The sequence below is a fragment of the Sulfurospirillum sp. MES genome, from assembly GCF_000789415.1.
In the GTDB taxonomy this organism is placed as follows: Bacteria; Campylobacterota; Campylobacteria; order Campylobacterales; family Sulfurospirillaceae; genus Sulfurospirillum; species Sulfurospirillum cavolei.
This window is the reverse complement of record NZ_JSEC01000010.1, coordinates 1-55,468: the sequence shown is the minus strand read 5'-3', so window position 1 is coordinate 55,468 and position 55,468 is coordinate 1. Positions and strand designations below refer to the sequence as shown.

Below are 55,468 nucleotides of genomic sequence, written 5' to 3'. Positions count from 1 at the left end.
GTTGTATTCGGCAATAGGAACATGCTTAAGTGCTGCGGCATGAATGACATAATTGACACCGTACATCGCGTTTTTCAAACGATCGACATCGCGCACGTCGCCGATGAAAAAGCGCATGCAGGAGTCGGTAAATTGCTGTGCCATCTCGTACTGTTTGAGCTCATCTCTAGAGTAGATAATGATTTTATTGGGTTTGTAATGTTTTAAAAGAATCTCGGTATATTTTTTGCCAAAACTGCCTGTTCCGCCCGTGATAAGAATATTTTTTCCGTTAAACACGATCAGCCTTTCTCGAAAGAATTCAATGTATTAAAATTTTAAAAAGCAATTTTGATTCCGCTTCGTCATTTGACAAGCGTATCTTTGGAGTAGTATAATAAAGAGATCTTTACAAAAGGAGCCTGTGATGACCATTTCAAGCAGTTCCAATAACCAAATTTTAAACCTCATTTCTCAAAATAAAAATTCTACCGATACGACCTTGGAAAAACTTGCGGCAACACGCGAATTAACGGGAGCCGATAGTGCAAACCTGATTATTTCCGATGCCCTCGCTTCACAGATTTCGTCTATCAGTCAAAATGTCCAAAACGCCAACGAAACGGTTAGTATGTACCAAATCGCGGACAGCTCTTTACAAGCGATCGGTGCGGGGACGGAGCGACTGAACGATCTTTCCGTACGCTATAACAGTGCTTCTTTAAACAGCGATCAAAAAGCGATGCTTCAAGAAGAGTTCGACGCGATCAACCAATCGATGCAAGACATCGCGAACCAAACGACGTATAACGGCATTAACTTACTTTCGCAAAGCTACGGGCTCGACGTCTCGGGATTAAGCACGTTAAGCATCGACGATCAGCAAGGCATTAACGATTTTTCGCAAAGTATTGCTTCGCTTTCCGCAACGGCAAGTTCGCGTATTAACGGTGCGGCTAGCGATATTACCAACGCGTTAACGACGATTACGAATTTGAGCAGTGCCGATTCTCAAATTTCACAAACACCTTTAGATCAAAAGATCGCACAAATGAACAGCGACGAGATCAAACTGACAAGCTCCGTTTTGTCTCAGATTCACCAAAACAGTATGATGCAACAAAGCATTTCGGCACTGTTGGTCTAAACTTTTTTTGAATGCCCCGTATTAACAATCAAGCATTTTACGAAAAAGCCATCAAGCGGTACGGATGTACCGCGCGAGGCTTGAACTGGAACTCCAAATACTCCCAATACCTTCGATTTGAGATGATTCACGATCTTGTGGGCGATGCGCTATCCTCGTCAAAAATCGTCGATGCCGGTTGCGGTTTCGGGGATTTGTATTTTTTTCTGAAACAAAGAGGTTCGCTCCCGCGTTGTTACGTCGGGTACGATCTTGTGGACGAAGCCGTTTTTGTGGCACACAAACGCACGAAGCAACGCATCGTCAAATGCGATATTTTAAACGACGTGCTCGAAGATGCCGACTTTTACATCGCGAGCGGTTCGATGAATATTTTAAACCGTTTCGAGACTTTTTTGTTTATTCGTCGTTGTTTTGAAGCTTCGCGCAAAGGTTTCGTATTCAATTTGCTCAAAGGCGAAGATAAAGAGGGACATTTTAACTATTTTTTGCCGCACGAAATTGAAGCATACGTGAATGAATTCGCTTACGACGTGAAGATTAAAGACGATTATATGGAGGGAGATTTTACGGTGTTACTTTTAAAAGAGGCGACGGAATGATCTTACGTATGCTCGCAGGCGTAGCGGCACTGTATGTGCTTGCCATAGGCTATATATATTTGACGCAAGACGATCGGATTTTTCCGATCAAGCATGTCCTCAAAGAAGCACCGCCGATGAACGATGCGATCAGCTCTTTGAGCTTACATGTCGCAGACGGTGCGGTTTTGGAAGGAGTGTTGAAAAAAGACGAAGAACCGAATGCGCCGTTGATTCTCTATTTCGGAGGGAACGGTGAGGATGCGACGCATTTTGCCGTGCAATCGCCGCAAGGTTACGATATGATCGCGTTTAACTATCGCGGTTACGTCGGAAGCACGGGCAAGCCTTCCGAAGAAGCTTTGTTTCACGATGCCCTGAAAATTTACGATCACTACGCCAAAGGGCGTAAAGTGTTTGTGATCGGGCGAAGTTTAGGAACGTGCGTCGCAACGTTTTTAGCAAGCAAACGCGTCGTAGACGGGTTAATTTTGATCACGCCGTACGATTCGATTCTCTCTTTAGCTCAACGCAAATACCCGTTTTTCCCGGTTGCCGTGTTATTAAATCATCCTTTCGAGACGACGCATTATCTGCCTTTCGTGAGCGCGCCTATCGGCATTATCGAAGTGGAAAACGATGGGATGATTCCGCGTTACCATTTGGAAAAATTGCTAGAAGCAATGCCTTGCGAGCCTATGCATGTCGTATTGACTCAAACGACGCATCAAAAGGTCTTAGACGACCCGAATTTTACCCCGCAATTACAAATTTTACTAGGAAAAATGGATGAATAAAGTATACGTAAAACACTCCGTCGTTGCAAAAATAAGGCGTTTTACGCCGTGGATTTACGCCAACGAAATCGACTCCGATCCGGAAGAGTTTCAAAGCGGCGAAGTCGTTGCGCTTTTTTCCAAAAAAGACGGCTTTTTAGGAACGGCGTACGTCAATCCCAAGTGCGCTATTTTCGCACGCGTTCTAAGCTTCGGCAAAGAAGAGATCGGCAAAAAGTTTTTTCACAATCGCATCAAAAAAGCGATTGCTAAGCGGGGAGCACTCTTACATGTCACCAATGCGGTGCGCCTTGTTCACTCCGAAGCCGACTTTTTACCGGGATTGATCGTTGATCAATACGGCGATGCGTTGTGCATTCAGATCAATACCGCGGGCATGGAAGCGTTTCGGGATGTTATCGTTCATACGCTCAAACATCTGCTCAATCCCTCATGGATCGAAGAAAAATCCGACGTGCATTCGAGGGAAATAGAAGGCTTGGTGAGCAAAAACGGTACGCTTTTCGGAGAAGCAAAAGCTCTTTTTGAATTGCACGAAAACGCTTTAACGTTCTTAGTCGATATTCAAGACGCACAAAAAACGGGCTTTTACCTCGACCAGCGCAAAAACAGAGCCATTTGCGCCAGTTACGTGAAGCAAGACGATACGGTTTTGGATTTGTGCTGTAACACGGGCGGCTTTGGCATCTATGCACTCAAAGCCGGAGCCAAAGAGTGCGTGTTCGTCGACGTTTCCGAATCGGCAATAGAGCAAACCAAGGCGAATGTCGAGCGTAACACTCTCTCGGGCGAATCCTTACATGTCAAAGACGTTTTTACGTTTATGAAGGAGCAAAAATACAAAAATACATTTGATATGATCATGATCGATCCGCCGTCCTTTGCCAAAACCAAAGAACAAGCCAACGGCGCTAAACGAGGCTTCAAACACCTCTTGATGGAAAGCACCAAAGCAGTGAAAGATAGCGGCTTAATCGCCCTTTTCTCCTGCTCCTTTCACGTCGGCAAAAAAGAGCTTTTAGAGATCGCGATGGAAGTCTCCCACGACCTCAAAGTGCAATACATTTTACTAGAGCAAATGCAACAAGACTCGGATCACCCGTGTTTGATTAACGCTTCTGCGTCGTTTTATCTGAATGGGTTGTTGTTTCGGGTTGAGAAGTAAGAGGCTTTACATGTAAAGCTTCTTGAATTTAATAAAAACGCAATAAGAGGTCATGTATGATGCCTCTTATCTTCATAAATAGGGATGGATAATGACAGAGTCTGAAAAATGTGAAATTTTGCAAAAAGCCAAAATCTGGTTTAAAGACTCAATTATCGAAAACCATATTAAAAATACTTTGAAACTATCCAACATCAAAGAATTTAATGTTAATCCTTTTTTGTTGGCGTATTTATCCAATTTTTTAGAAGGTAATCACGACCCGATAAGCATTGCCAAAGCTTTAATCTATCCTAGAGTTCTTGGCACATCGATCAATATTTTTACATAGACTTAATCAAAGCCATTGCCGAAGTGGCAACAGAGGCAGATTTTAAACATGAACTTGATCATGTCATTGAAGAACTCGCACAATCGAAATACGTTCAAACGCTCTCCCAGAATCTCAATTCCTAAGATAAATATTTCAAAATGCAATCTTTTGAGTGCAAAAGATTTTTTTTGATTATTCTTCGGTTAAGCAAAAAAATTAGCCTCTATGCTATAATAACCATGTATAATGTTGTATAAGGTGGGTATTGAATGCAAAGAACATTTTCATTAAATGAAACAGCAGAAATTTTATCGGTTAACAAAGAGACATTGAGACGATGGGACAATGCTGGTAAATTAAAAAGTATCCGTAATCCCATCAATAATTATCGTGAATACAGACAAGATGATTTAGTCATATTTGAAAATGCAAAATTACATTTTAACACCGCTACCGATCGATACGAAGCTCCTAAGAAGCTTTACAAAAGTATTGAATTATTCGCAGGAGCGGGAGGCTTGGCATTAGGGCTTGAACAAGCGGGTATTGAACACGCTCTACTCAATGAAATTGACAAGTATGCCGCGCAAACACTGCGAAAAAATAGATCTGCTTGGAATGTGGTAGAGGGAGATATTTCATCGATTGATTTTACGCCTTTCAAAGATAAAATAGACCTTTTAACGGGCGGATTTCCTTGTCAGGCCTTCAGTTACGCCGGAAAACGTTTAGGCTTTGAAGATACAAGAGGAACGCTGTTTTTTGAATTTGCAAGAGCGCTTAAGGAGACCAATGCTCCCGTCTTTTTAATCGAAAATGTTAAAGGACTTCTCTCCCACGATAATGGTAAAACGCTTCAAACGATGATTGAGGTTTTGACGCAAGAGTTGGACTATTATGTCTTTGAACCAAGGGTTCTCAAAGCTATCTATTACAAAGTTCCGCAGAAGCGAGAACGATTGATTATCGTTGGGATTAAAAAAGAGTATGTGGATCGAGTCAATTATACGTATCCAAAACCTTATCAGAAGATTTATACGTTAAAAGATGCGCTTAAAAAAAGTGACTTATACGATACCGATGTACCTGTTTCGTATGGGCAAACATATCCAAAACGCAAAAAAGAGATTCTAGAGAAGGTTAAACCGGGTGGCTATTGGCGAGATTTGCCGATGGAGCTTCAAAAAGAGTATATGCAAAAAAGTTTTTATCTTGGTGGTGGAAAGACGGGAATGGCAAGAAGAATTGCATGGAATGAACCAAGCCTTACGCTAACATGTTCGCCTGCTCAAAAGCAGACGGAACGATGCCATCCGGATGAGACGCGCCCTTTTCAAATTAGAGAATATGCCCGCATACAAACATTCCCGGATGATTGGGTCTTTGAAGGATCTGCATCACAACAATATAAGCAAATCGGCAATGCCGTACCTGTTAATTTAGCAAAAGAAATTGGATATACACTTGTAAAACTCTTAAATGATATGCACAATATTAAGGTAAGCGATGAATGTTAATACATTGTTTTGAAGGTTTGTCTTTACATGTAAAGATTTACAAAATTTTTTATACGGCTACTTCAAACTTCCCTTTATCGATAAAACTCAAAAATTCGGCTTTAAATTTCGTGCGATTTTCTTTTTCTTGAATCCATGCAAGGTGAATGGAGCGTTCGGCTTCGATGATGGGAAACCATGTTTTTTGTAGATCGTGATCGAGCATGCATCGGTCGTAAATGGACTCTAGGAAGTTCCAGACGATAAAGGCGTAAAGACGGTATTCGGCTTTTTGTTCGTCGTTTCTTTCGAACTCTTTGCGCACGAGATGCGGCTTGCTAAGGGCTTCTTTGAGAATTTCAAAATACATTTTATCCAATTCGCCGTAGTGCATAACTTGCATCGTCTTTCGGTAGGTGCGCATCGAGTATAAAAGTGCAAAAATTGCAAGCAACGTCGCAACGACGCCCATCATCGAACTAATGGCCGTCCACATGGTTTCATATTCGTCATTCAGGAAAATTTCCATCGATGATCCTTTTAAATCAAAGTAAAAGAGTGCGGGGCGTCTTTGAGCATAAGCGCGATACGATCGTCGTTCGCTTTGCATCCGTAAACGTTCGTATAGAGTTTTTCAAGCCACGTTTGAAGCCGCTCTTTCGAAACTTCGCGCAGGCTTGGATGGTACACCAAAAGCTCCATCGGCGGAGCGTCTTCTTTTGTTTGAGAAGGCAAAATATAATCAAACGGGTCTATTTTTAACGCACCCAAACGACGGTAAAACAGCTCCCTTTTTTCACGAATTTCTTGCTCCGCGGAGCTCTTTTCAGGCGAATCGATTTCGATCAAAAGCGCACGAACGCCGTAGTTTTGATAAAGCGCTTCGATGCTTTGTTTTAAGAGCGTCGAGCCAAGACCGATACCGCGAAGCGTCTCATCGACCGCCATATATTCCAACAAAAAAAAGTCTTCGTTCCACGGATGGTACATAATACAAAATCCGACAATTTTTTCGTCGTTATACGCAAGGTAAATGGTATAAAAAGAGGCACGGCACATTGCCAAAAGCACCTCACGGGGTTTTTGTTCACTTGGAGGAAACGCGGTCGAGTAGATGGCGTAAAAGCCATCGAACTCTTCTCTATGATCGTGCTCTAAAGCTTTAACATGTAAAGGCATGGCGCGTTATTTTAAGATGCGCGGTAAAGTGATGCCCGTTTGCCCTTGGTACTTACCGTGCTTGTCTTTGTACGTGGTTTCACATGCGGTGTCGCCCTCTAAAAAGAGCACTTGTGCGATACCTTCGTTAGCGTAGATTTTTGCCGGAAGCGGCGTCGTATTTGAAATTTCAATAGTGATGTGACCTTCAAACTCCGGCTCGAACGGCGTAACGTTTACAATGATGCCGCAACGTGCGTACGTGCTTTTTCCGAGGCAAATCGCCAAGACGTTTTTGGGGATGCGAAAGTATTCGACCGTGCGTGCCAACGCAAACGAATTAGGCGGAACGATACAAATATCGCCTTCAAAATCAATCACATTTTTATCGTCAAATTCTTTAGGATCGACCACGGTCGAATTGACGTTCGTGAAAATCTTAAATTCACGCCCGACGCGGATGTCGTATCCGTAACTGCTGACGCCGTAACTGACGACGTCGCGCCCGACTTGGTCTTCGCAAAAAGGCTCTATCATGCGCTCTTTGAGTGATTTTTCTCGTATCCAACTGTCTGCTTTTAAGCCCATAAAAGTACCTTTATCGTATTAAGTGAGTGTATATCTTTAGTATGGTATTATAACACATTTTATGTCATGCCGAAAAACGGCAAAATTTGAGGAGAAACCGAATGGACAAAAATGAAATTAGAGAGTTAATGCGAATTTTTGATAAAAGCGATATTACGAAATTAAAAATCAAAGAAGGCGATTTTAGCATTGAGCTTCAAAAGGGATTTGAAAGCAACGTCAGTTACGCAAGTGCTCCCGCACCTATGATGCCGATGCCTGCTACAATGCCTCAAGTTGCACCGGTTGCGGCAGCCTCCGCTCCGGCTATGGGCGGAGAAGCGAGCATCAACGCCGCTCCTTCGGGGCTAAACATCAAATCGCCGATGGTCGGTACGTTTTACAAATCTCCGTCTCCCGGAGCCGCTCCGTTTGCCAAAATCGGCGACGTTATCCGTAAAGGTCAACCGATCGCGATCATCGAAGCGATGAAAATTATGAACGAATTGGAAGCGGAATTTGATTGTAAGATTTTAGATATTCTCGTTGAAGACGGTCAGCCGGTCGAGTTTGACATGCCGATCTTCTTGGTGGAGAAAGTGTAATGAAAATTGAAAGAATTCTTATTGCCAATCGCGGCGAAATCGCTCTTCGTGCAATAAGAACCATCAAAGAAATGGGCAAACAAGCCATTGCCGTTTACTCCACGGCGGATAAGGATGCGCTCTATTTGCAGCATGCCGACGCGAGCATTTGCATCGGCGGGGCAAAATCAAGCGAGAGCTATTTGAGCATTCCTTCCATCATTAGTGCCGCGGAGATTAGCGGATGCGACGCCATTTTCCCCGGATACGGCTTTTTGAGTGAAAACCAAACGTTTGTCGAGGTGTGCCAACACCATAACATCAAATTTATCGGACCTTCCGTGGATTCGATGGTTTTGATGAGCGACAAATCCAAAGCCAAAGAAGTGATGAAAAAAGCAGGCGTTCCCGTTATTTTAGGAAGCGACGGTGCGCTCAAAGACGTGCAAGAAGCAAAAGATCTCGCAACGCAAATCGGACTTCCCGTCATCATTAAAGCCAGTGCGGGCGGCGGCGGACGCGGTATGCGCGTGGTTGAGAAGATGGAAGATTTGGAAAAATCCTATCTTGCCGCAGAAAGCGAAGCGCTGAGTGCTTTTGGCGACGGTACGCTTTACATGGAAAAATACATCAAAAATCCGCGTCATATCGAAGTGCAAGTCATCGGCGATAGCCACGGAAACGTGGTGCATATCGGTGAGCGCGACTGTTCAATGCAGCGACGCCACCAAAAACTAATCGAAGAGTCACCTGCCATCGCGCTAGATGATAAAACCAGAGCGCGCCTTCACGAAGTGGCGGTTAAAGCAACCAAATACATCGGCTATGAAAACGCAGGAACGTTTGAGTTCCTCTTGGATGCCGATAAAAACTTCTACTTTATGGAAATGAACACGCGTTTGCAAGTCGAACACTGTGTCAGCGAAATGGTCAGCGGTATCGATATTATCGAATGGATGATTCGCGTTGCCGAGGGCGAAAAACTGTTCGATCAAAGTGCGCTTCATTTTAAAGGGCATGCTATCGAATGTCGAATTACCGCGGAAGATCCCGTGAAGTTTATCCCGAGTCCCGGAAAAATTACGAAGTACATCGTTCCGGGAGGGCGCAACGTCCGTATGGATTCGCATGCGTATCAAGGCTATACCGTGCCGCCGCATTACGACTCGATGATCGGTAAATTGATCGTGTGGGGCGAGAACCGAGAACGTGCCATCGCAAAGATGAAACAAGCACTCAGCGAGTTACAAATCGAAGGTATTAAAACCGTCCGCGATTTTCATCTAGCAATGATGAACAATCAAGATTTTATCGACAACCGCTTTGACACGAACTATCTTTCTCATCATTAACATCTGAATTAAATTCCCATAAAAAAAGGGGAGTTTGCGGTTTAACGCAAACTCCCCTTTTTTCTTCTTTTAAACGTCTAAGCGTGTTAAGGTGCTCGTACCACTTGTATATTGGCGGAAGATTTGAGCTTTTCAAAATAATCGTCGATTGATTGTTTTTCTTTGCCGTCGGCTAATTTTCCATAAATATAATTTTTAGCATTGTCGAATGAAATGGCTTTAACGTCATGTTTGTTTTTGACAAAAAACATGACGTAGCCTTGATCGGTTTTGACGACGGACGAAAATTTTCCGACCGGCGTTTTGTTCAACAATCCGGCTAAGTTTTGATCCATTTTCGTCGCTTCAAACGTCGTATCTTTAAGCTCGACGTCGCTCATAGCACTCATAGGGTTGTTTTGAATCGTTGTTAAGCTTTGTTGATTGGCACTCGTATAAATAGAAACGTCAAAGGAAGCGGCTTGCGAAAATTCGTTTTGGTTTTCGTTATAATACGCCAGTAATTCGCCGTCGCTTAGTTGTTTCATCTTGTCACGTACGATTTTTTGATACAGTTTATCGCGTTGCAATTTTTTCTTAATTTCTTCTTTGTACTCTAAGGTATCGATATTTTTGGAACGAAGCATATTTAAAAAGTCGTAGGTGCTCATTTGGTTGTTGATCGCCAGTTTGTCGATATGTTGGTCGATTTCAAAACCGTCGACGCTAATACCTTGTTTTTTAATTTCGGAATCTTCGAGTTTTTGACGAACCAAAATATCTAAAGCTTCTTTTTTGGAAATTTGAAAACGTTGAGAATATTTGAAAACGTCGAAAAGCGTAATCGGTTCTTTATTGATAATAACCGAAACACCGTCTAAGGTAGCGGCGGTCACTATCGATGGCGTTAAAAATAGGGTAACCCCTAAAGTTACCAAAGTTAACATTGTGCGTTTAAGCTTCATCCATAATCCTTTTTTTTAAGAAAAATCGCTATATAATCGTAACTGTATTAAAAATAAGAGGCCACGAATGATAACATTTTTTTTGACAAAAAAAATTAAAAAAACGGTTATTAAGCTCCTCGCGTAGAATTTTTGTTTTTCTCGTAACAAAATGATACATAATTTTTACATAATTCCACTTCAATTGATAAAGGTTAGTCATGATCGTGACACGTTTTGCCCCGAGTCCTACGGGATATTTGCATATCGGCGGGCTAAGAACGGCACTGTACAGTTATTTATGGGCAAAGAGAAACAACGGTAAATTTTTACTCCGTATCGAAGATACCGATTTGGCACGCAACTCGAAAGAGGCGGCAGAAGCGATAAAAGAGGCCTTTAAATGGGTCGGGTTGGATTTTGAAGGCGAAATCGTCTATCAATCCGAGCGTTTTGACTTATACAAAAGCTACGTACAAAAACTTCTTGATGCCGGAAAGGCATACAAATGCTATATGAGTAAAGAAGAATTGGATCAGCTCCGAGAGGAGCAAAGTGCCCGAAAAGAACGTCCTCGTTACGACGGTCGATACCGTGATTTTACGGGTACGCCTCCGAAGGGCGTTGAGCCCGTCATTCGTATTAAAGCACCGACAAGCGGGGTGATTTCGTTTGTGGACGGCGTTAAAGGCGAAGTGAGCTTTAACGCAAGCGATATGTTAGACGATTTTATTATCGCACGAAGCGACGGCACGCCGACGTATAACTTCGTCGTCGTTATCGACGATGCACTCATGGGCGTGAACGAAGTCATTCGCGGCGACGACCACCTTTCCAATACACCCAAACAGATTATTTTGTACGAGGCGTTAGGATTTGACGTTCCAAAATTCTATCATGTTCCGATGATCTTAAATCCCGAAGGTAAAAAGCTCTCCAAGCGCGACGGTGCGATGGACGTTATGGCGTATCAAAAAGAGGGATATTTGCCTGAAACGCTATTGAACTTTTTGATCCGTTTAGGGTGGAGCCACGGGGATCAAGAGATCTTTTCGATGGATGAGATGATCGCCTTTTTCGATCCTTCCCATATCAATAAATCGGCTTCGGCGTACAATCAAGAAAAATTGCTATGGCTGAACTCCCATTATATTAAAGAGGCAAGCTATGAGCGTTTAATCGAAGCATTACGCTTTTTTGACGTCGATCTTGCGTCGCATCCTAAGAAAGAGCTTTTGATCGATGCCGTGCGCGATCGTGCTAAAACCTTGGTCGAGTTTGCAACGATGATTCGACAAATCGTCGATGCTCCGAAAACCTATGACGAGAAGGCAATTGAGAAATTTTTGGACACAAAAGCCGTAGAAATTTTGAGCGAATACAAAAATACGCTTAAAAACGCTCCCGCTCTTGAAAAAGCGAGTGAATTTGAAACACTGACAAAAAACTTTTTGGAAGAACACGGCTTAAAGCTGAAAGATTTAGCGCAAGCCATACGTATTGCCATGGTCGGTAATTCCGTCAGCCCTTCGATTTTTGAAGTTTTAGAAATTATCGGCTTTGCACATGTCATCGAGAGAATTGAAGCATTAATCATTTATAAAAAAGGAGTTTAGGTGAGTAGTAAAGGTAAAGTGACGAAAGAAGAAGCATTAGAGTACCACGTCGGCGGTAAAATCGCAATTAACGTTAAAACACGTTGCGACAGTGCAAGAGATCTTTCTATGGCGTATACTCCGGGTGTTGCACATCCGTGCTTGGAAATCGAAAAAGACAACGAGTTGGCGTATACGTATACCAATAAAGGGAATCTGGTTGCGGTCATTACGGACGGTACGGCGGTTCTTGGACTCGGTGATATCGGTGCGGTTGCCGGAAAACCCGTTATGGAAGGTAAATCGGTTTTATTTAAAAAATTTGCCGACGTTGATGCTTTCGATATTGAGTTAGACGAAAAAGATACCGATAAAATTATTGCGATTTGTAAAGCCCTTGCTCCGACGTTCGGCGGTATTAACTTGGAAGATATTAAAGCACCGAAATGTTTTGAAATCGAACAAAAACTTCAAGCAAGCGTGAATATTCCCGTTATGCACGACGATCAGCACGGTACGGCGATGATTACTTCCGCGGGATTGATTAACGCGCTTGAAATCAGCGGTAAAAAAATCGAAGAGATGAAAATCGTCGTTTCGGGCGCAGGAGCCGCAGGGATTGCGTGCGCTAAAATGTACAAACTTTTAGGTGCGAAGAATATCGTTATGATTGACTCTAAAGGCGTAATCCATAAGGGAAGAACGGACTTAAACGCCTATAAAGCGGAATTTGCACTTGAGACAAGCGATCGAACGCTTGAAGATGCGATGAAAGGCTCGGATATGTTCTTAGGACTTTCTGCTCCGGGCGTCGTAACGGCCGAAATGGTCAAATCGATGAATCCGCATCCGATTATTTTTGCACTTGCCAATCCGACGCCGGAGATTTTACCCGAAGAAGTACATGCCGTTAGAGACGACGTTATGATGGGAACGGGCAGAAGCGACTATCCGAACCAAGTGAACAATGTTTTAGGCTTTCCGTTTATCTTCAGAGGCGCATTGGACGTAAAAGCGACGAAAGTGACCGAAGGCATGAAAATGGCGGCGGCAGTTGCTTTGGCTCAATTGGCGAAAGAGGACGTTCCCGCCTACGTGAAAGCGGCGTATAACGGCGAAGAGTTGAAATTCGGTTACAACTATATTATCCCCAAACCGTTTGATAGACGCGTTTTGGTATGGGTTTCCGTTGCCGTTGCCGAAGCTGCGATCAAAGACGGCGTCGCACGCGTAGAAAATTTCGATCTTAACGCGTACAAAGCAAAACTTCAAGCCATTATCGATGCGGAGCAAAAATAAGTGAAAAACGTCCATGTTATCAAACATCCGTTGATTGAGCACAAGCTTTCGATCTTACGCGATGAACGAACGGAACCGTTTCAGTTTCGACTTTTGGTCGACGAAATCTCTTATTTGATGCTCTTTGAAGCGACGCGCGATTTGCCTTTGCGCGACGTGAGCGTCAAAACGCCCGTAGCAACCGCACAAACGAAAAAGCTTGACGCGAAGATCATGATCTGCCCGATTCTTCGGGCGGCTCTTGGTATGCTTGATAGCGTTTTCAAGTTAATTCCCGATGCGAGTGTGGGCTTTTTGGGATTTCAACGCAATGAGCAAACCTTGGAGGCGGAATTTTATTATGCGAAACTTCCTTCAGATCATACCGAGCGAACCGCGATTATTATCGATCCGATGTTCGCCACGGGCGGAACCGCCATCGATGCGGTGAATTTCTTGAAGTCCAAAGGGGTTAAAGATATTCGCTTTTTATCGCTTGTCTCGGCACCCGAAGGCTTGAAACGTTTTTACGAAGTTCATCCGGACGTTCCGGTATTTACGACATGTATCGATGAAGGATTGAACCAACACGGGTACATCGTTCCCGGTCTTGGAGATGCGGGAGATCGTGTCTTCAATACGCAAGGTGCTTCGGTTAAATAACCGCGTATGAGCCCTTTAAAGGGCTCATCTTCTTACACCGCCCCTTGGTCGATCATGGAGTCGGCTACTTTTCGAAATCCCGCGATATTGGCTCCGAGCATAAGGTTTCCTTCTTCGTTGAACTCTTTTGACGTGGCGTACGCAAGATCGAAGATCGACTTCATAATCGCGTGAAGCTTGGTATCGACTTCGGAAAAACTCCATTTTTGCATGCTGGCGTTTTGACTCATTTCCAATTGACTGGTCGCAACACCGCCTGCGTTTGCGGCTTTTGCAGGTCCGTAGAGGATACGGTTGGCTAACATGTAAGCGATGGCTTCGGGCGTACTTGGCATATTGGCACCTTCGTTGACCAAACGGCATCCGTTGTGATGCAAGGTTTGAATATCGCGAAGGTTAAGTTCGTTTTGCGTCGCACTCGGAAATGCCGCAAAACACGGAATCGACCAAACGCCGTTCGTTCCTTTTTCATACGCGTCGACCGGAATGTAGCGAGCGTTCGGATAGTGTTTGAGGTATTCGCTCAGTTCTTGGCGTTTGATCTCTTTAATCGTTTTAAGGGTGTTAAAATCGATACCGTCTTTATCGTAAAGCATCCCTTTGGAATCGCTACATGTAACGGGTGTCGCTCCCATTTCGTAGAGTTTTTGAATCGTATATAACGCGACGTTTCCGGCACCCGAGACCGTACAAATTTTACCTTTGAGCGAATCGCCTTGTTTGTTGAGAATATTTTCCGCAAAATAGACCGAGCCGTATCCCGTTGCTTCCGTGCGTGCTAACGAGCCTCCCCAATTCAATCCTTTACCGGTTAATACGCCGTCGAAACGTCCCGTGAGGCGTTTGTATTCGCCGTACATGTAGCCGATTTCTCTGCCTCCTACGCCGATATCGCCTGCGGGAATATCTTTGGTTTCGCCGACGTATTTGGCAAGTTCGGACATAAATGCCTGACAAAAACGCATAATTTCACCTTCGCTTTTGCCCTTAGGATCGAAATTGCTCCCGCCTTTCGCGCCGCCGATCGCCAGTCCCGTAAGGGAGTTTTTGAAAATTTGTTCAAACCCTAAAAACTTGACGATTCCCAAATTAACGCTCGGATGGAAGCGAAGGCCGCCTTTGTACGGTCCTATGGCGGAGTTAAACTGAACGCGGTAACCGATATTGGTTTGAATTTTTCCGCGATCGTCCATCCAAACGACGCGGAAAATAATTTGCCGCTCGGGAATCACGAGACGCTCTAAAACATTATTGTGAAGGTATTTCGGTTCGGATGCTAAAAGAGGTTCTAAGGATACAAGTACCTCTTCGACGGCTTGATAAAACTCGGCTTGTCCGGGCGTGCTTTGTCGCGTAGAGTGTAAAAGACGTTCGATCACGTGTTTAATCGGCATGAGACTCCTTTGAAACAAAATGGGTGTCGAGGAAGCGAGATTTTTTCAAAAATAGCGAAAGGGCTTTTTGCTCTTTCGTTGCAATCGTATAGCTGATGAGCTTTAGATATTCACGAATGTCGCGCGCGGATATGGCGCGCTCGTTTGCGTAAGTCTCCAAAACGTAGCGGGGAATTTTAATCGGAGCTTTGATAAAACGTTTGGCAAGTTTTTTATAAAATGTTTGGTGACGATTAACGCAAAAGCGTGCAAAAACAAACGGTAAATGCGTGCGCGTATGCCAAACTTCCGCCAAATCGACGTATGCGGTAGGGTTTTGCAAATAGAGTTTGAGCGCTCTATCTCCGATAAACACTTCGCCCTCTAGACCCAAGACGCGACAGAGCATATTGGATGTTGCCGAAGCAGGGTCTGTTTTACACATACCTTGCGAAATGATCACGCTTTTAACGTTTTTTTGCGCAACGATGCCGACGTTAAGCGGCGTAACGGTTTTGCGTTTGCTCTCGATGCTGGAGATAAAAGCGGCATCGACTTTGCGTTTGCGTAATTTGCGGTTGATAACGGAAGGAACGTCTTTTTGGTGTTCGCATGAGCGTTTAAAAGCGTTAGGCAAAGAAGATTTTTTGAGAAAAACGTGAAACGGAAGAAGATTGATGTAATCTATCTTTCCAAAGACCATAACGACTCCTTTGGAATTAAAGTCAAGGGACTATTATAGCCAACCTTGAGCGGACTTCGTACGTATGGCGGCGAAATTCTTTTTCTAAGAGGCTTTATAGAACTATCTTGATACAATAGAGCTCGTAAGAACGTGTTTGTTAAAAAGTAAAAGCGCAAATGCTCAGTAAAAGATTAAAAATCATGAGGAATCAAAAGAGATGATCGAATCGTTATTAAACGCCGAAGCGTTGATGGCATTGGTGACGCTAACGGCGTTGGAAATCGTTTTGGGTATCGACAATATTATTTTTATCGCCATTTTGGTCGGGCGTTTACCCGCGCATCAACGCGACCGCGCACGTGTTTTCGGATTGGCATTGGCGATGTTGACGCGTATTATGCTCTTGTTGTCGCTTTTTTGGATTATGAAACTGACCGCTCCTTTGTTTACGGTGTTTGCGCAAGAGATTTCCGGCCGCGATCTTATTTTGATTATCGGAGGATTATTCTTGCTTGCCAAATCGACGATGGAGATTCACCACGACGTCGAAGAAGATCCCGCAGAAGAGACCAAAGAGTTGAAAAAAAGTGCTCGAGGGTTTTTGAATACGCTGATTCAAATTGCGGTTTTAGACATCGTTTTTTCGCTCGATTCGGTTATTACCGCCGTGGGAATGGCCAATAATATTATCATTATGATTTTAGCCGTCGTGATTGCCGTAGGCGTGATGATGTTCGCTTCTAAAGCCATTTCGGAGTTTATCGACGCGAATCCGACAATTAAAATGTTGGCACTTTCATTCTTGATTTTAGTCGGCGTTACGTTGATTGCCGAAGGGCTTGATCTGCATATTTCAAAAGCGTACGTCTATTTTGCGATGGCGTTTTCGTTAGCGGTCGAATCGATCAATATCTACAGTCGCAAGAAAAAAGCTAAGCGATCTATAAGCAAAGCAGTCAAAAAAGAGGCGTAACGATGCTATTTTCAGGGCGTTTTTCACAAGGGTTTGCGATCGATTTGGGAACCAACAATACGCTCGTGTACCAACCCGGTCGCGGTATTATTTTAGAAGAGCCCACGTCGATCGCGTACGATCAAAGACGCCGCTCTTTTTTCGATTGCGGCGAGAGCTCGAAGCGAATGTTCGGGAAAAATCCAGAGCATATCGAAGTGATGCATCCGCTTTCGAAAGGGGCTATCGCAAATTTAACCGTAGCCAAAGCATATATTAAAGAGGTAATCAGACGTATGACGCCGCGTCGCTTGTTCCGACCGAATGTCGTGGTAAGCGTACCGAGCGATCTAAACGCCATGGAGCGCAATGCCGTGACCGAAGCGTGCAAAGAAGGCGGCGCGCGCGACGTATTTTTGATTAAAGATCCTTTCTCGGCGGCATTGGGTTCGTTTCAAGCGATCGAGCGACCGCAGGGTGTTTTAGTCCTCGATATCGGAGCGGGCGTGAGCGATATATCGTTACTTTCGTGCAACGGTATCGTGATGAATAAATCGCTACGTATGGCAGGTAACGATTTTGACGAGGCGATCATCGAACATTTTAAGACGCATCATCGTATTTTGATGTCGCAGCGCGACGCGGAAATGCTCAAAAAAACCTTGGGAAATCTGTGTTCGACGGAAGAGAAGCATCTCCGTATCAGCGTTAAAAATATGTTGACGCGCATGCCGCAAAGCGTCGAAATCAGCTCGTACGACATTCACAAAGCCATTGTGCCCTTAGCCGATAAAATCGTTGGATTAACGCATAAAATACTTTCGGAACTACCGCCGATGTTCGCGCAAGACATTTACGATCACGGCATTTTACTCACGGGCGGCTCTTCGATGCTTCAAGGATTGGATCGCTACATCGGCGAAAAGCTCAAAATCGATCTTCACTGCGTGGAAAATCCTTTGCACAATATTATCTTAGGTGCGGGGCGTGCGCTGGAAGATACGCGTTACGCGGCACTTTTAGAAGCCTGAGACAAGGCTAATAACGCGTTAGGCGCCTTGTTGTAACCATTTTGTAGATTTTCCCTTGTACACTGGTTTGCGTTTGAAAACCTATGTTGAGAAGGAGAAACGATGGTCAAAGTTTTATTTGTGTGCATTCACAACAGTGCTCGTAGTCAAATTGCCGAAGCGTTATTGAAAAAATACGGCGGCGATCATTTTAACGTTCAGAGTGCCGGACTGCAACCGGGGGTATTGAACCCTCTTGCCGTGGAAATTCTAAAAGAAGAGGATATCGATATCGCCGGAAAAGAGACGCAATCCGTGTTCGATTTATTTAAGGACGGAAAGCTGTTCAATTACGTTATTACGGTTTGCGATGAGGGTAACAGTCAAAGATGTCCTATTTTCCCGGGACAAACCAAACGGATTCATTGGAGTTTCGAAGATCCGAGTACGTTTCAAGGCGATCACGAAGCGCAACTTGCGAAAATACGTCACGTGAAAGAAGAGATAAAAATAGCCGTCTTAGCGTTTATTGCGCAGACCGCCTAAAAAGGCGAAATGACGTTTTAAAAGCTTTGCCGGCATAAATATATCAATATATCTTGATATAAAGATAATTTTATGCTACCATTCTTGCGATGGTTTACATGTAAGGTTTCATAATGAAAAAAGTTCTGATTTTATGTACGGGAAACAGTTGCCGAAGCATTATCGCCGAAGCGTTGGTCAATGCCAAGTTAGAAGGTGTTGAAGCCTACAGTGCGGGTGTGAGAGCAAGCAAAAAAGTGAACGCTTATGCAAAAAGAGTTTTAGAAGAAGAGGGTATTTGGAAGGATTCGTATCATTCTAAAGCCTTGGATGAAGTCTTACATGTCGACTTTGATTTGGTGGTTACGGTGTGCGACCATGCCAACGAAACATGCCCGATGTTTCCGCGTCCCTTACCTAAAATCCACGTAGGATTTTCCGATCCCGACGGTAAAGATTACGGCGCGTTCGTTCTGACATATCAAGCGATCGAAGCCGAGCTTTTACCGGTAATTCAAGCCGAATTAAAAAAGGAGAACGTGATGAAAATCGAAGTTTTAGGAACGGGGTGTTCCAAATGCCAAGCACTCATGCAAGCTACTAAAGAGGCGGTTGCTAAAAGCGGAAAATTTGCGCAAATCGACAAAGTGGAAGATAGTATCGCGATTATGAATTACGGCGTGATGAGCACGCCGGCATTGGTTATCGACGGTGTCGTAAAAAGCAGCGGTAAAGTGTTAAGCGTCGATGAAATCGTCGCTTTACTCGCGTAACCCCGTGTTACCGATACCTTTTTACTACCCTTTTTGTGAAAGGAGCGTTGAACGATGTTCGTTGCCGGTTTAGTATTTAGCGTAACGCTTATTTTTGTCATCTGGCAGCCGCGCGGATTGCAAATCGGTACGACGGCGTTGATCGGAGCGGTATGCGCTTTGGTGCTCGGCGTCGTAAGTTTTACGGATGTTTTGACGGTGACGCGCATTGTGTGGGATGCGACCTTGGCTTTCATCGGTATCATTATTCTTTCGATGGTTTTAGACGAAATCGGATTTTTTGAATGGTGCGCGATCCATATGGCAAAATTGAGTCGAGGAAACGGGCATATCATGTTCGTTTATTCGCTTCTCTTAGGAAGTTTGGTATCCGCTTGGTTTGCAAATGACGGTGCGGCATTGATTTTGACGCCGATTTTACTAGCGAAGATGCGCATTTTAGAGCTCAAGTCTAAAACGATCGTAGCGTTTTTGCTGGCGGGCGGATTTATCAGCGATTCGGCGTCGCTTCCGTTTGTTTTTTCTAACTTGACCAATATCGTAACCGCCAATTATTTCCATATCGGTTTTGCCGCCTATAGTGCCACGATGGCGATACCTTACATCGTCAGTACGGTGGTTTCGATCGCGGTTTTGTGGATCGTATTGCGTAAAGAGATTCCTTTACATGTACGCACGGACTTATTGAAAGAGCCCGATTCGGTCTTGAAAAACAAAACGCTTTTTCGTTTTTCATGGTTTTTTCTAGCCTTATTGTTGGGCGGTTATTTTATCGGCGACGCGTACCGTTTGCCGATCAGTCTTTTTGCGCTCGGCGGCGGGCTTGTTTTTTTATTGATTGCGTCGTTGATGCGAACGACCGATGCTTTGCGCATTATTAAAACGGCTCCGTGGCAAGTCGTATGGTTTAGCATCGGGCTTTATATCGTCGTCTACGGTTTGAAAAATGCGGGGTTAACCGAGTATTTGACCTTCGTGCTCAAAGCACTTAGTGCCTACGGTGAGACGGTTGCCGTGATCGCGACCGGTTTTATCGCCGCCGTGTTGAGTGCGCTAATGAATAATATGCCGACGGTGATGATTATGGATATAGCCCTCAGCGATATTCCGCATACGGCGTTGGCGTATGCCAATATCATCGGTTGTAATTTAGGGCCTAAAATGACGCCGTTTGGTTCTTTGGCGACGCTTTTATGGTTATACGTTTTAGCGCAAAAAGGCGTCAAAATAAGCTTTTGGCAATACTCAAAATTCGGACTTCTCGTTACTCCGCCGGTTTTACTGATCGTATTGCTTAGTTTGTTGTTTGTATAGTAGGTATTCTTTCTAAGGAGAAAAGATGGACAATTATATTCGTAGCCTCGATATGCAGGCTATCGTGAGTGCAAAGGTAGAAGCCGATAGTTTTATAGAAATGTACAACAAAGGCGAGGCAATTTTACTAGACGTTCGCTATGGTTTTGAGCATAAGGTATGGGGACTCTCTTTTACATGTAATATTCCTCTTAACGAACTTCCTGATCGTTTAGGAGAACTCCCTAAAGATAAAATCATCGTGTGCGCATGTCCTGAAGCCTGTCGTTCCAATATCGCCAAGCAGTATCTTTCCCTCAAAGGGTTTAACGCTAAAATCCTTACATGCGGAATGATAACGTTAATGGAACGTCTTAAAGGGGGTAAGGCTAAAGACCTTCATTTGGAAGTTTAGGGGTGGAGTATGTATTTTATTTCGGGATTACTTTAGCGGTCTCAACTCTTTTTTCCATCGGTGGCGTCGGCTCTTCGGTGGCACTTATTCCGATACTTAGTTTTCTAGGCGTCGGATTTGATATAGCCAAAGCGGTCGGTCTTTTTGCCAATACGGCTTCTACGATAGGTGCGTCGATAATGAACGTATTGCGTAAAAGCATTGATGTCAAGCAGGTATTACCGTTTGTGTCGATGTCGGTCGCCTGTGCTCCTTTGGGAGCGTATAGTGCAACACAGATGGATACGTATTATGTCAAGTTCTTTTTTGCACTTTTTTTATTTTTTAGTGCAACAATGATGCTAAGGCAGAAAAAAAAAGGCACTATTACGTATACGAAAGCGTGGGTAATGGTACTGATGGGCGGTGTTGTTGGTTTTTTGAGCGGGCTTTTAGGCATTGGTGGAGGAGCGATGATCGTTCCTTTACTTATTTATTTGGGATACGATGCAAAACAGACGGCAATAACCGTTAGTTTTATGATTCCTTTTTCAACCTTTTCCGCTTTTTCGACCTATGCTTATTTGATAGAAATTGACTGGATTCTCTTAGGTGTCGTTGCCGTTGCCGCAGCCCTTGGGGGTGTGCTTGGCAATCACATTATGATTTTTAAACTAAGTGTAGAACAGACACGAAAGTTTATTGCACTATCGCTTTATGCGATAGGAATTAAAATGATAGATACATTGGTATTTTAAAAGGGTGTAGAATGTTTGATTGGTGGGAAAGAATCGTCGATCTATTGATTTTGGATTTATTCGGGATGGACAAAGCATCTTCCATAGGAGGGACGGTTCACTTTTTCATTTACGATACCCTCAAAATCTACATGTTACTCGTTTTGATCATTTTTGCGGTTAGTTTTTTACGAACCTATTTCAATACCGAAAAGGTTCGGGTTTATTTGCAAGGCAAAAGTGAAGTGACGGGCAATGTTTTGGCGTCGCTTTTCGGCGTCATCACCCCTTTTTGCAGCTGTTCGGCGATTCCTCTGTTTTTGGGGTTTATGCAAGCGCGCATTCCTATCGGCATTACGTTTAGTTTTTTAATCTCTTCTCCGATGAACAACGAAGTAGCGATTGCCCTTTTATTCGGGCTTTTCGGTTGGAAAATCACGGCACTTTACATCGGTTTTGGACTGTTGGTCGCGATTATCGGTGGTTTTATCGTGGGAAAACTCGGTATGGAAAAATACGTTTTAATTCCCGTCGTGCCGATGAGCGGCGATTTGGCAGAGGTTGAGATTAGGATGACGCTGCGCACAAGGTTCAAAGAGTCGTGGGCGTATACGATGGATATCGTGAAAAAGATCTATCTCTACGTGATGGTAGGCGTGGGCATCGGGGCGTTTATTCACGGTTACGTACCGACGGAATTTATCGTAAAATATGCCGGAAGCGATGCGTGGTACAGCGTGCCTTTAGCGGTTTTATTGGGGGTGCCGATGTATTCCAATGCCGCCGGCGTTATGCCGTTGATCGAGGTTTTAACCGGCAAAGGGATGTTACTCGGTACGGCTTTGAGCTTTATGATGGCGATTACCGCACTCTCCTTGCCCGAAGCGATGATTTTAAAACGCATCTTACATGTAAAGCTCATCGCGACGTTTTTCGGTATCGTGGCAGTGGGAATTGTGGGGATCGGGTATCTTTTTAACGCTATTTTATAGGAAACGACTATGAAAAAAACGATGCTTATTCTTTGTGTAGCGGTTGGGCTTATGTATGCGACAGAGCCGAAAAAAATAGACTTTGAAGCGTATTTACGTTCGTTTGATTATCAAGAACGCGAAAATATGAAGATCAAAACGCCTGACATGTTAGTCCTTGTCGAAGAGGGGAAAGCGATTTTAGTGGATGTCCGTTTCCCTGAAGAATTTGAAGTATGGCATATGAATTTTGCTAAAAATATTCCGCTGAACGAATTGCCGCAACGTTTAAAAGAACTCCCCAAAGATAAGCTCATCATTACCGCTTGTCCGCACTATGACCGATCGAGTATGGCGAGGCTTTTTTTAACGCTCAACGGCTATAATGCCAAATATCTCAATGACGGGCTTTTGAAAACGGCGGATTTTTTACGCGGCGACAATGCCAAAGAGTTTTTGGAAGCGTACAAGGCAACGCACACGGTAACGCCGTAGGTTTTTTAAAATGCCGGCAAGGTTTTAGCGTCGATTGTACTTGCCTTCTCGGCAAATCCGTCAAGCGTTTTACCGTTGCATCGATGATTTTGTGTTATAATCGCACTCTTTAAGGAGATACGATGCGATTAAAAACCAAAGTGGTTTTGATTATTTCGAGCTTATTACTTTGTGTTTCGATCGTGGGCTCGTTGATCAACTACGTCAAAAGCGTCGATGCGACGCAAGAGCAGTTGCTTCACACCTCCTTGCCGCTTTCGGTGGACAATATCTACACCGAAATCCAACAACGTATGATCGAGCCGTTGCTCGTATCGTCTTTAATGTCGCACGATACCTTTTTGCGCGATTGGATTATGGACGGCGAGAGCGATATGGACGGCATTGTGCGTTACCTCACCGAAATTCAGCAAAAATACGATATTTTCACGACTTTTCTCGTTTCCGAAAAAACCAAAAATTACTACCACCCGCGCGGTTTGATTGATACGATTAACGAGCAAAACAGTGCCGACGCGTGGTACTTTCGCTTTAGCAAGCAAAGCGAGCCTTACGAAATCAACCTCGATCATAACGCCAATCTTAGCGATACGCTTATTATGTTCATCAACTATAAAGTGATGGATTATCAAAAGAGATTGATCGGCGTGACGGGTGTGGGCGTCAAACTCATTAATATCGAAGCCATGCTCGGTTCGTTTAAAACGAAGTATAAATACGATGTTTATTTCGTCGATCAGCGCGGAGAAATTACGCTTTTTTCCAAAGGCTTGAACAAGCGCGGCAATATCGCTTCGATCGAAGGGCTTCAAAAGATTCAAGAAGCGATTTTCAAAGGCGAGCAAAATCAATTCGAGTATAAAAACAAAGACGGCGAATACCTGCTCAATACCAAATACATCGACAAACTCAAACTGCATCTTTTTGTCGAGATCAACAAAAAAGAGTATATGGACGAATTGACCAAAACGTTTTACTTAAATCTCTTTTTATCGCTTTTGGTGACGTTGGCGGTGACGCTGATTATTGTTTATACGATCAATTTATACCAAAACCAATTGATTCAACTTGCCAGCGAAGACGTACTGACGGGGCTTGCGAATCGAAGAAAATTTAACGAAGTGTTTGAACTGTACTACAAACGCTACCCCAAAGAGATTCGCTCGCTTACGCTTTTGCTGATCGACATCGACGACTTTAAATCGGTCAACGATACGTTCGGGCACTTGGTCGGCGACCAAACGTTAGTGCATACGGCACGGATTTTGAAAGAGCAGTTACGCCAATCGGATACGATTGCGCGTTGGGGAGGCGAAGAGTTTGCGATTTTACTGAGCGATATCGAAGAAAAACATGCACTCGAAGTCGCTCAAAAGATATGCAATGCCGTTCAAAACGATGCCGCATTGATCGCATTGTTGCAAAGACCGCTCAGTGTAAGCGTAGGCGTGGGAATGCTCAGTGCTTTAGAGAGCCAAGACGGATTGGTTCATAAAGTCGATCATGCCCTTTACGAAGCGAAAAAAGCGGGCAAAAATCAAGTGATTGCGGCGTCATAAAGGAAATAAAACGTTATGAAACACGATATTGTACAAAAAGCCTTGGATTATTTCTCAAGCGGATATACCTGTAGCGAAGCGGTGCTCAAAAGCGTCGCCGAAGCCAAAGGGATCGACAGTAATACCGTCTTACCGATAGCATCGGCATTTGGAAGCGGTATGGCTCGTACGAACGGCGGCTTTTGCGGGGCATTTAGCGGCGGCGTTATGGCACTATCGCTTTTACAGGGACGTCAGGTTCCGGATGTTCCTTTGGACCGTCTGTATCGAAGTGTTGCCGACTTTAAGGAACGTTTCGAAACCCTTTTCGAGAGTTGCGAATGTGCAACGCTTTTAGGTTTTTCCCTGAGCGACGAACATGCCGGAGAGATGTTTAAAGCCCAAAATTGCAAGGTGTGTAAATGCGACCGTTTCGTGGCATTCGCCGCGGAAGAGGTGGAGAGGATTTTAACGCGTAAAGAGCCTTAAAGCCCTTTACGCTTCGATCCAACCGCCGCCAAGCACGAGATCGTCTTGATAAACAACCAAGGCTTGACCGCTTGCAATGCCGTACGCTCCTTCTTCCAACTCGGCGATAATGGTGTTGTTTTCGAGCTTAACATGTGCTTTGGCTTGCGGACTTCGGTAACGGACTTTAACGCCGTAGATGCCCTCTTTAAAATCGTCCGGCAAAGAAAAGTTTTGTGCGACGACGCGTTTTTGAAGGAGCTCTTCTTTTTTTCCGGCGATGACGGTATTGGTTTTGGCATCGATACCTACGACGAAATGGGGTTCATGCGCGCCGCCTATCGTTAAGCCTTTACGCTTGCCGATGGTATAGTGCATGTAGCCTTTGTGCTCGCCGATCACGTTTCCTTTGGTATCTTTAATGAGTCCTTTTTGATCGACGTTGAGATGTTGTTTCAAAATATCGATATAGGTATCGGTGACGAAACAGATCTCTTGCGACTCTTTGTAACTCTCAAGCGTGCCGAGCCACGGGAGTTTTTCCAAAGCCACGGGTTTAATAGCCTCTTTTTTCATCGTGCCGAGCGGAAAAACGATCTTTTCGATGACCTCTTTTTTGAGTCCGAATAAAAAATAACTTTGGTCTTTTGACATGTCAAAGGCTTCTTGGATACGACCGTTTTTGACCCTCGCGTAATGTCCCGTCGCGATCTTTTCGCAACCGAGCTCCATCGCTTTTTCAAACGCGAAGCCAAATTTCATTCGGGGATTGCAAAACGCACACGGATTGGGCGTACGACCCTGTTCGTAAGAGCGCACGAAATAGTCGTACACATGCTCTTTAAAGAGTGCTTTGGCATCGATAACGTGCGTTTCAATGCCCAAATGTCGGGATACTTTTTCGATGTTGGCGATGTTGATCGCATGCTTGCTGTCATCGTCGTGCAATTTAAGATAAATGCCGACGACCTCGTGCCCTTCGTTTTTGAGTAAATACGCGGAGTAACTAGAGTCAATGCCGCCGCTCATAAGGAGTGCAATTTTCATAGGTGTGTTCTCTTTTATTTTATTTGATACGCTTTTGAAGCAAAGCTCTAAAAGCTACGCTAACGCTGAGTTTTCTTCGGCAGAAAGCCCACGCCACGCTTATCGACGTCTAAAGAGTAAAAGTCTTTACGTTTCGTTTGACCCGAAATTGGGCACCGTTGGTTGAAAAACACGATTTTATTTTGAAAAATACCTTGAAAACAAAACGATACGGTTCAAAATAGGCGATTTGAGACGGGAAACATGTGAGTAAAAAGTAAGAAGAGCTGGAGCTGGTGAAGGGGCTCGAACCCCCGACCTGTTGATTACGGATCAACTGCTCTACCAGCTGAGCTACACCAGCAACGGTAAAATTTTACTACATGTTTACTTGTTTTATTTTAAAAAAATGCCTTTTTGAGTGAATTTTTATTTTTTTTATTCAAATTCACTCATTTTTGAGGGCATAGCTCGTTTTAATGCACGTCAAATGCCTGATCGATGTCCAAAAGTAAGTCTTCCACGTCCTCGATACCCACCGAAAGACGAATCATTCCCTCGTTCAAACAAAACCTCTTCTTTTGTTCGTCGGAGTATTCGGCATAAATCGTATGATAGGGGGCAATCGCTAAGGATTTATTGTCTTGGATATTGGTTCCGCGACGAATCAGTTTAAGCGCGTTTAAAAAGGCATAGGCTTTCTCTTTGCTTGCTAGGCTAAACGTGACGATAGCACCGCCGCCGCTAAATTGTTTCGAAGAAGCGGCAAACGAAGCGGAACTCTCAAGCAGAGGATAATCCACGCGGATTACTTCGTTTTTAGCATACAAGTGTTTGGCAACGACCAGTGCATTGTGACAGCTTCTTTGCACTCTGAGATCGAGCGTTTCCAGTCCCAAAGAGAGCAGGTACGCGCTTTGCGCGGTCAAAGAAGCGCCTAAATTGCGAAAAGTCTCTTTGCGAAGGCGCGCAAGAAAAGCATTGGGACCGAATTTTTTATAATAAGGTGCTAAGGTCGCATGGTTTTTCCACTCAAACGTGCCGTTATCGACGATCAAACCGCCTAAGACGTGACCGCCGCCGCTGAGGTATTTGGTTGCGGAGACAATTTCGATATCCACGCCGTGTTTTTTCGCATCGAAGATATTCCACGGCGTCATGGTCGTATCGACGATGAAAGGGACGTTACGCTCTTTAAGGACGCTTTTGAGGGCTAGAAAATCGGGCACGATCAGTTGCGGATTGCTGATACTTTCGCAAAAGAGCAAACGCGTCTTGTCGTCGATCGCGGCTTGGACGGCGATAAGGTCGTTGACGTCAACATAACGTACTTCCACGCCAAAGTCGCTCAGCAGGGTCTCGAAAAAGGAGAGGGTATTGCCGAAGAGATAGTTGGTCGTGATGATATTATCGCCGCTTTTCAAAAGTGCAAAAAAAGTATTGGCAATCGCCGCCATGCCCGTTGCCGTTGCTACAACTCCAAACGCGCCGCTGATCGCTTTGACTTTGAGTTCAAACTCTTCGATGGAAGGGTTTGAGGAGCGCGTATAGACATGCCCCATTTTTTGCCCTTTAAAAACAGCTTCAAGGTCTTCAGATTTTTCAAACTCAAAGGCTGAACTTTGGTAGATCGGAAAGCGCATTGCACCATATTGGTCTTTGTGTGCAGGTTTGGCATGCAATGCTTTGGTCGTAAATCCCATAAAATATCCTTCTTTTGAATGTAAATCAGCTATCGAAAAAACCCTTTCTCGACACGGTTGAGGCACGACGGGAACCCCGAAACGCTCCGCTTATTCGTCCCATCGGCTCAAAGTGTCTCGTGCGGAATTGTTTCTACGCGATTAGCCTTTACATGTAAATGATTTTGCCGCTATTTTCAGCGGGTAAAATATTCTCTTTTGCCACACACTCACCGATGATTAAGACCGCCGGTGTGGCACATAACGCCGCCATTTTAGCCAAATTTCCCACAGTTCCTACTATCGTCATCTGATCAGGTAGGTCGATTTTTGAGACAAATGCCGCAGGAAGTGTCGGGTTGATGCCCTCTTTTTTGATCGCGTCTTCGATTTTGCCTGCAAAACTGTGTGCCATCAAAACGATGATCGTGTGCAAGGGCTGTTTTAAAATGCCGACCCAATCGTCATTAAACAGTGTTTCTCGAAGATGCGCTGAGACGATGGTGACGCCTTTGGAGATGTCGCGAATGGTCGGCACGATGCCTGAGATCGTACACGAGCGAAACGCGGAACTCACCCCGTTGATGACTTCAAACGCGATGCCATGCTGAGTCAACACCTGTTTTTCTTCGCCCAAGCGCCCAAACAGAAGTGCTTCGCCTCCTTTGAGACGTCCGACGACGAGTCCTTGTTTGGCGTATTCGACCAAAAGCGCGTTGATCTCGTCTTGGCTTTTAGAGTGAAAGCCTTTCTTTTTACTCACGTCAACCACTTTACATGTAAGCGGTATCAAAGCGCGAATCTCCTCAGAGACCAGCGCGTCCACAAGGGCGACATCAAGCAGTTCAAATGCGTTTAAAGCGTCCAACGTAAGGTTTCCCACATAGCCTGTGCCACAGCTGATGAGAAAAACTTTTCCCACGCCTTCTTTGGCAATCTCTTTGAGTTTTCCCAGATCACGCTCAGGCTTTTTGCGCTCGTTTTTCAGACGTTCGATCAACGAAGTGAGATCGCGCGGTAAAATCTTCTCGATCTTATCACGAATCACTTGCGCGAGTGTGGGTGAACTGCCGCCACTGCTGACGGCGACTTGAAGCTCACCACGACGTGTAAGCGCACTAAAGTAAAAATCGCACAGTTCGGGCACATCGACGACATTGAGCCAAAAGTGCAGGCGAGGCTTCAACGCCACGAGGCGGTTAGTGACCGCTTCATTGCCGCTCGCGTCGATAATCACCTCAAAACCTTCAGCATCAGCATCTTCAAACGCTTTACATGTAAACGTTTTGGACGCAAAATAGTCATCCAAAACTTCAGTTGCGACAATCTCATAGGCAAAATCAAGGCTATCGAGCACGCGCGCTTTCTGGGCGGCGACTTTGCCAGCACCGATAAGAAGCGTTTTTTTGGGCGTGAGCGCGATGCCTAAGGTACTCATTTTTTCACGATCCTAACGCGCCAGCCGTTACCCTCTTTGGTGGTGGCTTCGACTTTGTGACCTTCTCCTGCAACGGATTTGGGTACGTTGTCGATTGGTGCTCCATCATCGAGTAAAATCTCTAAAACTTCACCGCTTCCGATTTTGGAGAGTTCCATCTTGGTTTTCACAAAGTTCATCGGGCACGCCACACCGCTGAGGTCTTTAAAATGCACTGCTTTTTCCTCTTTCACTTCGGCGGCGGCAAGCTCTTTTTCTTTCGCAAATTTAAGTGTGTGATCCATGCTCGCATAAAGCTTCATCACCTCTTCGGCAAGCTCTATCGATTTCTCATCGGCGTCACCCTCTAGCATCGTGCCAAAGTAGGCATTCAAAAGCATGGTGTCGATAAAATGCGTTTTAAACGCTTTTAAAACACCCGCTTTATCCCTCGCATCTTCCCCGCGCGTGACTAGAAGCATACGGGCGCTTAAAAGACGAATCAGCTCAAAATCTTTCTCGTCTTTTTCCAAAGCTTCTTTCAGCGCTTTTTTATCGGCTTCGATGAGGTCGTACATACCCGCACTACATTCGCCCACGCCTCTGCCTTTCAGTGAGAAAAGCTCAACGGCATTGTAGTCGAAGTACGGATTTTTATCGTCTTTGAATGAAGGAATTTCCACGTATTTTTTAGAAATATCTTCCACGATTTTCAGTCCGCCATCGTCAATCCAGTCGGCAAAACTCTCGTAAGCCTTTACATGTAAAAGCCATGTGTCTAACACTTCTTCAACGAATGCAGGTAAATGAAACGCCGCGACATCGCCCGCTTTTTGCGCAAATACTGTGCCATCGCCACTGGTGCGAGAACCGGCTACGACGTTGTAGGCAGGGTAGGAGTAGCCCTCGTTGCGTTGCACTTTGCCAAAAAAGCCAAGATCGCCGATGAGGTGTTTACCGCAACTGTTTGGGCAGCCTGAGAGGTGGATCTTAAAGCCTTGCAATGCGTCGTAGTCGCGCTCATCAAAGAGTTTTTCAAGACGTTTTTGAATCGCCTCCACCGCACCACGAGGGCGCGCAATGCCGAGCTGACACGTCGCCGCACCCGTACACGCCACCATATCGCCGAAAAACGTCGGTTTGGAGACATCTTTGGAAAACTCTTGAAGAATGTCGTGTAAACTGATCATCTGTGAGGCAGTTAGGTTACGGACGTAGAGGTTTTGATCGCCGGTAAAACGAAGCACATCTTCACCAAAAGGAAGCAATGCTTTGGCAAGGGAACGCGCATGTTTAAAATGCACATCGCCCAAGTAAACAGGCACTTTGCATCCATACAGTCCTGCTTGTTTTTGCGCGTACACATAGCGGTTCCACCATTTTGCGTACGCTTCTGGAACGGTAAAAGGCTCATCTGTTGTGTTGCCAATGGTTCGCTCGATCTGTGTGATAGGCATGTGCCAGTCACCTTTGGCTTTAATCGCTTCGATCTCAACATTGACGAGCCTTCTAAACTCGTCCATGCCAAGCTCTTCGATCAAGAAGCGAAGGCGTGCGGCGTGTTTGTTTTTGCGGTTACCGTTTTGGTCAAACACCTGTTTGATCGCTTGAGAGTATAAAAAGACTTCGGTGTCGGGTACAAAATCAAGAAATTTGCTTCCCACGCGAGACTTCGCACCCATACCGCCTGCGACAAAGAGTTTAAAGCCCTTCACACCGTTTTCGATCTTGGCGATAAAGCCCACATCGTGAATCGTCGCATAACCACGATCGGCCTCGGAGCCGCTAAAGGTGATTTTGAATTTGCGTGGAAGCGCGAATGAATCTTTTTGCTCTAACATTTTAGTCGTTAAAGCAAGCGCGTACGGCGAGACGTCAAAGACTTCATCGGGGGCAGTGCCTGCTAGAGGGTCTGCTGTGATATTGCGCACGGTGTTACCGCCGCCGCCTCGACCGCTCAGACCAATGCTGTGCAAGGTTGTGATGATGTCGATGATGTCTTCGATCTTGACGTAGTGAAGCTGTGCGCCACCGCGTGTGGTGATGTGAATCGCCTCGTGCGCGTATTTTTCCGCTAAATCAGCCAAAGTCAAAAGTTGTGTGGGGGTTAGAATACCGCCTGCGAGTTTAATGCGCACCATAAAGGTGTTGGCTTCTCGTTGCTCGTACACGCCAAAAGGCACGCGCATCGTTTTAAAGGTCAGCTCGTCGAGTGTGCCTGCTAAAAAATCGGCATGGTTTTTTTTGAAAACTTCGAGGTCATCGTAGACAAGTTGGGGGATAATGTATTTGCTCATAATCGTAACTCCTTTGATGTTACATGTAAAAAAGTAAAGCAGTTCAGAGTAAAACGCGGAGAAATGACCTGAAAGAGACACTTTGAGCCGATGGAACGAAAAAGCGGAGCGTTTCGGGGCTCCCATCGTGTCTGGGTGGTGTCGATAGAAGGTTATTTCGTAAGCTGTTTTACATTTTTCAACGCGCTTTACGGACTTTAAATAATTTCAATTTCTTCTTTTTCAACCGTTTTATTTTTAATGATAAATGACTTCATATCAGGTGTTTCTCCTGCTAATGAAACAATAATATAACTCACATTAGGATCATACGCCAAACGAATATCTTCTTCGCTGGGGCGTGCGGGTGTTTCGGGGTGTGAATGGTACACCGAAATGAGTCTAAGACCCTCTTTTTGCGTCTTTTTAAACGCATCAAACTGCTCTTGCGGATCAAAGCTGAAGTGCTCGTTGCTCGCGTCCGTATTTTTCATAGGGATGGCATACTTCACTTCGCCATTGATGCCTGCAAGATAACCACACGCTTCAATCGGGGTATCTTTAAGCGCGTGTGCGACGATCTCATCGTACACGCTTTGGGGCATTTTGATCATAGTTTTGCCTCACAGACCACCGCTTCATAGTCTTTGATCTCTTTGATGCCTTCACCGCCACAGACGCGACACTTAGGGTTTTTCTTGAAATTGACATTTCTAAAGTTCATTGTTTTGGCATCAAACGTTAAGAGTCTGTTGTAAAGCGGCTCACCGACACCGACGATGTATTTGAGTGCTTCCGCGGCTTGAATCGTTCCAAGCATGCCCGCAACCGCACCTAAAATGCCCGCACTTGAACATGTGGGGATGGCATTGGCGGGTGGTGGGCTGTCAAACACACACGCGTAACATGCACTCTCGTGAGGTTTGATTGTCATTGTTTGTCCGCCAAAGCGTAAAATACCACCGTGAGAGTAGGGTACGTTTGCCAACACACATGCATCGTTGATGAGAAACTTAGACGAGAAATTGTCCGTTCCATCGATGACGAAATCGTACCCTTTGACGATGTCTAAAATGTTCGATGCATCTAAAAATTTTTGATAGACCGTTACTTTGACATTGGGATTGATCGCTTCCATCTTCGCTTTGGCGGAGAGCACTTTGGGTACGTTTACATCTGCTGTCGTGTGAATGACTTGACGTTGAAGGTTTGAAAGATCCACCACGTCGCCGTCCACGATGCCGATCTCACCGACACCTGCCGCGGCTAGGTAAAGCGCTACGGGAGAACCAAGTCCGCCCGCTCCAATGACCAAAACTTTAGAGTTTGCGATCTTCTCTTGACCTTCGATGCCTACATCTTGGAGGATGATATGGCGTGAATAACGCTCTAATTCCTCATCGCTAAAATCTCTCACGCGCCACCTCCCATGAAATATAAAAAGTTGATTTCATCGCCCTCTTTAAGCGTTGTTGTTGCATACGTGTCTTTGGTTAAAAACTCGTCATTGAGTTGTACGGAAACCATATCAGGTTGTTCAACATCTTCAATAATCAATAATTCCGAAAGAACGATACCGTCCTTAATCTCTTTTACATCGCCGTTAATGGTTAATTTCATAGGTATTCCTTAATTAAATTGGTGTGGAAAATGTTTTCTTAAAAGCGCAAAAAGCTCCTCTTCAAATTCCGCATTGCTATTTGCTTTGTCGACTAAAACATCATTTACATGTAAAGATTTCGTGCGACGGTTGGTGTACTGTTCCAACACTTCCGTGATGATGCCACCACCTGCGATGTCAAACTCATCAACGATGACAAAACGACCGAGTTTTTGGTTCTCTGCAAAAAGTTCCATCGCTAAAAGATCATGCACCCTAAAGACCACGCACGCCGCTTCGTGACGCCCAACGCTTGGCTCATCGGCACGATCGAGCGTATCGCCATCGATGACACGTTTGATCTCTTCAAGATAGATCGTGCTTTGCGCCGAGCCGATCTTGATTTTGTAGGGTTTATCCAGCTCTAACGGTTTTGTACCCAACCAAAAAAGATTCGCTTCAAAGCGGTTACTCACTTTTGGAGTGCTTTGATCGGCACGAGCGACCACTTCGCCGTTGCGCACGTAGATTTGCGTTTGAAGCGTAAAACCAATCGCCTCGCTCTCTTTGACACTGCTTTTCACAGGCGTGTTAAAACTCTCGATGCTCGCGACACGTGAACGTTTTAACGAAGGGTAAAACACCACTTCATCACCGACATTTAACTCGCCACTCGTCACGGTTCCCGCGTAAATGCGTCGGTCATCGTTGTCGCGTGTAAATTTGTACACATCTTGCAATGGCATTCTAAAATCATCATTCTCTTTTTCTTCCACGCTTTTAAAACTATCTAAAATTTCTAAAACAGTAGCCCCTTTATACCAAGGTGTCTGGTTTGAGTGCTCTATGAGATTGACACCCTCACGCGCACTGATCGGTATAAAAATATCGCTTTTAATGCCCAGGGTTGCGAGGTATTCGCTGTACTCGACTTTTAGTTTTGTAAAGGCGATTTCGCTAAAATTTACCAAGTCCATTTTATTGACCACGATCGCGACTTGTTTAATGCCCAAAAGGGAAAGCAACATACCGTGACGTTTGGAGTTTTCCGCTACACCCTCTTTCGCGTCAATGAGCAAGAGTGCGGCTTCTGCGCGAGAGGCTCCACTGATCATGTTTTTCAAAAATTCGATGTGACCGGGTGCATCGATGATGATGTACTCACGTTTTTTACTCTGAAAAAAGACGCGCGCACTGTCTATGGTAATGCCTTGTTTTTGCTCATCCGCCAGTGCGTCAAGCAAGAAGGCGTACTCAAAGGGACGTGCATTGTTTTCGCACATCTTTTTCACACTCTCTAGTTTTCCTTGTGGCAATGAGTCGGTGTCGGCAAGTAGACGCCCGATGAGCGTACTTTTACCGTGATCGACGTGCCCTGTGATGACTATATTTAAACGTTGCATTACATATATCCTTCTTTTCTAAGTGCCTCTAATGTTCCGCCGCCGTCTTTATCTTGAGCGCGACCTGAGCGTTCCGCGATGTCTTTGAACTTCCCACTGGTTAACTCTTCGATGATCTCTTTTGGATTCGCTGCCACTGAGTCCACAGGAGCCGTACACGGAAAACAGCCTAAAGAGCGGTAACGTTTGCCGTTTCCTTGGTTAAAATAGAGATTGATGATAGGAATGTTCTCCCGCTCGATGTACTCCCAAATATTGAGCTCCGTCCACTCCAAAAGCGGGTGAATACGCACATGCGTTCCTGGAGCAAAGTCCGTTTTGTACTGGTTCCACAGCTCTGGCGGTTGGGTACTTGCGTCCCATTCGCTCTTTTCATCACGTGCTGAAAAGACGCGCTCTTTGGAGCGGCTTCCCTCTTCATCGGCTCTGACTCCCACGATAACACCTGTGTAAGGGGCTCCGTTTAACTCATCTTCCCAGACTTTTTTGTAAGGGTTCCATTTGCGGCGCGCCCATGTCCCATCGAGGGTGTGTTTGAGCGCGTCACTTTTGAGTTTTTTACAGCAACTAAGGCGATCGAGTCCATTGACAAACGTTTCGCCTTTCGCCAAGGCTTCTTTGTTTTGTCCAACGACTAAGTTTAAATCCCATTGCACAGCGATTTCATCACGGTAGCGAATCATCTCAGGAACTTTAAATGCCGTGTCGATGTGCACCAATGGGTAAGGCACATGGGAAAAAAATGCTTTTCGTGTGAGCCACAACAGTACCGTGCTATCTTTACCGATGCTCCAAAGCATGGCAAGATTTGGGAAGCTTCGGTATGCTTCTCTTAAAATATAGATACTCTGGGCTTCGAGTCTGTCTAGATGATCCATTAGATTAATCCTTTTTCATTTTTAACACGCATCACAAGCAAAGCTCGCGATGCTACGCTAGGCGCTATGCCACAAAACAAGGGCTATTTGCCCGATGTTTCTCTGAAAAGCTTGCCTCTTTGAGGCAGAATTATTTTTTATGCAGATGCAATCCGCACTCTTTATGTTCAGGATTTTCCCACCACCATCTGCCCGCTCGTATATCTTCACCCGCAGAAATGGCGCGTGTACAGGGCTTGCAGCCGATACTTTTAAAACCTTTGGCATGCAAGGTATTTTGAGGTATAGCGTTTTCACGCATATAACGCTCCACCTCTTCATCGCTAAAATGGGTGAGTGGGTTGAACTTTAAGAGTTCAAATTTGCCATCAAACTCGACCAATTTGGTGTCACTTCGTGTGATGGATTGCGCGATGCGAATACCGCTGATCCAGCCATCATACTCTTTCAGTGCCTTAGCTAAGGGGAGGAGTTTTCGCACATGACAACACTCTTTTCGTAAATTAATATCATCAAAGATGCCAAACTCTCCGACCTTTGCTTCCAATGCCTTGATCTGTTCATCACTTGCGCTAAAGCGTTTGATCTCAACGTCAAAAAAGGCTTCGATCTCTTTTTCATACGCTAAGGATTCATCAAAAAGCTTGTGTGTTTCAAGCGTAAACAGATCAAACGCAATGCCCGCTTTTTGCGCTAGAGAGATGTTGATGGCATCTTCATTTTGATGGCTAAATGCCAACGTGACCTTAAGCGCTTTGGCTCCGACGAGTTCTTGCAAAGTGTTGATCGCTTCTGCGACCTTAATGTCGTATGTTTGGCTCATATTTGATACTCTGGTTGTGTTTTTTCTCGACCAAAATCGATTTTATTCCACGCTCTTTCATGGAAATAGTATAGCAACGTTTTGGTGAGAAGCTCAAATCCCCCGATAGAGACAGCCGCAAGTGGGCTTCCCGTGACGATAAAACTGATCAACATGGTGTCAACTGTTCCGAGTGTTCTCCAAGAGATCGCTTTAACGATACTGCGTTTTTTGTGCTCTACCATGTTGCCTCCTTTAAATTTTTAGAATAATATCGGGTTTTTTAAATAATGTCAAGTAAAATTATTAAAACAGTCAAGATTAAAATAGGTGCAAAATTTTTTAAACTCATCCAAACCATAAGTGACGAAAAAAATAAATTAAAAATAGATGCTAAACGTCGAGCCTTCGCCTTCGATGGAGCTAATTTCAAGCCTGAAATCATTGGTTTTGCAGATGGTGTTGACGATGTCCAAACCGATACCAAAGCCGCCTTTATCGCTGTTGGCGCGTTTATAGCGTTTGGTGATGTCGTCTAGTTTAGAGCTTGCTATGCCGATGCCGTTGTCTTTAACACTCAGTTTTTCAAAGTCGAGTGTCACTTCGATGCTTCCTTCAAAACGGTTGTATTTGATGGCGTTTGAGAGCAGGTTATCGATGAGTTTGATGAGGCTCTCCTCGTTTACATGTAAAGATTTTTCGCTCAGGTTTAGGGTTAAGTCGATCTGTTTACTTGCCATTAAATCCGCAAAGTATTCGAGCCTCTGGGCGATGAGCTTTTTCACATCGACATCGCTTTTGTCTTCATTTTGTTTGTCGTGCAGAAGCATGTAGCTGAGGTTACCATAGAGTGTTGCAATGCGTTTGGCACTCAGTTCGATGCGCTTGCGTTTTTTTTCATCCACATTTTTGAGCGTTCCGATGCTCATCAAAATCGCCGTAATGGGCGTGTTAAGTTCGTGTGTTGAGTCTTTGATGAAGGTGTCCAGATGGTTGATCTCTTCTTGAATGGGTTTGAGAAATTGTTTAGCGAGGACATAACCCAAAACGGTGGCAAAGGAGAGGCTAAGTAAAAAGTAGAGTAGCACTTGGGAGCGAAGAAGGTTGATGGCATTGGAAATGTGAGCGTATTTGAGCACGATGGTGTGAATGCCCAGATGTTCTTGGCTACTCTCATCGCGCGCGTAAAAACTGTCATTGGCAAGGTAAAACGTTTTGGTAAAATCTACAGGCTCTGAAAAGCTTACATGTAAAGGTGCGTTGCTCTCTCCAAAGAGTCCGAGTTGGTACGCTTCTTCTAAACCAAAACACGTCTCTGCGGGTTTTTCTTCAAGACATTTTTGAAGCGTGTCATCTTCCATCATGTGCGCGGTGACGATTTTGTGCGCGATGGAAGAGGCGACGGCGCGCATTTTTAGGGCATAGTTTTCGTGTAGATTTTTGATCTCGATGGTGTAAAACATCCACGCGAGCAAGCAGATGAACGCGTAAATAGAGCCAAGATAGATGAGTAAAAACCTCGCAAGCGAGCGTTTTTCATAAGCACTTAAAGCGATAACCAACTCCTTTGATATTCTCTATAAGACCTTCAAGTCCGTAACTGCGCAGGTTTTTGATGTAGGTGCGCACGGTTGCATGGGTCGGCACTTCATCAAATCGCCACACCTCTTCGATGATCTCCTCAAAACTGAGCATGCGGTTTTGATGGGAGAGAAAATACTCCAAAAGCTGTGCCTCTTTTTTGCGAAGTTTGTACAACGTCTCAGGCGTGAATATTTGATAGTTCTGCGGATCGTAACTGATGGTTGAAGAGAGTTTTAAAAGTACGTTTTCTTCAATGTGGTGCAACTTTTTCGTGCGCTCAATGCGCACTAAAAGCTCTTCAAGTTCAAACGGTTTTTTGAGGTAATCCTCCGCTCCCAACGCAAAACCTTTTTTCACATCGCTGATTTGATCCAGTGACGTGATGAAGATAACGGGCGTGGTAATGTGGGCGTTTTTAATCTCGCTTAGGAGTTCAAAACCGCTCAAACTTGGGACATTGATGTCAAGAAGCAAGAGGTCAAACTTATGCTCAAAAATGGCATGAAGTGCCTCTTTGCCGTCAAAAAAGAGCTTTACATGTAAACCATGTTCCACTAAAAACTCTTCGATAATTTCGCTAAGAATGGGGTCATCTTCTAAAAGTAGGATTTTCATAAGAGGCATTATACACGCATTCCACAAATATTCCACACACGCCCTCTATACTTCCCTTATAACTTTACAAGGAGTGCGTGATGAAGAAGATTTTAGGTGTGTTTTTAGCGGTGGCGTTGAGCCTTAGTGCGGCTTTTGCGGCAGATGCTTTGTCTAAAAAAGGAATGGCTGGCAGTTTAGAGGTGGAGTACAGCAGTGAAAAGCCTCTAACGCAAGGCATGAATATGATCAACATCAAAGTCAAAGAGAACGGCAAAGAGATCAAAGATGCAAAAGTGAGCGTCACCGCTTCGATGCCGGCGATGCCAGGGATGCCAGCGATGGAGCAAAGCTCTGAAGCGATGTTCGTCAATGGTGCGTATATGGCGCATGTGGTGTTTTCAATGAACGGTACATGGCAAATCAGCATTGTCATCGAAACAAATGATGGCAAAAAACAACGCTTAAAATCAAGCGTGAACCTCTAATGAAACGCATCGTTTTAATGCTCGTAGCCCTCGCGGGCTACGCTTTGGCGCAAAGCGAATTGACCTCATTAGCGTATGAGCATAACTATGAGCTAAAGGCACTCGAAGCTGAGGTAAGTGCGCTTGAAAAAGAGGTTGATATAAGCAAGATTTGGGAAAACCCTATGCTCTCTCTTGGGGTAAACGACATCTTTTTAAATGAGCCTCTCACCCGAAATAAAGAGATGCAAAATGAGGCGATTTCTCTTTCCCAAACAATCCCAACGGGTGGAAAGCTGGACATCAAAGCGTCGATTGCCATGCAAGATGTGGCGATCAAAAAGTTGGAACTAAGAGCCAAAAAACTGGAAATGCAACAAGAGATCGGTGTGTTGGAGCAAAACTACATTCGTATCAACCAAGACTTAGCATTAGTCGCTAAGTATGAGAAAATCTTAGAAGACCTCAAAAACGCTCACCTCTCGTATAACACCACTGCCGCGCACTATGTCGATACGCTGAACAATACGATTTTGCAAAAAAATCTTGCCATCGAGAAAAAGACATTGCTTCGTGACAAAGCGTCCATAGAGCGAAAGTTAGAGAGCATCATCGTAGCACCAGTCCCTGAAATGAGCGGACATGAGGGCTTGTTGCCTTACACGCTCAGTGATGAAGAGAAACTCTTAGAAAAGACGCCAAAAATTCAGATACAGACTTTGCAAAGTGCCAAAGAACTGCTCAATCTGCGTTATGAAAAAGCGAACAAAACACCCGATGTCACGGTAACGCTAGGGTACAATCGAAGACAAGGCAGAGACGACTACGCCTTTTTAGGTGTCTCCGTACCGCTTCCGATTTACGGCAAAGAAAACGCTTCCATTCAAAAAGCCACGCTCACGCATTTCGCTTCGGAGCAAAGTGTGCTTAACACACACAAACAGCTGCTATTTGAGCTAAAAGACGAGCTTCTAAACAAAGAGCTTCAGTACGACAAACTCTCCCTTGCGAAAGAGGTGTTGCACGAAAATGAAAAGATGTACGAAGTGCTTCAAAGTACCGCACTGTCTCAAAACGACGCACTTTTGAGCCTTTTAAATGTCCTCACCCAGATGCTTGAAGCGCAAAAGCAGATCAACGCTTACCGTTTTGCGTATAATGAGTCTATCATCAAAATCTACACGCTTTTAGGAGAGCCGCTATGAAATTGACCACCTTTTTTTTAACCGCACTTTTGTGTTTAAGCGCGCCACTAAGCGCCAAGCAGGCTTTCAATGTCAAAACTGTCGAAGTGAAAAAAGTCCTTGAAGGCTCCGCAAAAGAGTTTTACGGCTACACCAAAGCCAATGAAGAGAGTGTGAAAGAGATCGCGCTTCGTTATGACGCGTTTATTGAGCAACTTTATGTGAATAAAAACTTTTTACATGTAAAAAAAGGCGAACCGCTTGCAAAGCTCTATTCGCAGGAGATTTACACTGCGGAGTTGGAGCTTGTAAACGCTGGACGCATCAAAAGCGAGAGCATGGTGCAAAGCATCACGCAGAAGCTCAAACTCTTAGGGGTTGATGAAAAAACGATTGCGAAGATTAGCGCGGAGAAAAGTGTGCCTGAGTCCATCACGATTTTCTCGCCTTACAACGGCATCGTAACGCAAAAAGCGGTCAATCAAGGCGCGTTCGTTCCCAAAGGCGCTAAACTCTACGAGATCAGCGACTATACGAACTTATGGCTCATCGTCAAAGTCTATGAAAAAGACTTAGAATTCGTCAAAAGTGCGCAAAATGCGGACATCTTTTTTGATATGAGTTCCAAACCTTACAAAGCCAAAATCGATTTTATCTACCCTAAGGTTGATCCGCAAACCAAAAGCGTGGATGTGCGTTTGGTGATCGAAAACAAAGAGCTTGAAATCTACGAAAACGCGTTTGCTAAGGCACGTTTTGGAACCGCCAAGCGTGAGTACCTAGCCCTTCCAAAAAGTGCGGTGATGACTAAGGGTGCCAAGACGAGTGTGTTTGTCAAAGGCGAATTTGAAGGCGAGTATGAGCCTAGAGAGATCGAAGCCAAACGTCTTAACAACGACACTTTTGAGATTCTCTCTGGGCTTAAAGAGGGCGATGTGGTGGTTGCCAACGCGCTTTTCATGTTTGATGCCGACGCGCAAAACAACGGTGGAGCAATGCAATGATAGAGTCTATCATTGAAAAAAGCGTCAAAAATAAAGCGCTTTTACTGATCGCTTTGCTGATCGCCGCATTTGTGTCGTTTTGGGCGATCAAACAAACCCCACTCGATGCTCTGCCAGACCTCACGCCACCGCAGGTCATCGTCAACGTCAAGTATTTGGGGCAGTCACCCAAAATTATCGAAGATCAGATTATTTATGAGCTGACCAACGCCCTTTTGGCGACTGCCAAAACTAAAACGGTGCGCGCCTTTACCTCGTATGAAAATGCCATCGTTTACATCATCTTTGAAGAGGGAACAGACCTGTACTGGGCGCGCGATAGAGTCAATGAAGTCATCCAAAATGTCTCCAAAAATGCCCCTAAAAACGCGACTATCAAGCTAGGACCTGATGCGACGGGCATTGGTTGGGCTTACGAGTATGCGCTTACGTCTAAAAATAGAAGCCTAGATGATCTTCGAAGCATTCAAGACTATCTTTACCGCTACGCACTTTTAGGTGTTGAAGGCGTGAGCGAAGTGGCGAGCGTGGGTGGTTTTGTGAAAGACTATGAAGTCACCTTGCGTCAAGAAGCGCTTTACAAGTACGACCTGAGCATCGACGATCTGATGAACGCACTGTCTAAAAACAACAACGATTTGGGTGGGCGCGTGGTGCTTGAAAATGGCTTCGAGCAGATCGTTCAAGCAAGGGGATTTGCGCGCTCATTGGACGAGATAGCGGGCATTACCATCAAAACGGTGAATGGCATTCCACTCAAACTTTCCGACATCGCCGATGTGCGTGTGGTTCCAACGTATCGAAGCGGCATGGCAGAACTCAACGGCGAGGGTGAAGTGGTCGGCGGTGTCGTCGTCGTGCGTTACAAAGAGAACGCGTACAAAGTCATTCAAGCGGTCAAAGAGAAGCTAGAATCTTTACATGTAAACGATGTGGAAGTGGTCACGACGTACGATCGAAGCGATCTTATCACCAAAGCGATCAATAACCTCAAACGTGCCCTTTTGGAAGAAAGCATCGTCGTTTTGGCGGTGGTGATGCTTTTCTTGCTTCACTTTAGAAGCGCTTTGGTTGTCATCATCGTTCTACCTCTTACCATCGCTTTGACCTTTTTGTGTATGAAACTCTTTGGGTTGGAGTCAAACATCATGAGCTTAGGCGGCATTGCCATTGCCATTGGCGCGATGGTCGATGCGTGCATCGTGATGATCGAAAATGTGCATAAAAAACTCTCACATGGCGAAGTCAAAGATGAGGCGGAGCGTAAGGCGCTCATTATCACTTCGTCGAAGCAAGTCGGTCGTCCGATCTTTTTTGCGCTTTTGCTCATCGTGGTCAGTTTCTTGCCCATCTTTGCGCTCAGTGGTCAAGAAGGAGCACTTTTTAAACCATTGGCGTATACGAAAACCTTTGCGATGCTCATCGGCGCGGTGCTTTCCATCACCTTGGTTCCACTTTTGATGCTCTTTTTTGTTAAGGGAAAAATCCTTGAAGAGCATAAAAATCCGCTCAACCGTCTGTTTATCTGGCTGTACGCACCGCTTTTAAAACTGCATATGCGCTTTTGGTATGTGGCGATTGCGGCATTTGTTGGCTTTTTGGTGCTAGGGTATCACACGTTTACGAAACAGCGTTGGGAATTTATGCCTCCACTCAATGAGCAGACCTTTATGTACATGCCGGTCACTCCTTTTGGCATCAGTGTTGAGCTTGCCAAAGAGTACGCGCAGCAAAGCAATGCGATCATCAAAAGTTTTCCAGAGGTGGAGAGTACCTTTGCCAAATCAGGGCGCGCCGAGAGTGCGACAGACCCCGCTCCACTTTCAATGATCGAGACGATCATACAGCTTAAACCCAAAGAGCAGTGGAGGGCGGGTATGACGTACGAAAAGCTTCGAGATGAGATGAATGAGGCGTTACAACTGCGAGGGTTGACCAACTCATGGACGTACCCGATCCGTGGGCGCATCGACATGCTTATCACAGGCATACGCACACCGCTTGGCATCAAACTTTACGGCGACAATGACCAAGCGTTGGAAGAAAATGCGAACAAGATCGCCAGTGTGTTGGCAAACTATGCGGGGACGAAAAGTGTTTTTGCGGACAAAGCCAATAGCGGTTACTACTTGAATTTAACGCTGAAACCTGAAAATATTGCCGCGTATGGGCTTACGAAAGAGGAAATCCTAAATTTTGTCGATAACGCCATCGGTGGTTCAAAAGTGAGCACGTTTTACCAAGGCATCGAGCGTTATGCGATCACGCTCAGGCTGGAAGAGCAGAGTCGTAAAGACCTTAATGCCATCAGCGAGCTGACCATCAAAACGGCGTACGGTTTTCAACGCCTTGGGCACTTTGTGGAACTGGGTTACGACGTGGGTGCGAGTGAACTCAAGTCCGAAATGGGCAAAAAAGTTAACTACATCTACATCACGCTCAAAGAGGGTTTTTCGTCCAAAACCTATAAAGAAGAGGCGAGCAAAATTCTGAAAGAGAGCGTGGAGCTTCCAACAGGTTTTTACATCGGCTGGGCAGGGGAGAGCGAATACTTGGAAAGTGCCATGGAGCGCTTGCAGTTCATTCTGCCTTTGACACTGCTCATCACGTTTATGCTCATCTACTTAGGACTTGGCTCATTTAAAAATGCACTTTTGGTTTTTTTGACCTTACCGCTTGCCGCGGTGGGTGGTTTTTTGTATGTGGACTACTTGAATTTCAATCTTTCCATTGCCGTCATTGTAGGCTTTTTAGCGCTCATCGGCATCGCGGTGGAGACGGCGATTGTGATGATCATCTATCTTGAAGAAGCCATTTTACATGTAAAAGAAAGAACGGCAAAAAATATTCAAGAAGCCATCTTTGAAGGCGCTGTCTTAAGGGTGCGCCCCAAACTGATGACCGTTTTCGCCATCCTTGGTGGACTTTTACCGATTATGTGGTTAGATGGTGTCGGAAGCGAAGTCATGCAACGCATCGCCGCTCCGATGATCGGCGGTGTGGTGAGTTCAGCGATTTTGACGCTTTTAGTCATTCCTGTTTTGTACTATAAGATGCAGAAAATTGAGGAGTAAGAGAGTTTACATGTAAGGATTTTTCCTTACATGTAAACGTATTTTCTTCTTGACATATCATGATAATATCATTACAATATCTACATGAAAACGCTCACATTTGAATGGGATCAGACTAAAGCAGCATCAAACTTCAAAAAACATGGCATCTCATTTGAAGAAGCCAAAACTATTTTTGACGATGAAAACGCAAGGTTGATACTTGATCCTGACCATTCCGAAAATGAGGAGCGATTTATCTTGTTGGGTATGAGTTACACCCTCAAAATTTTGACGGTTGTTCATTGTTACCGTGATAATGAAGGTGTCATCCGAATCATCTCGGCACGAAAATCAACCAAAAATGAAACAAAACAATATAAGGAGTTTTTACCATGAAAAAAGAGTACGATTTTAGCCAATCTGTTAAAAATCCTTATGCCAAAAAGGTTAAAAAACAGATTTCACTCAATGTTGACATTGAAACCATTGATTATTTTAAAGCGTTAGCTACCAAAGTAGGGATGCCGTATCAAACGCTGATTAATTCATTTTTGATGGACTGCGCTCAAAGGCATGTTGAGCCTAAAATTCAGTGGTGAGTTGGAAGGCAAAAAGTTAAAAGTTTAGCTCTTTATTTTATATTCAATATAAAGTAAAATTTGCTTTATATTAAAAAACACAGTAATATTGTTGTCAAAAAATTAGGAAAATATATAAAATGAATTGGAAAAAGATATTAATTTTTGTGGCATTGATTGCATTGTGTATCCTCTTTTTAGCAAAGAAATTAGTTTTAGTTGATAAATCAAGCACTTGGGACGAAAATACAAAACTGAGTATCAGCTTACGATGTGCTTTAACCGCTACAACAGATCAAGAGAGAAAAAATATAGATTGCTGTGCTCAAACTGTTATCAAAAATATTGCACAAGAAGAATATTTTAAATCTGGTGATAATAGTGCCATGTTGATTCAAAATGCTATAAAAAACTGCAATAAATAAAGGGAGAAAAGTTTTAAGCTAGTCCTAACTCCTAATTCTAGGCGAGCTAAATTTTTAACTTTTTATTAAACCGTTCTCAGATAATCTCTTCCCCTTTTGACACAAAACAAAAAATACCGTATAATAATCAAAAATATATACGACTAACAGGAGCGGAAAATGAGTTCGAAAATAACGCTTTACACCGATGTGCAGTTGATCGAAAGTATGAAACTCTATGCAAAAAAGCACAACACATCCGTTTCCAAAATGGTCACGCAGTTTTTTGAGTCTATCTTGAAAAAAGAGGAAAAAACTGCGCCATCTTCTAAAACTTCACAACTTCGGGGTATTTTAAAAGGAGCTGGGGAAGATGAGTATTTGGCGCACTTAGAGAAGAAATACTTATGAGAGTTTTACTCGATACAAACGTTGTTTTAGACCTACTTTTAGACCGTGAGCCTTTTAGTGAGTTGGCGCAAGCGATCTTTTTAAACGTAGAATCAAAACACGTGGAAGGCTTTTTATGCCCCACGACACTTACCACGCTTTACTATCTTTTAGGTAAACATCTCGATAAAAAACAATGCAATCAAACGATGGAAAATCTGTTGGCTCTGTTTGAGACAACCCTCCTTACCAAGCCCGTTTTGGTCGATAGTGTGCGAAGTGTTGGGAGTGACTTTGAAGACAGCGTGATTTACACCAGTGCAAAACATACCAAGATAGACGTCATCGTCACACGCGACACAACAGGCTTTAAAAACTCAGCCATCAAAGTGATGTCGCCTCAAGAGTTTTTGATCTTTGTCGATGCAAACTCGTAATAACATTCTATTACCTCTGTGAAATCCCCACAAATTGGCTTAAAATTCTTCCCAAGCTTTCCTCTTCGATCGGGGTGTCGTAGGTGGCGATGATTTCTCTGGGGGCTACGATGGCACCGAGTTTGGAAAATTGCGTGCGCATCGCGTTGCACACGTCGTTACCGCCGCTTCCCGAATGCGTGGCGAGTTGAACGTATTTGAGCGCAAAGAGTTCGCGAAAACTCTCGCCGCTTCGAGAGAGCCATGCGATGATGTTGGTTAAAACGGGCGGGATGGAGTAGTTGTATTCGGGTGCGACGATAATGTAGCCGGTCGCTTTTTTCATCGTTTCGGATAGAGTAAGGACGGCACTTGGAATCCCATGAGCGGCTTCTTTGTCGGTGTCGTACATCGTAACGTTCAAATCGACCACGTTAATGATTTCGCTTTTGAGGTGCATCGCTTCTAGCGTTTGTCGGATTTTGCGTGCTAAGTTCATATTTTCATTTAAACTTGCGACTAAAATGGTGTACATGTTCAATCCTTCTTCGTAAAATAGAATACAAACATTGTACTCCCGCTAGGTCATGGCGCAACTAAACTTTGTGCGTAATCGTTTTTTTAAAGGTTTCTTTTAGCGGTTTTGCCTTTCATTGACGTCTCTTTGACGAAGGATTTCCGCCGTTTCTGTATCGATGACACTCATACCGATGGGTGCTAACGAGATGATCGCAAGCTTTACATGCTGGATAGCAAAAGGAATGCCGATGATTGTAATCGCACACGCAAACGCGGACATGATGTGACCGATAGCCAGCCAAAAACCCGCAAAAATGAACCAAAGTATATTGCCGATAAGCCCCCATGTTCCGGTGCCGATATCCTCTTTTTGATGGAGCGTTTTACGGCTGATCGCCTCTTTGCCGAAAGGGAAAAAGGTAAACTGAGCGATGACGAAGCAGGCTTTCGCCCACGGTATACCCACGATGCTCACGAGTGCGAAAAGTCCGAAAAAACACCATGCCAGTCCCATAAAAACGCCGCCGAATAAAAACCAGATGATATTGCCTAAAAGTCGCATAGGATTGCCTTTTGTTTTTGCGTATTGTAGCAAAACTCAAACCTAACATGTCGGTACGTTTTTTAAACGTTTTTTCGTGTCGATCTGGGGTATAATGCCCTTTTGATTAAAGGATTTTACGTGATTTTCGCAGTTGATTTTTCGATTATGGCGCTTTTTCTTCCTACCTTCTTTTTTGTCTCCGTAACGCCCGGGATGTGCATGACGCTTGCGATGAGCCTTGGTATGAGCATCGGTCTGAAACGCACGTTTTACATGATGGCGGGTGAGCTCATCGGTGTGGCGATTGTTGCACTCTCTTCGGTTATCGGCGTTGCGGCGATCATGATCAACCATCCTGATATTTTTACGATTTTTAAGTACGCAGGCGGGCTTTACCTTGGGTATTTGGGTGTGCAACTCTGGCTAAACCGCGGCAAGATGGCGCTCACGGAAATGCACTGTACACCAAGCATTTCCGCTTTTTCGCTTGCGGCGCAAGGCTTTATCACCGCCATCGCCAACCCCAAAGGCTGGGCGTTTTTCATCGCGCTTTTACCGCCGTTTATCAACCAAACCAAACCGCTGATACCGCAAGTATCGGTGCTTTTGGCGATTATCTTGGTCTTGGAATTTATCTGCTTGATTATCTACGCAAGCGGCGGTTCTACGATGCGGAAGTTTTTACAAAAGAGCAACAACGTCAGGCTGATGAACCGCGTTGCAGGGACGTTGATGCTCGGCGTGGGCGTGTGGTTGGCGTTTGGTTAAGAGCGAAGTAAGGTGAAAGTGTGTGTCGAATTGACAATAAACTTCTTGCAAAACGCATTTTGCAAGAAGAAAACGCACTCTTTAGAGCTTTGCTTTAAAGACGTGCCAAGAGTTCTGCAAGAACTCTAATGAGGGTTTGTTTCAATGAGATGCGTGCGTATGAAAATACGGAGTATCGGCTATAAGAAAGTTTTTATTATTTCATCAACATAAAGGGCGAGTATGCAAAGTTCCTCTTCCGAAGACGCAAAAGCGTTCAATACCTTAAAAATCCTTTGGTTTACGATGTTAAATGCCCTTTTCGTGTACGGGGCGATTTGCTATTTTCTGATGGCGTACACCGCCTACAAACCGCGTTATACGCCCGAAGTTTTGCACACGCCCGTCTTTTTAGGATTGACGTGGCTTACGGTGATTTATGCTCTTTCCGTGACGGTTTTGGCAATCGGCATGCTACACTTCAATCGTGTTTATAAAGCGTTGGTTGCTTCCATGAAAACACAAACGTTTGAGAGTGAAGAAGCGGCATCGGCGTTTTTTAGAAAAGTCTATACGACGCAGATGTTCATACACTTGGCGATTTTTGACGCCGTCGCGATTGTAGGGCTCGTCGTTTTTATGCTGACGCTCGATTTTTCGACCTTGGTCAATCTCCTCATTATCGCTTCGGTCGGTTTTTTCTTCGTGATGCCAAGCCAAGCCAAATTTGCCTACCGTTAAACCAAACGCCCTTACGCTACGTTTTTCAGGTACGAAGGTGCGCAATACGCTTTAGTTGATACTCGACCATTGCGTGAAAAGGCGTTAGAAATGTTTCAAGTTGTGCGGGCGCGATCGTTTCGATTTGCCATTGCGTCAGAAGCTCCAAAACCCTTAACGCGGACTCGATCGTCGAGAGGCAATAGGGCGAGGGTTGCTCTTTGATCTTAAATTCCGAACGCTTCGTGGCATCAAAACTGATGTGCGAAAGTCCATGTAAATTTTGGCTCTCACGCATCATTTTGAGCGAACACGCCCATGTCGAATCGATGAGAAAAATCGCCATGGGTTTCTTTACATGTAAAGATTTTGTAGCGAGCGGATTTTGACGGCTGAGGTTGATCGCGTGCTTGGAGGGGTAAAGAATAAAACTCTCATGCGTCGCGATAATCTCATTAATGCGAGCATTGTCGCTAAAATCAATACCCATAAAAAGTTCAGAATTGGGCAAAGAGAGATGCGTGAGTCGTCCAGTCCCGTTTTTGGTCTTTTTAAATTCTTTGGGATGCATTAAAACGATGAACTTGGTTTGCGTCTCAATCGCGCGAACGTAAGCACACATACACGAACTTTTCGGTCGGTAACAGCGGTAACACTGCTCCCGATCTCCCTCAATCGTCGGCATCGGCTTAAATCCTTACATTAATATGAATACTAATGATACACCATGAAGCCAAACGGCTCGTTTAAGCCTTTGGCAGAACAATATTTTCGCGCTCCTTTTCATAATTTCGTGTGACATGTAACACTCTTTTTTTGATTCTACTCTTTTGAAACTATCTCACATTAAATCTCACGATTAATCATTAGAATTAAGTTAGAAATAAAAAAACACTATTTCAAAAAGGAGTATTACAATGAGTAGTAAAGAGACGATGTCTCGAAGAGACGCTTTAAAATTCGGAGCTTTGAGTACGGCGGGTTTGGCGATGTTAAGCGCGAGTAACGCCATGGCGGCGGCTCCCACCGAAAAAGACGTTAAATTTGGGTATCGCTAGTTTTGATTTTCGAAGTCTCTCCCGTAGCGTTTGTTGTCCAATGGGCAGACCAATTTTGAACAAAAAAGTCACTGAGCTTGTCATAAAGTATTTTTTTTGTACTTTCATTGCTCGGTAGATTGAGCGCTTTAATGATGGAGTCGATAACATTTTTTTGCTCCGTGGGCATTGAACTCACAGAATCTAATGCAAGCACATTGCAGAAAAATCCCAATAAAAGTGACATCAACAATTTAAGCATACTTTTTTCTCCTTTAGTTTAGATTTTTATTATAACAAATGCATTTTGATAAAACAAGTTCAAAAATTAAGAGAGAGCATGAGGTTTTGTGTCAGAAAAGTTTTTACATGTAAAGATAGTTCGCTCCTCTTTTTATGTCCTCGTGCTCTCTAAATTGTCGTCGTTAACATCACGATTTGGGCTCTTCGGTCACAAATCCATCATTCACCCGAATAATTCGATCAAATAACGGAATCATCCTTTCATCATGCGTGACGACTAAAATGGCAACGTCTTGTTCGGTGGCAAGTTTTTTCAGTAAATGCATCACAGAAAGAGCTCGTTCTGCATCCAAGGCGGCTGTGGGTTCATCGGCTAAAATGATTTTGGGATTATTGGCCAGAGATCTTGCGATGGCGACGCGTTGACTTTGTCCGCCTGAAAGTTGTGAGGGCATCGCGGTGAGTTTGTTTCCCACCCCCAAATACTCCAACAGCTCTTTCGCTTTAAGAGTCGCTTCTTTGGTATTCGTCTTGTTCATCAGCGGAACAAGTGTTATGTTTTCTTCGACGTTTAAAAAGGGGATGAGATTGTGCGATTGGAAGATAAAGCCGATTTTTTGACGTCGCAATTTCCGTGTATCGTTGATGCGCCAGTGTTGATCATATATGAGTTCACCATCCAGATATAATTTCCCCTGCGTTGGTTCCGTGATGCACCCTATCATGGTGATGAGCGTTGTTTTACCCGACCCACTGGGGCCTAAAAGCGCAACGGTTTCTCCCTTGAAAATTTCAAATGAGCATTCTTTAATGGCCATAACAGCATTTTCGCCTTTTCCATAGGTTTTTGAAAGCTGTTCTACTTTAATGACACTTGGATGTGATGATGGCATATTACCCTCCAATGGCGCTAGCAGGATCAATTTTGAGCGCTGAACGCACGCCAAAAAGTGAACCTAGGATACTCACGATGATGACAATCACCAAAAGGCTGAACGCATCAGCACTCATTAAAATAGTTCGTTTGGGAAATAAATCCATTAAATTGTGTGAGAAAATCATGCCGGCGATAAACGATAAGATCCCTAAAAGAACGGATTGTTGCACAATCATTTTGACAATCTCTCCATTGGAAGCACCGATGAGTTTTAAAATGGCGATTTCCTTGATTTTGCCCATAGTCATGGTGTAAATAATGAGTGAGATAATCACGGAAGCGACGAGCAATAAAATCACGGTAAACATGCCGATCTGTTTGGCGGAACGTTCGATGAGATTTTTGGTTAAGAGCGAGGATTGTTCCTCTTGGGTAAAGACCTTGACATGTTTCCATCGTTCGATTTCTTGCCCGATTGCTTTGAGATCCGCACCTTCTTCCACGGTTGCAATGACTGCGTTGATGGTTGTTGTGTCGGTTGCTTTAGTACCTCTGGCACGATCATTGCGAATTTGTTCATTGCTCGATAAAAATTGAAGTTTTTGTGCATCAGGCAGTGAAAAATAGACCATCAAATCGCCGCTAGACGAGACTGCATCTTTTGTGATGCCGACGACATTAAAAACATCTCTACCAATGACAATTTCATCATGCAATTTAAATCCCGTTTTTTTATCAACGATTATTTCAAAATGATTTGCAAGAATCGGTCTGCCTTCTACAAGAAGATGCGGTGTGTAAAAAGAATGAATATCATACCCCATCGCAAAAACGCGTATGGGCTGATTGTTGCGGTAAAGCTGAAGGTTTTGAAAGGTAAGGGCTGAGACATCTTTGATGCCTTCAAAGGCTTTGATTTGGTATTTGACATCTTCATGCAAGCGCGAATTTTCAGCAAAAGGACCTAATGTGTCTTGTTGCGCAATCCATAATTGGGCTTGGGTGTCTTTGAGTAAAACATTGGCATCATCCACCAACCCTCGATAAACCCCAATCATAATTAAAACAACGCCCAAAAGCATTCCAATGCCTGCAGATGTTGTGAGAAATTTACCCAGAGAATGAGCGATGTCTCTTTGTGCTAAACTAATCATAATTTAATCCGCATACCTTCCGTTATATCGCGTCCCGCAGGTACAAGAATGGTGTCTTTCTCCGTTACGCCTTCGGTGACTATGATGAGACCATTGGCACTGATTGTCTGAAAACTTAGCGGTTTAAAATGTGCATGTCCCTCGTTGGCAAGCCAAACACCTTTGACACCTTGATGTGTTGTAAGCGCTAAAAGCGGAAGGGTTAAGACACGGGTATGCTGTGCCAGCTCAATCGTCGCTTCCGCCCGTTCTCCCACGTAAAGAGGGTGTTGTGGCTGATCAAACGCAATGTCAACCTCTCGCTCTTCTGTGATGCGATCACTCTCGAGCCCAATGCGCGCGATGTGCCCACGATAAGGCGTTGAAGAGTGTGAACGTAGGGTAATAGAAGCAGATTGGCCTACATGTAACGTTCCGCTTTGTCGTTCATTGATGTAGATTTTGACCCAAATGGAGTTTGGATTGATCAGCCGAAAGACGGGTGAGCCCGAAAGAACCGTACTTCCCACTTCGGCATCACGCGAAAGAACGACCATGGTCTCAGGGGCTTTGAGCGTAAGATCTTCAATTTTAGCGTTGCTGTTTTTTACCAGAGCCTCATTGCGCGCGATATCTGCTTGCATAAGACTCACTTGCCACGTTGCATTTTCCATTTGAGCTTTGGCGCTTTGTTCGGCTGAAAACGCCGTATCTAACTCCGCTTGTGCCACGAAACCTTCTGAAATGAGATGTTGATAGCGAATCAGTGTTGTATGCGCTAGCGTATATTTGGCTTCCAAATCTTTAAGGAGACTTTGTTGGGAAAGCAGTGACATCTGGCTTTTTTTCATCGCCATCAAAGCTTCTTCTTTGGATGCGAGCAGATCCGAAGGATCCATCACCGCAAGCGCCTTCCCTTTCACAACGATTTCGCCTTGATCGGCAAAAAGAGAGAGCACTTTGGCTGTTGTTTTAGGTGCTAAAACAATCATCTCTTTCGCTTCTATCGTTCCAACCCCAAACGCTGTTTCATTCACATCTTGAACAATGGGTGAGATCGAAGCAAATGTAATTTTGGGTAGATACACTTTAAAATAAAAAAAGCTTCCAATCGCCATAATCGCCACTAAAATCAATGTATTTTTCATAACAGACGCCCTGTTCATAGGGAAGCTCCTTTGGGAATAAGTCTTTTAATATGGGCTAAAGAGGCTATTTTTTGCAACATAGCGGCACTTTGAGCAATGGTGGCATTGTCGTAAGCATGTTGGGCTTCAAGCACTTCAATGTACGTGGCTAACCCCTCTTTGTAACGCCCTTGGGTAATGGCAACGGTTTTGGAAAGCGCCTGTGCTGCCATTTGCTTAGCCTCAATGGTTGTATCTAATCGTTTTGTATCTAAAATGGCTTCATACAACTCTTGCCAAAGCGTTAATTCACGCGCTCGCAATGCTTCTTCTGCCACTAAAATACCGACTCTATCTTTTTCGATTTGATGGGAAATCCTCCCGCCGGTTAAAAGAGGAATGGAGGCTTTAATGCCAATTTGATTGCTTGAATAAGAGGAGATGGAGGTATCACTACCCAAAGAACCCGCGAAAAGAATGGTGCCATAATTTTCTGCTTTGGATGATTCATAGAGTGATTGACTTTGCTTGATTTTAGCGCCTAAGGCTTCAAGTTCAGCGTTATACTCTTTGAGCATCTGTCGCCACTTGGTATCGGGGAAAGAGGGTAACGTGGTGTGCGAAAGTGCTGTAAAATCATCTTCAATACGAATGTCCTGTTCTAAAAAGCCAGTGAGCATGCTCAGTAAATGGGTATATTTACGCTCTTCATTGCGACTGGTTTCCAGTAAATCTTTGGCGTCCAGCAACGAAGCATAAAAACGTTCGCTATCGGCTTCGGTTTTGAGTCCCACAGTTTTCATTTGACGCGATTGATCGTAGAGTGCTTGGTAAAAGGCAAGAGAGAGGGCATTGGCCGTGTTGACGCGTTGAAGGTATGCCAACGAATAGTACGCTTGCCAGACTTTTTCACCCAGCAATGCTTTGGCATTTTCATTCAGTGCTAAAGCAGACTCTGCATCTTGTTGTGCCGCATTTATGCGTTTTTGTGTACGACCAAAATCCCACAACGTATAGGTCATCGTCACATCTAAATGCGTTGAAAAATGATCCCGTGTTACAAAATTGCCATTGTTTTGTAAAACGAGTGTTTTGGTGGGGTAATATTCCGCATTCACGCTAAGCTCAGGATAGGTGGCCGCTTTTGTGATGCCAAGCGTTTCATATGCCATGTTTAATTGATACAGCGCGAGTTTAGCATCGGGATGCGTTAAAAGCGTAGCATCAATCGCTTCTTGCAGTGAAAGTGTTTTTCCAAACAGCGTTTGCAGTGTCAAAAAGATTAAAATAACGGTTCGCAATAATGTCATTATAAGCTCTCCTATCTTTTACTCTAAGGCATTATACATTATGCCATTTGTCCTTGACTTGATATGAATCAATTTTGCACAATGGTACGATAATAGGTTTGAAGAGCTTCTTTTTTTTGTAAAGTGATGATGTGCTTTGTGTCAATATGTATAAATCCTAAAGATTTAAATTTTGAAAGCATGCGTGAGAGTGTTTCGGGTGTTGTATTGAGGATGGAAGCTATTTCGATTTGTTTAAGTGTTTGAACAAGAGGTTCATGATCGAGTAAAAATTTTGCAACTTTCGCTTCTGTATTGATACTAATTTCATTATGAATGACATTTAAAAAAACTCTTTGTTTTTTTGTGAGAGATTTGATGATATAAAGGTTTAAGATAGGATTGTTGAGCATCTCTGTTTGAATAGGGGAAAAATTTATTTTAAGCACTTCTCCTTCAGTGACAAATTGAGCGGTGTTAGGATAAGGACTCTTGGCATATAAAGCGTAATCTCCAATGATTTCTCCAGGCTGTGTTAAAAAAAGAATGAAAATGTGGTTTGCTTTGGCGGTTGTTTGATACACTTTAAGCGTACCTTTTAGAAGAATGTAAAGATACTGTGGCCTTTCGCCTTCATAAAAAAGTATATCATCAGATGTATATTTTTTCAGCGTACAATATTTTTTTATTTTTTCAAGTTCAGTGCGATTGAGATGTGAGAAATAAGGAAGATTTTCAATACGAATCATTGTAATTCTTTTTTGACGATGAATTTTTAAAAATATATAACTCAACTTTCGCACATAGAAAATCGTAAATTTCCTATATAAAAGTTTCCTCAAATCCCATAAAATAGGCACTTTTAGCTATAATAATATCGACTAAAACACCATTATAGAAGGCTTTTTCTCAAAGAGAGTGCAAGCACAAGATGGGACTTGACAATTTTATCGAAACAGCTATGAATTATGTTCATTATTAATAAAAAGATATCAACTTTTATGAAATACAGTAGCGATAGCTATAAAAAAGATGTTTATTATAGACTTTTGAAAAATGGTCGTTATAATTGGAGAAAATTATTACTTTTAACATCTGTAAAACTCTTATCTAAAACTTGTGCATTTGCAAAATCCTACTGATACAAAGGTTCTTATAATCGATGATACTGTTGAGATAAACAGAGGTAAGTTTATAGGAGAATCGAATTTATGAAGCTTTAATAGCTAGAATAACTCTATCATTCCTTGCTTATAATCTAACAAGCTACATTAACCGAATCAATAATGAACCACAAACTCTTGGTAATCTTTTTAGAGATTTAGAATGTCAACTTGAAACCTTAGCAATATGAATCGAAATATTCCTAAAAATATTAGAACAATTGATTAAAAACTAATGAACATGATGAACTATTAGAAAAATGGAATGACAAACTTGTTCAGTGGCAGAATGTTAACAAAATTTTACACTGAACAGCAAGCTATCAGAGAAGTCAACCGTTAGTTTCTAAACCTCCTACTTTTGGAACAAAAAACACCAAATGAGTTTTTTCTGTTCCTCAAAGTGTTCAAAAAGTAAAAAATGTAAAGTTTCATAAACCCTGAGGAAACTTTTTATATAGGAAATTTACGATTTTCTATGTGCGAAAGTTGAGTA

Annotated in this window: 62 protein-coding genes, 1 tRNA gene and 2 pseudogenes (1 of these 65 cut by a window edge); 35 read left to right on the top strand and 30 right to left on the bottom strand. The window is 44.0% G+C overall.

Translation table 11 applies throughout. From position 1 onward, the window contains the following. On the bottom strand, positions 1-279 hold the 5' portion of the coding sequence (pseB, locus tag OA34_RS11145) for a UDP-N-acetylglucosamine 4,6-dehydratase (inverting) (protein ID WP_039675351.1). The gene continues 711 nt to the left of window position 1, outside the view; only the first 279 of its 990 coding nucleotides appear in the window; its start codon is at positions 277-279; its stop codon lies beyond the left edge, outside the window. 127 nt (positions 280-406) lie between these two features. On the opposite strand from pseB, the gene OA34_RS11140 reads away from it, so the two are divergent. From OA34_RS11140 to OA34_RS11115, 6 genes are all read left to right on the top strand, one after another. Further along, positions 407-1,126 (top strand): flagellin, encoded by a 720-nt coding sequence (locus tag OA34_RS11140; RefSeq protein WP_039675349.1) that lies wholly within the window; start codon positions 407-409, stop codon positions 1,124-1,126. A gap of 11 nt (positions 1,127-1,137) precedes the next feature. Further along, on the top strand, positions 1,138-1,728 hold the full coding sequence (locus OA34_RS11135) for a class I SAM-dependent methyltransferase (RefSeq protein ID WP_039675347.1): 591 nt from the start codon (positions 1,138-1,140) through the stop codon (positions 1,726-1,728). Continuing rightward, positions 1,725-2,504: an alpha/beta hydrolase gene (locus tag OA34_RS11130; RefSeq protein ID WP_286683003.1), complete on the top strand. Its 780-nt coding sequence runs from the start codon at positions 1,725-1,727 to the stop codon at positions 2,502-2,504. Before OA34_RS11135 ends, OA34_RS11130 begins: the two co-directional genes overlap by 4 nt. Next, positions 2,497-3,669, top strand: a complete 1,173-nt coding sequence (locus tag OA34_RS11125) for a class I SAM-dependent rRNA methyltransferase (protein WP_039675345.1) — start codon at positions 2,497-2,499, stop codon at positions 3,667-3,669. The genes OA34_RS11130 and OA34_RS11125 overlap by 8 nt, the downstream gene beginning before the upstream one ends. Positions 3,670-3,760: 91 nt before the next feature. After that, positions 3,761-4,000 carry a PDDEXK family nuclease gene (locus OA34_RS11120; RefSeq protein WP_039675343.1) on the top strand — a complete coding sequence of 80 codons (240 nt, stop codon included), beginning with the start codon at positions 3,761-3,763 and terminating at the stop codon, positions 3,998-4,000. Positions 4,001-4,251: 251 nt separating this feature from the next. After that, on the top strand, positions 4,252-5,499 hold the full coding sequence (locus OA34_RS11115; protein WP_039675342.1) for a DNA cytosine methyltransferase: 1,248 nt from the start codon (positions 4,252-4,254) through the stop codon (positions 5,497-5,499). Positions 5,500-5,548: 49 nt separating this feature from the next. Here OA34_RS11115 and OA34_RS11110 read toward each other — a convergent pair whose 3' ends face one another. Genes OA34_RS11110 through dcd form a run of 3 tightly spaced genes read right to left on the bottom strand, consistent with a single transcriptional unit; the run spans position 5,549 to position 7,224 of the window. Further along, a complete protein-coding gene (locus OA34_RS11110) occupies positions 5,549-6,007 on the bottom strand; it encodes a hypothetical protein (protein WP_039675340.1) in 459 nt (152 codons plus the stop codon). 11 nt (positions 6,008-6,018) lie between these two features. Further along, the gene (locus tag OA34_RS11105; protein WP_039675338.1) at positions 6,019-6,657 is read right to left on the bottom strand and encodes a GNAT family N-acetyltransferase; all 639 of its coding nucleotides are present in this window, start codon (positions 6,655-6,657) and stop codon (positions 6,019-6,021) included. 6 nt (positions 6,658-6,663) lie between these two features. After that, positions 6,664-7,224 carry a dCTP deaminase gene (gene dcd, locus OA34_RS11100; RefSeq protein WP_039675336.1) on the bottom strand — a complete coding sequence of 187 codons (561 nt, stop codon included), beginning with the start codon at positions 7,222-7,224 and terminating at the stop codon, positions 6,664-6,666. Positions 7,225-7,325: 101 nt separating this feature from the next. On the opposite strand from dcd, the gene accB reads away from it, so the two are divergent. Both accB and OA34_RS11090 read left to right on the top strand, forming a co-directional pair. Then, the gene (accB, locus tag OA34_RS11095) at positions 7,326-7,808 is read left to right on the top strand and encodes an acetyl-CoA carboxylase biotin carboxyl carrier protein (RefSeq protein WP_039675334.1); all 483 of its coding nucleotides are present in this window, start codon (positions 7,326-7,328) and stop codon (positions 7,806-7,808) included. Further along, positions 7,808-9,139, top strand: coding sequence for an acetyl-CoA carboxylase biotin carboxylase subunit (locus OA34_RS11090; protein ID WP_039675332.1), 1,332 nt, complete (start codon positions 7,808-7,810; stop codon positions 9,137-9,139). The genes accB and OA34_RS11090 overlap by 1 nt, the downstream gene beginning before the upstream one ends. Before the next feature lie 86 nt (positions 9,140-9,225). On the opposite strand, the gene OA34_RS11085 is transcribed toward OA34_RS11090, so the two are convergent. Then, positions 9,226-10,083, bottom strand: a complete 858-nt coding sequence (locus OA34_RS11085) for a peptidylprolyl isomerase (RefSeq protein WP_039675330.1) — start codon at positions 10,081-10,083, stop codon at positions 9,226-9,228. Positions 10,084-10,283: 200 nt separating this feature from the next. On the opposite strand from OA34_RS11085, the gene gltX reads away from it, so the two are divergent. From gltX to upp, 3 genes are read left to right on the top strand one after another with little or no spacing between them, the layout of a single operon-like run. Further along, a complete protein-coding gene (gltX, locus tag OA34_RS11080; protein ID WP_039675328.1) occupies positions 10,284-11,678 on the top strand; it encodes a glutamate--tRNA ligase in 1,395 nt (464 codons plus the stop codon). Continuing rightward, positions 11,679-12,956: a malic enzyme-like NAD(P)-binding protein gene (locus OA34_RS11075; RefSeq protein ID WP_286683002.1), complete on the top strand. Its 1,278-nt coding sequence runs from the start codon at positions 11,679-11,681 to the stop codon at positions 12,954-12,956. Beyond that, entirely contained in the window at positions 12,957-13,598 is a 642-nt protein-coding gene (gene upp / locus OA34_RS11070; RefSeq protein WP_039675326.1) for a uracil phosphoribosyltransferase, read from the top strand. Positions 13,599-13,630: 32 nt separating this feature from the next. On the opposite strand, the gene gdhA is transcribed toward upp, so the two are convergent. After that, positions 13,631-14,992, bottom strand: coding sequence for an NADP-specific glutamate dehydrogenase (gene gdhA / locus OA34_RS11065; RefSeq protein WP_039675325.1), 1,362 nt, complete (start codon positions 14,990-14,992; stop codon positions 13,631-13,633). After that, positions 14,982-15,674 carry an MqnA/MqnD/SBP family protein gene (locus OA34_RS11060; RefSeq protein WP_039675323.1) on the bottom strand — a complete coding sequence of 231 codons (693 nt, stop codon included), beginning with the start codon at positions 15,672-15,674 and terminating at the stop codon, positions 14,982-14,984. Before OA34_RS11060 ends, gdhA begins: the two co-directional genes overlap by 11 nt. A 199-nt stretch (positions 15,675-15,873) precedes the next feature. Between OA34_RS11060 and OA34_RS11055 the strand changes: the two genes are divergently transcribed. From OA34_RS11055 to OA34_RS13780, 12 genes and pseudogenes are all read left to right on the top strand, one after another. Then, a complete protein-coding gene (locus tag OA34_RS11055) occupies positions 15,874-16,629 on the top strand; it encodes a TerC family protein (RefSeq protein ID WP_039675321.1) in 756 nt (251 codons plus the stop codon). 2 nt (positions 16,630-16,631) lie between these two features. Next, entirely contained in the window at positions 16,632-17,639 is a 1,008-nt protein-coding gene (locus OA34_RS11050; protein ID WP_039675319.1) for a rod shape-determining protein, read from the top strand. Positions 17,640-17,741: 102 nt separating this feature from the next. Then, positions 17,742-18,164 (top strand): arsenate reductase ArsC, encoded by a 423-nt coding sequence (locus OA34_RS11045; protein WP_039675317.1) that lies wholly within the window; start codon positions 17,742-17,744, stop codon positions 18,162-18,164. Positions 18,165-18,277: 113 nt separating this feature from the next. Further along, positions 18,278-18,670, top strand: a pseudogene (locus OA34_RS11040) (arsenate reductase ArsC); the annotation flags it as partial. 15 nt (positions 18,671-18,685) lie between these two features. Beyond that, positions 18,686-18,916: a thioredoxin family protein gene (locus OA34_RS13785; RefSeq protein WP_286683004.1), complete on the top strand. Its 231-nt coding sequence runs from the start codon at positions 18,686-18,688 to the stop codon at positions 18,914-18,916. A gap of 54 nt (positions 18,917-18,970) precedes the next feature. Beyond that, positions 18,971-20,230, top strand: a complete 1,260-nt coding sequence (locus OA34_RS11035) for an arsenic transporter (RefSeq protein WP_039675315.1) — start codon at positions 18,971-18,973, stop codon at positions 20,228-20,230. A 25-nt stretch (positions 20,231-20,255) separates the two neighbouring features. Then, positions 20,256-20,624: a rhodanese-like domain-containing protein gene (locus tag OA34_RS11030; RefSeq protein WP_039675313.1), complete on the top strand. Its 369-nt coding sequence runs from the start codon at positions 20,256-20,258 to the stop codon at positions 20,622-20,624. Positions 20,625-20,626: 2 nt separating this feature from the next. Beyond that, a complete protein-coding gene (locus tag OA34_RS11025; protein ID WP_039675311.1) occupies positions 20,627-21,361 on the top strand; it encodes a sulfite exporter TauE/SafE family protein in 735 nt (244 codons plus the stop codon). Positions 21,362-21,372: 11 nt separating this feature from the next. Then, positions 21,373-22,332 (top strand): permease, encoded by a 960-nt coding sequence (locus tag OA34_RS11020; protein ID WP_039675310.1) that lies wholly within the window; start codon positions 21,373-21,375, stop codon positions 22,330-22,332. 9 nt (positions 22,333-22,341) lie between these two features. Then, positions 22,342-22,806 carry a rhodanese-like domain-containing protein gene (locus OA34_RS11015; protein ID WP_039675308.1) on the top strand — a complete coding sequence of 155 codons (465 nt, stop codon included), beginning with the start codon at positions 22,342-22,344 and terminating at the stop codon, positions 22,804-22,806. 122 nt (positions 22,807-22,928) lie between these two features. Further along, on the top strand, positions 22,929-24,365 hold the full coding sequence (locus OA34_RS11010; protein WP_039675306.1) for a sensor domain-containing diguanylate cyclase: 1,437 nt from the start codon (positions 22,929-22,931) through the stop codon (positions 24,363-24,365). 15 nt (positions 24,366-24,380) lie between these two features. Next, on the top strand, positions 24,381-24,833 hold the full coding sequence (locus OA34_RS13780) for a C-GCAxxG-C-C family protein (RefSeq protein ID WP_254377283.1): 453 nt from the start codon (positions 24,381-24,383) through the stop codon (positions 24,831-24,833). A gap of 6 nt (positions 24,834-24,839) precedes the next feature. On the opposite strand, the pseudogene mnmA reads toward OA34_RS13780, so the two are convergent. From mnmA to OA34_RS10935, 14 genes and pseudogenes are all read right to left on the bottom strand, one after another. Continuing rightward, positions 24,840-25,886: pseudogene (gene mnmA / locus OA34_RS11000) on the bottom strand (tRNA 2-thiouridine(34) synthase MnmA); the annotation flags it as partial. Positions 25,887-26,126: 240 nt separating this feature from the next. After that, positions 26,127-26,202 (bottom strand) — tRNA-Thr (locus OA34_RS10995). 112 nt (positions 26,203-26,314) lie between these two features. Beyond that, entirely contained in the window at positions 26,315-27,541 is a 1,227-nt protein-coding gene (locus OA34_RS10990; protein ID WP_286683001.1) for an aminotransferase class V-fold PLP-dependent enzyme, read from the bottom strand. 148 nt (positions 27,542-27,689) lie between these two features. After that, a complete protein-coding gene (locus OA34_RS10985; RefSeq protein WP_039675302.1) occupies positions 27,690-28,958 on the bottom strand; it encodes a siroheme synthase family protein in 1,269 nt (422 codons plus the stop codon). Next, complete coding sequence (locus OA34_RS10980) at positions 28,955-31,234, bottom strand: ferredoxin-like domain-containing protein (RefSeq protein WP_039675300.1); 2,280 nt, start codon at positions 31,232-31,234, stop codon at positions 28,955-28,957. Before OA34_RS10980 ends, OA34_RS10985 begins: the two co-directional genes overlap by 4 nt. Positions 31,235-31,431: 197 nt before the next feature. Then, complete coding sequence (locus OA34_RS10975; protein ID WP_039675298.1) at positions 31,432-31,827, bottom strand: M67 family metallopeptidase; 396 nt, start codon at positions 31,825-31,827, stop codon at positions 31,432-31,434. Then, on the bottom strand, positions 31,824-32,630 hold the full coding sequence (locus tag OA34_RS10970; RefSeq protein ID WP_039675296.1) for a HesA/MoeB/ThiF family protein: 807 nt from the start codon (positions 32,628-32,630) through the stop codon (positions 31,824-31,826). The genes OA34_RS10975 and OA34_RS10970 overlap by 4 nt, the downstream gene beginning before the upstream one ends. Next, entirely contained in the window at positions 32,627-32,833 is a 207-nt protein-coding gene (gene thiS / locus OA34_RS10965; RefSeq protein WP_039675294.1) for a sulfur carrier protein ThiS, read from the bottom strand. The genes OA34_RS10970 and thiS overlap by 4 nt, the downstream gene beginning before the upstream one ends. Before the next feature lie 9 nt (positions 32,834-32,842). After that, a complete protein-coding gene (locus tag OA34_RS10960) occupies positions 32,843-34,216 on the bottom strand; it encodes a sulfate adenylyltransferase subunit 1 (protein WP_286683000.1) in 1,374 nt (457 codons plus the stop codon). Then, complete coding sequence (cysD, locus tag OA34_RS10955) at positions 34,216-35,094, bottom strand: sulfate adenylyltransferase subunit CysD (RefSeq protein WP_039675293.1); 879 nt, start codon at positions 35,092-35,094, stop codon at positions 34,216-34,218. The genes OA34_RS10960 and cysD overlap by 1 nt, the downstream gene beginning before the upstream one ends. A gap of 130 nt (positions 35,095-35,224) precedes the next feature. Beyond that, positions 35,225-35,917, bottom strand: a complete 693-nt coding sequence (locus OA34_RS10950) for a phosphoadenylyl-sulfate reductase (RefSeq protein WP_039675291.1) — start codon at positions 35,915-35,917, stop codon at positions 35,225-35,227. Next, positions 35,914-36,141, bottom strand: coding sequence for a DUF2061 domain-containing protein (locus tag OA34_RS10945; protein ID WP_039675289.1), 228 nt, complete (start codon positions 36,139-36,141; stop codon positions 35,914-35,916). The genes OA34_RS10950 and OA34_RS10945 overlap by 4 nt, the downstream gene beginning before the upstream one ends. 135 nt (positions 36,142-36,276) lie before the next feature. Beyond that, positions 36,277-37,458, bottom strand: a complete 1,182-nt coding sequence (locus OA34_RS10940; protein ID WP_286682999.1) for a sensor histidine kinase — start codon at positions 37,456-37,458, stop codon at positions 36,277-36,279. Next, positions 37,433-38,095 carry a response regulator transcription factor gene (locus OA34_RS10935; protein ID WP_039675370.1) on the bottom strand — a complete coding sequence of 221 codons (663 nt, stop codon included), beginning with the start codon at positions 38,093-38,095 and terminating at the stop codon, positions 37,433-37,435. The genes OA34_RS10940 and OA34_RS10935 overlap by 26 nt, the downstream gene beginning before the upstream one ends. A gap of 80 nt (positions 38,096-38,175) precedes the next feature. Here OA34_RS10935 and OA34_RS10930 point away from each other — a divergent pair, with 80 nt between their 5' ends. The 9 genes from OA34_RS10930 to OA34_RS10890 all read left to right on the top strand — a co-directional run bounded on the left by OA34_RS10930 (position 38,176) and on the right by OA34_RS10890 (position 45,594). After that, positions 38,176-38,562, top strand: coding sequence for a FixH family protein (locus tag OA34_RS10930; RefSeq protein ID WP_039675285.1), 387 nt, complete (start codon positions 38,176-38,178; stop codon positions 38,560-38,562). Continuing rightward, complete coding sequence (locus OA34_RS10925) at positions 38,562-39,746, top strand: TolC family protein (RefSeq protein WP_039675283.1); 1,185 nt, start codon at positions 38,562-38,564, stop codon at positions 39,744-39,746. The genes OA34_RS10930 and OA34_RS10925 overlap by 1 nt, the downstream gene beginning before the upstream one ends. Next, entirely contained in the window at positions 39,743-40,729 is a 987-nt protein-coding gene (locus OA34_RS10920; protein WP_039675281.1) for an efflux RND transporter periplasmic adaptor subunit, read from the top strand. Before OA34_RS10925 ends, OA34_RS10920 begins: the two co-directional genes overlap by 4 nt. Continuing rightward, positions 40,726-43,803, top strand: coding sequence for an efflux RND transporter permease subunit (locus OA34_RS10915; protein WP_039675279.1), 3,078 nt, complete (start codon positions 40,726-40,728; stop codon positions 43,801-43,803). Before OA34_RS10920 ends, OA34_RS10915 begins: the two co-directional genes overlap by 4 nt. Before the next feature lie 84 nt (positions 43,804-43,887). Next, on the top strand, positions 43,888-44,181 hold the full coding sequence (locus tag OA34_RS10910; RefSeq protein ID WP_039675277.1) for a BrnT family toxin: 294 nt from the start codon (positions 43,888-43,890) through the stop codon (positions 44,179-44,181). After that, positions 44,178-44,384 carry a BrnA antitoxin family protein gene (locus OA34_RS10905; protein ID WP_039675276.1) on the top strand — a complete coding sequence of 69 codons (207 nt, stop codon included), beginning with the start codon at positions 44,178-44,180 and terminating at the stop codon, positions 44,382-44,384. The genes OA34_RS10910 and OA34_RS10905 overlap by 4 nt, the downstream gene beginning before the upstream one ends. 119 nt (positions 44,385-44,503) lie before the next feature. After that, positions 44,504-44,788: a hypothetical protein gene (locus OA34_RS10900; protein WP_039675274.1), complete on the top strand. Its 285-nt coding sequence runs from the start codon at positions 44,504-44,506 to the stop codon at positions 44,786-44,788. 159 nt (positions 44,789-44,947) lie between these two features. Beyond that, positions 44,948-45,178, top strand: a complete 231-nt coding sequence (locus OA34_RS10895) for a DUF6364 family protein (RefSeq protein WP_039675272.1) — start codon at positions 44,948-44,950, stop codon at positions 45,176-45,178. Next, positions 45,175-45,594 carry a PIN domain-containing protein gene (locus OA34_RS10890; RefSeq protein WP_039675270.1) on the top strand — a complete coding sequence of 140 codons (420 nt, stop codon included), beginning with the start codon at positions 45,175-45,177 and terminating at the stop codon, positions 45,592-45,594. Before OA34_RS10895 ends, OA34_RS10890 begins: the two co-directional genes overlap by 4 nt. 10 nt (positions 45,595-45,604) lie before the next feature. Here OA34_RS10890 and OA34_RS10885 read toward each other — a convergent pair whose 3' ends face one another. Beyond that, positions 45,605-46,108 carry an NADPH-dependent FMN reductase gene (locus OA34_RS10885; protein WP_039675268.1) on the bottom strand — a complete coding sequence of 168 codons (504 nt, stop codon included), beginning with the start codon at positions 46,106-46,108 and terminating at the stop codon, positions 45,605-45,607. A gap of 99 nt (positions 46,109-46,207) precedes the next feature. Beyond that, on the bottom strand, positions 46,208-46,654 hold the full coding sequence (locus tag OA34_RS10880; RefSeq protein WP_039675267.1) for a YccF domain-containing protein: 447 nt from the start codon (positions 46,652-46,654) through the stop codon (positions 46,208-46,210). Positions 46,655-46,774: 120 nt separating this feature from the next. On the opposite strand from OA34_RS10880, the gene OA34_RS10875 reads away from it, so the two are divergent. Both OA34_RS10875 and OA34_RS10870 read left to right on the top strand, forming a co-directional pair. Continuing rightward, positions 46,775-47,404 (top strand): LysE family translocator, encoded by a 630-nt coding sequence (locus tag OA34_RS10875; protein ID WP_286682998.1) that lies wholly within the window; start codon positions 46,775-46,777, stop codon positions 47,402-47,404. A gap of 222 nt (positions 47,405-47,626) precedes the next feature. After that, positions 47,627-48,124, top strand: coding sequence for a hypothetical protein (locus OA34_RS10870; protein ID WP_039675265.1), 498 nt, complete (start codon positions 47,627-47,629; stop codon positions 48,122-48,124). A gap of 25 nt (positions 48,125-48,149) precedes the next feature. Here OA34_RS10870 and OA34_RS10865 read toward each other — a convergent pair whose 3' ends face one another. Next, positions 48,150-48,788 (bottom strand): tRNA-uridine aminocarboxypropyltransferase, encoded by a 639-nt coding sequence (locus OA34_RS10865; protein WP_286682997.1) that lies wholly within the window; start codon positions 48,786-48,788, stop codon positions 48,150-48,152. Between the two features lie 232 nt (positions 48,789-49,020). Between OA34_RS10865 and OA34_RS13775 the strand changes: the two genes are divergently transcribed. Then, complete coding sequence (locus OA34_RS13775; RefSeq protein WP_231563891.1) at positions 49,021-49,161, top strand: twin-arginine translocation signal domain-containing protein; 141 nt, start codon at positions 49,021-49,023, stop codon at positions 49,159-49,161. Here OA34_RS13775 and OA34_RS10860 read toward each other — a convergent pair. The 6 genes from OA34_RS10860 to OA34_RS10835 all read right to left on the bottom strand — a co-directional run bounded on the left by OA34_RS10860 (position 49,142) and on the right by OA34_RS10835 (position 54,558). Then, the gene (locus OA34_RS10860; protein ID WP_039675263.1) at positions 49,142-49,402 is read right to left on the bottom strand and encodes a hypothetical protein; all 261 of its coding nucleotides are present in this window, start codon (positions 49,400-49,402) and stop codon (positions 49,142-49,144) included. The two genes, OA34_RS13775 and OA34_RS10860, sit on opposite strands and share 20 nt — an antisense overlap. 169 nt (positions 49,403-49,571) lie before the next feature. After that, on the bottom strand, positions 49,572-50,276 hold the full coding sequence (locus tag OA34_RS10855) for an ABC transporter ATP-binding protein (protein WP_039675261.1): 705 nt from the start codon (positions 50,274-50,276) through the stop codon (positions 49,572-49,574). Position 50,277: 1 nt separating this feature from the next. After that, positions 50,278-51,414 (bottom strand): ABC transporter permease, encoded by a 1,137-nt coding sequence (locus tag OA34_RS10850; protein ID WP_039675259.1) that lies wholly within the window; start codon positions 51,412-51,414, stop codon positions 50,278-50,280. Beyond that, complete coding sequence (locus tag OA34_RS10845; RefSeq protein ID WP_286682996.1) at positions 51,411-52,541, bottom strand: efflux RND transporter periplasmic adaptor subunit; 1,131 nt, start codon at positions 52,539-52,541, stop codon at positions 51,411-51,413. Before OA34_RS10845 ends, OA34_RS10850 begins: the two co-directional genes overlap by 4 nt. Before the next feature lie 14 nt (positions 52,542-52,555). Continuing rightward, entirely contained in the window at positions 52,556-53,830 is a 1,275-nt protein-coding gene (locus tag OA34_RS10840; protein ID WP_025346112.1) for a TolC family protein, read from the bottom strand. 68 nt (positions 53,831-53,898) lie between these two features. Then, complete coding sequence (locus tag OA34_RS10835) at positions 53,899-54,558, bottom strand: Crp/Fnr family transcriptional regulator (protein ID WP_039675254.1); 660 nt, start codon at positions 54,556-54,558, stop codon at positions 53,899-53,901. Between the last annotated feature and the right edge of the window lie 910 nt (positions 54,559-55,468).

What these genes read in the sequence shown, in the direction of transcription:
- OA34_RS11140 (WP_039675349.1), top strand. Translation starts at nt 407, where the DNA reads ATGACCATTTCAAGCAGTTCCAATAACCAAATTTTAAACCTCATTTCT.
- OA34_RS11135 (WP_039675347.1), top strand. Translation starts at nt 1,138, where the DNA reads ATGCCCCGTATTAACAATCAAGCATTTTACGAAAAAGCCATCAAGCGG.
- OA34_RS11130 (WP_286683003.1), top strand. Translation starts at nt 1,725, where the DNA reads ATGATCTTACGTATGCTCGCAGGCGTAGCGGCACTGTATGTGCTTGCC.
- OA34_RS11125 (WP_039675345.1), top strand. Translation starts at nt 2,497, where the DNA reads ATGAATAAAGTATACGTAAAACACTCCGTCGTTGCAAAAATAAGGCGT.
- OA34_RS11120 (WP_039675343.1), top strand. Translation starts at nt 3,761, where the DNA reads ATGACAGAGTCTGAAAAATGTGAAATTTTGCAAAAAGCCAAAATCTGG.
- OA34_RS11115 (WP_039675342.1), top strand. Translation starts at nt 4,252, where the DNA reads ATGCAAAGAACATTTTCATTAAATGAAACAGCAGAAATTTTATCGGTT.
- OA34_RS11110 (WP_039675340.1), bottom strand. Translation starts at nt 6,007, where the DNA reads ATGGAAATTTTCCTGAATGACGAATATGAAACCATGTGGACGGCCATT.
- OA34_RS11105 (WP_039675338.1), bottom strand. Translation starts at nt 6,657, where the DNA reads ATGCCTTTACATGTTAAAGCTTTAGAGCACGATCATAGAGAAGAGTTC.
- dcd (WP_039675336.1), bottom strand. Translation starts at nt 7,224, where the DNA reads ATGGGCTTAAAAGCAGACAGTTGGATACGAGAAAAATCACTCAAAGAG.
- accB (WP_039675334.1), top strand. Translation starts at nt 7,326, where the DNA reads ATGGACAAAAATGAAATTAGAGAGTTAATGCGAATTTTTGATAAAAGC.
- OA34_RS11090 (WP_039675332.1), top strand. Translation starts at nt 7,808, where the DNA reads ATGAAAATTGAAAGAATTCTTATTGCCAATCGCGGCGAAATCGCTCTT.
- OA34_RS11085 (WP_039675330.1), bottom strand. Translation starts at nt 10,083, where the DNA reads ATGAAGCTTAAACGCACAATGTTAACTTTGGTAACTTTAGGGGTTACC.
- gltX (WP_039675328.1), top strand. Translation starts at nt 10,284, where the DNA reads ATGATCGTGACACGTTTTGCCCCGAGTCCTACGGGATATTTGCATATC.
- gdhA (WP_039675325.1), bottom strand. Translation starts at nt 14,992, where the DNA reads ATGCCGATTAAACACGTGATCGAACGTCTTTTACACTCTACGCGACAA.
- OA34_RS11060 (WP_039675323.1), bottom strand. Translation starts at nt 15,674, where the DNA reads ATGGTCTTTGGAAAGATAGATTACATCAATCTTCTTCCGTTTCACGTT.
- OA34_RS11055 (WP_039675321.1), top strand. Translation starts at nt 15,874, where the DNA reads ATGATCGAATCGTTATTAAACGCCGAAGCGTTGATGGCATTGGTGACG.
- OA34_RS11050 (WP_039675319.1), top strand. Translation starts at nt 16,632, where the DNA reads ATGCTATTTTCAGGGCGTTTTTCACAAGGGTTTGCGATCGATTTGGGA.
- OA34_RS11045 (WP_039675317.1), top strand. Translation starts at nt 17,742, where the DNA reads ATGGTCAAAGTTTTATTTGTGTGCATTCACAACAGTGCTCGTAGTCAA.
- OA34_RS13785 (WP_286683004.1), top strand. Translation starts at nt 18,686, where the DNA reads ATGAAAATCGAAGTTTTAGGAACGGGGTGTTCCAAATGCCAAGCACTC.
- OA34_RS11035 (WP_039675315.1), top strand. Translation starts at nt 18,971, where the DNA reads ATGTTCGTTGCCGGTTTAGTATTTAGCGTAACGCTTATTTTTGTCATC.
- OA34_RS11030 (WP_039675313.1), top strand. Translation starts at nt 20,256, where the DNA reads ATGGACAATTATATTCGTAGCCTCGATATGCAGGCTATCGTGAGTGCA.
- OA34_RS11020 (WP_039675310.1), top strand. Translation starts at nt 21,373, where the DNA reads ATGTTTGATTGGTGGGAAAGAATCGTCGATCTATTGATTTTGGATTTA.
- OA34_RS11015 (WP_039675308.1), top strand. Translation starts at nt 22,342, where the DNA reads ATGAAAAAAACGATGCTTATTCTTTGTGTAGCGGTTGGGCTTATGTAT.
- OA34_RS11010 (WP_039675306.1), top strand. Translation starts at nt 22,929, where the DNA reads ATGCGATTAAAAACCAAAGTGGTTTTGATTATTTCGAGCTTATTACTT.
- OA34_RS13780 (WP_254377283.1), top strand. Translation starts at nt 24,381, where the DNA reads ATGAAACACGATATTGTACAAAAAGCCTTGGATTATTTCTCAAGCGGA.
- OA34_RS10990 (WP_286683001.1), bottom strand. Translation starts at nt 27,541, where the DNA reads ATGGGATTTACGACCAAAGCATTGCATGCCAAACCTGCACACAAAGAC.
- OA34_RS10985 (WP_039675302.1), bottom strand. Translation starts at nt 28,958, where the DNA reads ATGAGTACCTTAGGCATCGCGCTCACGCCCAAAAAAACGCTTCTTATC.
- OA34_RS10980 (WP_039675300.1), bottom strand. Translation starts at nt 31,234, where the DNA reads ATGAGCAAATACATTATCCCCCAACTTGTCTACGATGACCTCGAAGTT.
- OA34_RS10975 (WP_039675298.1), bottom strand. Translation starts at nt 31,827, where the DNA reads ATGATCAAAATGCCCCAAAGCGTGTACGATGAGATCGTCGCACACGCG.
- thiS (WP_039675294.1), bottom strand. Translation starts at nt 32,833, where the DNA reads ATGAAATTAACCATTAACGGCGATGTAAAAGAGATTAAGGACGGTATC.
- OA34_RS10960 (WP_286683000.1), bottom strand. Translation starts at nt 34,216, where the DNA reads ATGCAACGTTTAAATATAGTCATCACAGGGCACGTCGATCACGGTAAA.
- cysD (WP_039675293.1), bottom strand. Translation starts at nt 35,094, where the DNA reads ATGGATCATCTAGACAGACTCGAAGCCCAGAGTATCTATATTTTAAGA.
- OA34_RS10950 (WP_039675291.1), bottom strand. Translation starts at nt 35,917, where the DNA reads ATGAGCCAAACATACGACATTAAGGTCGCAGAAGCGATCAACACTTTG.
- OA34_RS10945 (WP_039675289.1), bottom strand. Translation starts at nt 36,141, where the DNA reads ATGGTAGAGCACAAAAAACGCAGTATCGTTAAAGCGATCTCTTGGAGA.
- OA34_RS10935 (WP_039675370.1), bottom strand. Translation starts at nt 38,095, where the DNA reads ATGAAAATCCTACTTTTAGAAGATGACCCCATTCTTAGCGAAATTATC.
- OA34_RS10930 (WP_039675285.1), top strand. Translation starts at nt 38,176, where the DNA reads ATGAAGAAGATTTTAGGTGTGTTTTTAGCGGTGGCGTTGAGCCTTAGT.
- OA34_RS10925 (WP_039675283.1), top strand. Translation starts at nt 38,562, where the DNA reads ATGAAACGCATCGTTTTAATGCTCGTAGCCCTCGCGGGCTACGCTTTG.
- OA34_RS10920 (WP_039675281.1), top strand. Translation starts at nt 39,743, where the DNA reads ATGAAATTGACCACCTTTTTTTTAACCGCACTTTTGTGTTTAAGCGCG.
- OA34_RS10915 (WP_039675279.1), top strand. Translation starts at nt 40,726, where the DNA reads ATGATAGAGTCTATCATTGAAAAAAGCGTCAAAAATAAAGCGCTTTTA.
- OA34_RS10910 (WP_039675277.1), top strand. Translation starts at nt 43,888, where the DNA reads ATGAAAACGCTCACATTTGAATGGGATCAGACTAAAGCAGCATCAAAC.
- OA34_RS10905 (WP_039675276.1), top strand. Translation starts at nt 44,178, where the DNA reads ATGAAAAAAGAGTACGATTTTAGCCAATCTGTTAAAAATCCTTATGCC.
- OA34_RS10900 (WP_039675274.1), top strand. Translation starts at nt 44,504, where the DNA reads ATGAATTGGAAAAAGATATTAATTTTTGTGGCATTGATTGCATTGTGT.
- OA34_RS10895 (WP_039675272.1), top strand. Translation starts at nt 44,948, where the DNA reads ATGAGTTCGAAAATAACGCTTTACACCGATGTGCAGTTGATCGAAAGT.
- OA34_RS10890 (WP_039675270.1), top strand. Translation starts at nt 45,175, where the DNA reads ATGAGAGTTTTACTCGATACAAACGTTGTTTTAGACCTACTTTTAGAC.
- OA34_RS10885 (WP_039675268.1), bottom strand. Translation starts at nt 46,108, where the DNA reads ATGTACACCATTTTAGTCGCAAGTTTAAATGAAAATATGAACTTAGCA.
- OA34_RS10880 (WP_039675267.1), bottom strand. Translation starts at nt 46,654, where the DNA reads ATGCGACTTTTAGGCAATATCATCTGGTTTTTATTCGGCGGCGTTTTT.
- OA34_RS10870 (WP_039675265.1), top strand. Translation starts at nt 47,627, where the DNA reads ATGCAAAGTTCCTCTTCCGAAGACGCAAAAGCGTTCAATACCTTAAAA.
- OA34_RS10865 (WP_286682997.1), bottom strand. Translation starts at nt 48,788, where the DNA reads ATGCCGACGATTGAGGGAGATCGGGAGCAGTGTTACCGCTGTTACCGA.
- OA34_RS13775 (WP_231563891.1), top strand. Translation starts at nt 49,021, where the DNA reads ATGAGTAGTAAAGAGACGATGTCTCGAAGAGACGCTTTAAAATTCGGA.
- OA34_RS10860 (WP_039675263.1), bottom strand. Translation starts at nt 49,402, where the DNA reads ATGCTTAAATTGTTGATGTCACTTTTATTGGGATTTTTCTGCAATGTG.
- OA34_RS10855 (WP_039675261.1), bottom strand. Translation starts at nt 50,276, where the DNA reads ATGCCATCATCACATCCAAGTGTCATTAAAGTAGAACAGCTTTCAAAA.
- OA34_RS10850 (WP_039675259.1), bottom strand. Translation starts at nt 51,414, where the DNA reads ATGATTAGTTTAGCACAAAGAGACATCGCTCATTCTCTGGGTAAATTT.
- OA34_RS10845 (WP_286682996.1), bottom strand. Translation starts at nt 52,541, where the DNA reads ATGAAAAATACATTGATTTTAGTGGCGATTATGGCGATTGGAAGCTTT.
- OA34_RS10840 (WP_025346112.1), bottom strand. Translation starts at nt 53,830, where the DNA reads ATGACATTATTGCGAACCGTTATTTTAATCTTTTTGACACTGCAAACG.
- OA34_RS10835 (WP_039675254.1), bottom strand. Translation starts at nt 54,558, where the DNA reads ATGATTCGTATTGAAAATCTTCCTTATTTCTCACATCTCAATCGCACT.